Annotated in this window: 24 protein-coding genes; 15 read left to right on the top strand and 9 right to left on the bottom strand. The window is 60.6% G+C overall.

Features of this window, described 5'->3' with window-relative positions:
- From QZT71_RS05935 to QZT71_RS05925, 3 genes are all read left to right on the top strand, one after another.
- On the top strand, positions 1 to 616 hold a 616-nt coding region (locus QZT71_RS05935; protein ID WP_295913829.1), incomplete at its 5' end, for an alpha-L-rhamnosidase C-terminal domain-containing protein.
- A gap of 34 nt (positions 617 to 650) precedes the next feature.
- Positions 651 to 1,499, top strand: a complete 849-nt coding sequence (locus QZT71_RS05930) for an alpha/beta hydrolase (protein WP_295913826.1) — start codon at positions 651 to 653, stop codon at positions 1,497 to 1,499.
- 94 nt (positions 1,500 to 1,593) lie between these two features.
- Complete coding sequence (locus QZT71_RS05925) at positions 1,594 to 3,930, top strand: GH92 family glycosyl hydrolase (protein WP_295913823.1); 2,337 nt, start codon at positions 1,594 to 1,596, stop codon at positions 3,928 to 3,930.
- A 130-nt stretch (positions 3,931 to 4,060) separates the two neighbouring features.
- Here QZT71_RS05925 and QZT71_RS05920 read toward each other — a convergent pair whose 3' ends face one another.
- The 4 genes from QZT71_RS05920 to QZT71_RS05905 form a co-directional block, all read right to left on the bottom strand.
- Positions 4,061 to 7,003 (bottom strand): glycosyl hydrolase 115 family protein, encoded by a 2,943-nt coding sequence (locus QZT71_RS05920; RefSeq protein ID WP_295913821.1) that lies wholly within the window; start codon positions 7,001 to 7,003, stop codon positions 4,061 to 4,063.
- 373 nt (positions 7,004 to 7,376) lie between these two features.
- Positions 7,377 to 9,194 carry a beta-N-acetylhexosaminidase gene (locus QZT71_RS05915; RefSeq protein ID WP_295913818.1) on the bottom strand — a complete coding sequence of 606 codons (1,818 nt, stop codon included), beginning with the start codon at positions 9,192 to 9,194 and terminating at the stop codon, positions 7,377 to 7,379.
- A gap of 4 nt (positions 9,195 to 9,198) precedes the next feature.
- A complete protein-coding gene (locus QZT71_RS05910) occupies positions 9,199 to 10,362 on the bottom strand; it encodes a heparan-alpha-glucosaminide N-acetyltransferase domain-containing protein (protein ID WP_295913815.1) in 1,164 nt (387 codons plus the stop codon).
- 66 nt (positions 10,363 to 10,428) lie between these two features.
- Positions 10,429 to 12,606, bottom strand: coding sequence for an alpha-galactosidase (locus tag QZT71_RS05905; RefSeq protein WP_295913811.1), 2,178 nt, complete (start codon positions 12,604 to 12,606; stop codon positions 10,429 to 10,431).
- 553 nt (positions 12,607 to 13,159) lie between these two features.
- On the opposite strand from QZT71_RS05905, the gene QZT71_RS05900 reads away from it, so the two are divergent.
- From QZT71_RS05900 to QZT71_RS05850, 11 genes are all read left to right on the top strand, one after another.
- On the top strand, positions 13,160 to 14,191 hold the full coding sequence (locus tag QZT71_RS05900) for a glycoside hydrolase family 130 protein (RefSeq protein ID WP_295913809.1): 1,032 nt from the start codon (positions 13,160 to 13,162) through the stop codon (positions 14,189 to 14,191).
- Between the two features lie 59 nt (positions 14,192 to 14,250).
- Positions 14,251 to 15,915 (top strand): GxGYxYP domain-containing protein, encoded by a 1,665-nt coding sequence (locus QZT71_RS05895; protein WP_295913806.1) that lies wholly within the window; start codon positions 14,251 to 14,253, stop codon positions 15,913 to 15,915.
- A gap of 287 nt (positions 15,916 to 16,202) precedes the next feature.
- Positions 16,203 to 19,235, top strand: a complete 3,033-nt coding sequence (locus tag QZT71_RS05890; RefSeq protein ID WP_295913804.1) for a TonB-dependent receptor — start codon at positions 16,203 to 16,205, stop codon at positions 19,233 to 19,235.
- A 32-nt stretch (positions 19,236 to 19,267) separates the two neighbouring features.
- Positions 19,268 to 21,052 carry a RagB/SusD family nutrient uptake outer membrane protein gene (locus QZT71_RS05885; protein ID WP_295913802.1) on the top strand — a complete coding sequence of 595 codons (1,785 nt, stop codon included), beginning with the start codon at positions 19,268 to 19,270 and terminating at the stop codon, positions 21,050 to 21,052.
- A 208-nt stretch (positions 21,053 to 21,260) separates the two neighbouring features.
- Positions 21,261 to 24,200, top strand: a complete 2,940-nt coding sequence (locus QZT71_RS05880) for a discoidin domain-containing protein (RefSeq protein ID WP_295913801.1) — start codon at positions 21,261 to 21,263, stop codon at positions 24,198 to 24,200.
- A gap of 7 nt (positions 24,201 to 24,207) precedes the next feature.
- The gene (locus QZT71_RS05875) at positions 24,208 to 25,638 is read left to right on the top strand and encodes a sialate O-acetylesterase (RefSeq protein ID WP_295913799.1); all 1,431 of its coding nucleotides are present in this window, start codon (positions 24,208 to 24,210) and stop codon (positions 25,636 to 25,638) included.
- A gap of 30 nt (positions 25,639 to 25,668) precedes the next feature.
- Positions 25,669 to 26,388, top strand: a complete 720-nt coding sequence (locus QZT71_RS05870) for a GDSL-type esterase/lipase family protein (RefSeq protein ID WP_295913796.1) — start codon at positions 25,669 to 25,671, stop codon at positions 26,386 to 26,388.
- A gap of 21 nt (positions 26,389 to 26,409) precedes the next feature.
- A complete protein-coding gene (locus QZT71_RS05865) occupies positions 26,410 to 28,389 on the top strand; it encodes a sialate O-acetylesterase (RefSeq protein ID WP_295913795.1) in 1,980 nt (659 codons plus the stop codon).
- 220 nt (positions 28,390 to 28,609) lie between these two features.
- Complete coding sequence (locus tag QZT71_RS05860) at positions 28,610 to 32,647, top strand: two-component regulator propeller domain-containing protein (protein ID WP_295913793.1); 4,038 nt, start codon at positions 28,610 to 28,612, stop codon at positions 32,645 to 32,647.
- Between the two features lie 98 nt (positions 32,648 to 32,745).
- Entirely contained in the window at positions 32,746 to 34,032 is a 1,287-nt protein-coding gene (locus QZT71_RS05855) for an MFS transporter (RefSeq protein ID WP_295913791.1), read from the top strand.
- A 135-nt stretch (positions 34,033 to 34,167) separates the two neighbouring features.
- Positions 34,168 to 35,502: a sulfatase-like hydrolase/transferase gene (locus QZT71_RS05850; protein WP_295913788.1), complete on the top strand. Its 1,335-nt coding sequence runs from the start codon at positions 34,168 to 34,170 to the stop codon at positions 35,500 to 35,502.
- A gap of 231 nt (positions 35,503 to 35,733) precedes the next feature.
- Here the strand turns inward: QZT71_RS05850 and QZT71_RS05845 are convergent, their stop codons facing one another.
- The 5 genes from QZT71_RS05845 to QZT71_RS05825 are packed head-to-tail and all read right to left on the bottom strand — an operon-like array spanning position 35,734 to position 46,609.
- A complete protein-coding gene (locus QZT71_RS05845) occupies positions 35,734 to 37,110 on the bottom strand; it encodes an SGNH/GDSL hydrolase family protein (protein ID WP_295913784.1) in 1,377 nt (458 codons plus the stop codon).
- 34 nt (positions 37,111 to 37,144) lie between these two features.
- Positions 37,145 to 39,301 carry a GH92 family glycosyl hydrolase gene (locus QZT71_RS05840; RefSeq protein ID WP_295913780.1) on the bottom strand — a complete coding sequence of 719 codons (2,157 nt, stop codon included), beginning with the start codon at positions 39,299 to 39,301 and terminating at the stop codon, positions 37,145 to 37,147.
- 37 nt (positions 39,302 to 39,338) lie between these two features.
- Positions 39,339 to 41,663, bottom strand: a complete 2,325-nt coding sequence (locus QZT71_RS05835) for a GH92 family glycosyl hydrolase (RefSeq protein ID WP_295913777.1) — start codon at positions 41,661 to 41,663, stop codon at positions 39,339 to 39,341.
- Between the two features lie 32 nt (positions 41,664 to 41,695).
- Positions 41,696 to 44,032: a GH92 family glycosyl hydrolase gene (locus QZT71_RS05830; RefSeq protein ID WP_295913775.1), complete on the bottom strand. Its 2,337-nt coding sequence runs from the start codon at positions 44,030 to 44,032 to the stop codon at positions 41,696 to 41,698.
- 9 nt (positions 44,033 to 44,041) lie between these two features.
- Positions 44,042 to 46,609 (bottom strand): glycoside hydrolase family 38 C-terminal domain-containing protein, encoded by a 2,568-nt coding sequence (locus QZT71_RS05825; RefSeq protein ID WP_295913773.1) that lies wholly within the window; start codon positions 46,607 to 46,609, stop codon positions 44,042 to 44,044.
- Between the two features lie 577 nt (positions 46,610 to 47,186).
- Here QZT71_RS05825 and QZT71_RS05820 point away from each other — a divergent pair.
- Complete coding sequence (locus QZT71_RS05820) at positions 47,187 to 48,827, top strand: DUF6377 domain-containing protein (protein WP_295913771.1); 1,641 nt, start codon at positions 47,187 to 47,189, stop codon at positions 48,825 to 48,827.
- Positions 48,828 to 49,097: the final 270 nt, after the last annotated feature.

Genomic DNA, 49,097 nt, shown 5'->3' with positions numbered 1-49,097 from the left:
CAAGCGGCTGCGGCGGCATGTGCCCGACCACGGGCAAAACAAACAGGCTGCGGCGATGCTCGTGCTGGCCGGGATGGCCGACCCGGACGAGGTGTGCGGGCCGGTGATTGCCCGGGGCGGGGCGGAAGGATTCTCGACTTTCTACGGCTACTATATGCTCGAAGCGCTGGCCGCAGGCGGGTTGTACGGCGATGCGATGCGGATTATCTCCGATTACTGGGGCGCGATGCTCGATTTGGGGGCGACGACGTTCTGGGAGGATTTGAATTACGCCCATGCCGCCCGTGCGGCCCGCATCGACGAGCCGGTTCCCGCCGGGGAGTTCGACATTCACGCCCAATCGGGCGCCTACTGTTACAAGGGACTGCGCCACAGCTTCTGCCACGGCTGGGCTTCGGGCCCCACGGCGTGGCTTTCGCGGTACGTGCTGGGCATCGAGCCGCTCGAGCCCGGCTGCCGGGCCGTGGCGGTGCGTCCGAACCTCGGGAGCCTGAAATGGGCCGAGGGGACTTTCCCGACTCCTTACGGCGTGATACGGGTGCGCCACGAGCGCGACGCCGCCGGAAAGGTCGTTTCGACCGTGTCCGCCCCCGAAGAGGTGCGCATCGTACGATGATATGAAGCCATTGGAAACCTTATAACCTGAAGATATGATGAAACGAGTTTTTCTTACCCTGTGCGCGCTGCTCTGCGTGGCGGCCCTCTCCGCCCGGCAGAGAGCCGAGTTCAAATTGTGGCCCGCGGCCGGAAAGGGCGCTCCGGAGCGTGTCGATGCGAAATTCGACCGCGACAACGAGCCGTTCGTAACGCTCTACACTCCCGACCGCAAAACCCCGGCTCCGGCTGTGGTGATTTGCCCCGGAGGCGCCTACGGCGGCCTTGCCATCGGCCATGAGGGCCATCAGGTGGCCGAGTGGTTCGCCGCCCGCGGATTCGCCGCCGTCGTGCTGAAATACACCATGCCCCACGGCAATTACGACCTGCCCCGCCGGGACGTGCAGCAGGCAATCGAAATGGTGCGGGCGAACGCTGCGGCGTGGAATATCGACCCGGCGCGTGTCGGCGTAATCGGCTTCTCGGCCGGCGGACACCTCGCCTCGACCGCGGCGACCCACTTCACCTGCAGTGCGAATCGCCCCGATTTCGCAGTGCTGATTTATCCCGTCATTACGATGGACGCGCGTTTCACGCATGCCGGGTCGAGGTCGAACCTGCTGGGTGAAAACCCGAGCGAGGGCCTGGTGGCGGCGTTCTCCAACGAACGGCGGGTGAGCTCCGCCACTCCGCCCGTGTTCATCGCATTCAGCGACGACGACAACGGGGTGCCCCCGGTCAACGGGACGATGTTCTACGACGCGCTCAAGGCCGCGGCGGTGCCGGGCGAGATACATATTTATCCCACGGGCGGCCACGGGTGGGGCTGGAACGAAACATTTAAATACAAGGACGAGCTGCGCGGCTCGCTTGTGCGCTGGCTTTCGGAAAAAGTCGGCGAATAGGGGCTGTTCCGCAGACCCGGAGCGGGGAATGCGGCATCTTTTGACTATCTTTGTCCCGGCCCGGAAGGGTTTATACCGTAATATATATCATGCTATGAATAAATTGTTTTTGATTTTGTGCGCCTTATGCGCCGCCTCGTGTGCGACACAGGAGTCGCTGACCGATTATGTCGATCCGCGAATCGGCACGGCCCATTCGCGCTGGTTCTTCTTTACGCCGGCCGCCGTGCCGTTCGGCATGGCCAAACTGGCTCCGACGACGGACGGGCACCTTGGAAATCCCCACGGTTGGGAGGCCGTCGGTTACGACTCCCGCCACACGTCGATCGAGGGCTTCGCCAACTTCCATGAATTCCAGGTGGGCGGCGTGGTGGTGGCGCCGACGGTCGGCGCGCTGCAGACCGTTCCCGGCCCGCTGGACAATCCCGATGCGGGCTACCGCTCGCGCTTCGACAAGAAGGACGAAGTCGCACGTCCCGGCTATTACTCGGTGCTGCTCAAGGACTACGGCGTGCAGGCCGAACTGACGGCCACCGAACGTGTCGGGTTCCACCGCTATACGTTTCCCGCCACGGACGAGGCCAACCTGCTATTCAACGTCGGCACGCGGATGGGCGAGAGCGGCCCGGTGCGGGACGCCTGGGTGACCTACACCGACGACGGCCGCATCGAGGGTTGGGTGGTGACCGAACCCGCCTACGTCGACATCTACCAGAAAGGCGCCACGGTGACGATGTACTTCAGCGCCGTATTGGATGCCGAGCCTGTGTCTTACGGGACGTTCAGCGGCGAAGAGGTGTTCGCCGGGGAGCGGACCCGCTCGGGCAAGGGTGCCGGGCTGTACCTGCGTTTCGACACCCGTGAGCGGCCGCAGGTGGGGCTGAAAATCGGACTTTCGTACACTTCGGTCGAGAACGCCCGCCTGAACCTCGAAAAGGAGGCCGCGAAAAAGGATTTCGACCGGGTGCGCCGCGAGGCGAACGACACGTGGGAGGATGCGCTCGGCCGGCTCCGCGTCGAGGGCGGCCTGCGTGAAGACCGCGTGAAGTTCTACACGGGGCTGTTCCACGCCCTGCTGGGCCGCGGCCTTGCCAGCGACGTGAACGGGGCTTATCCCGCCAACGACGGCAGCGTGGGCCGGATTGCGCTCGACGGTGCGGGCAAGCCGGTGCACAACTATTACAATACGGATGCGATTTGGGGGGCCTACTGGAACCTTACGCAGCTGTGGAGCATCGCCTATCCCGAGTATTATGCCGGTTGGGTCGCCAGCCAGCTGCTGGTCTACAAGGACGCCGGATGGCTGGGGGACGGCATCGCATGCAGCAAGTACGTTTCGGGCGTGGGCACCAATTTCACGGGCCTCGCCATTGCGGCGGCCTACAACTGCGGCATCCGCAACTTCGATGTGGCGCTCGGCTACGAGGCTGCCCGCAAGAACGAACTGGGCAGCGAAGGTCGTCCCGCCGGAGCCGGCAAGCTGGACGTGGGCCGGTTCGTGGCGCAGGGCTATTCGCCTTACCTGCCCGAACTGGGCATGCAGACCACGACCGACGGCTCGGGATTCGCGGCTTCGCATACGCTCGAGTATTCGTTCAGCGCCTATGCCGTTGCGCAGATGGCCCGCCAGCTGGGCCATGAGGCCGATTACGAGCAGCTCTCGAAGCTCTCGGGCGGGTGGGAGCTGCTCTTCGACCCCGAAACCAAATACATCCGTCCGCGGGACGTGAACGGCGAGTTCATCGCCGGGTTCGACCCCTATGCGGCATGGGCCGGGTTCCAAGAGGGAAACGCCGTGCAGTATACCTATTATGTGCCCCACGACATCGACCGGCTGGTGGGCATGGTCGGCCGCGAGGAGTTCAACAACCGCCTCGACAGCACGTTCCTCATCTCGCGTGAGAACGTTTTCGGCGGCGGCAAGACCATCAACGCCTTTGCGGGCGTGCACGCCTACTACAACCACGGCAACCAGCCGAACCTCCATATTTCCGCCCTGTTCAACTTCTCGGGCAAGCCGTGGCTGTCGCAGAAGTGGATGCGCACCATCTGCAACGAGTTCTACGGCACGGAGGAGATTCACGGCTACGGCTACGGGCAGGACGAAGACCAGGGACAGCTGGGGGCGTGGTACGTGATGGCCTCGATGGGACTTTTCGACGCGAAGGGGCTGACGGCTCCCGATCCGTCGTTCCAAATCGGCAGCCCGCTGTTCGACAAGGTGACGATTCGCCTGAATCCCGATTATTACATGGGCCGCAAGTTCGTAATCGAAACCACGGGCAATACACCGGAGAACTGCTATATCGGCTCGATAGAGCTCGACGGCAAGCCGTGGAACAGCGTGCAGCTTCCCTTTGCGGAGGTGGTGCGCGGCGGCCGGCTGAAGGTGAACCTCGCGCCGGAGCCCAATACGCAGCTTACAGAATAACGGCATTCCGGCATCGGCGCGGGCCTGCGGCCGTTGCCGGTGCTTGCCGCGGTTGCAAAAGGGGCCGGGAGATTCTCCCGGCCCCTTTTGCGTTTAGCGACGGGCTGCGCCGATGGCGGTCTGCCGCGCGTTATTCCACCCGGGTGGTTTGCGGGCCGAGGTAGGAGCGTTTCATGCCCCCGAAGTCGAGGACTATTTTCTGGACGACGAGGCCCGGATCGCCCACGCGGATGCGCAGCGTATGCCGTCCGGGTTTGCCGATATGGAGCGTCGATTTGTTGACGACGCAGTTGCGCAGTACGCTTTCGAACCACACCTGCGAGTACTCCGTGTGCGACGAAGAGGGAGTGGCCAGCGCCCCGTCGTCGATTTGTACGCTGTATTTGGTGTCGGTGTTGGTGTTCTCGCCGATGCGGAAGTCGCGGTCGGCGTGGAGCGGGAAGGTCGGCAGTACGTAGGTGTAGACATCGACCGATCCGGCGTCGAATGCGTAGAAGTCGTATTCGGCATTCGGTACGTTCGGACTGCGGAATATCTGGAGCGGAGCGACGGGGTTTCCCAGTTGCAGGGCCTGTCCGTCGATGCCGAGGTCTTCGACGACCGTTATTTTGATCCGTTCGTTTTCGCGGACGCGGTGGTAGCCTGCGGCGGGAATCGAAACACAGCCGTTGCTCTCGACGTAGAGGCCCCGGAGCTCCTCGCGCGTCGGGGCCGCGGGGTTGAAGAGCGATAGGAGTACCTTTTCGGTCTGCTCCCCGGCCCGGAACACGATTTCGGCGGGAGGCACGGCGCCGACGGGGGCTTTCTCCCAGTCGATGCCCACCGTGATGCACGCTTCGGTAGGGGTTTGCCCGGCGCTCTGGCTGATTCGTATCCACGGATGCGAGGGCGTTGCCGTCCAGGCGAGCGTGCCGCCGCCCCGGTTGTAGATTTCAATCCGGTAAGTTTGGCGCAGGTAGTTGTCGAACGCCGGCAGGGCGTGGAAATTCCGTGCGCCGGTGATATCCTCGCCTTCGACCTGCAGCGCCAGTACGGGGCCGCCCGCCGCATCGCGGCTTTCGAGGCGGGGCAGTTCGAAGTAGGCGCTCACGCCGTCGTAGTTCTGGCGCATGGACATCATGTGGTTCCATTTGCCGCCGAGCAGTGCGTTGTATCCATCGGTGATGGTATGCAGGCTGTCGTAGCAGTTGCGCACTTCGTCGCGTACGGCGTTGGTCGCAGCGCGGCCCTGACGGGCGTACCAGCGGTTTCGCTGGCCGCCGAGGGTCATGCGGTTCATCAGCTCGGCGCCGCGGACGGGGTAGTAGACGAGTTGGTAAAAAGCCGGCCGGGCCGCCTCGCCGATTTCGTGCAGCAGGGCTTCGGCCTCGGCGCCCAGCTGCCGGTAGGCGTCCAGCCGCCGCCCGGCCTCGTTGTAGTTGACCAGGGAGAAATCGGTATCCGTCGGTTGTTCGCAGTTGTTGTCGAAGCGGTTCCAGTGGTAGCCCCAGCCCATGTATTCGGGTTTGCGGGGGAAGGCCAGCCGCAGGTGTTCGCGGGTGAGGTGTTCGAGGCGCCCGTAGTACTCTCCGCCGAAGATGCCGGCCAGCCAGCGGGCCGGGTAGGTCACGACGTTGTCGGCGGTGAAGCGGTCGATGTCCCAGGCCATGTCGAGGAAGAGCGAAACCTGCATTTCGGAGCCTTTCAGGTCGCCGCAGTTCACCAGCCACAGGCGGTCGGCCGTAGTGTCGTAGGCCTTGCGCAGCTCCTCGTACATGAGCGACGGGGGCGTCGTGCTGAACCACAGGTAGCTGTGTGGTACACCGAGGTAGGAAACGTGGTAGTAGATGCCGGCGCGACCGGAGCGCTGCTGCTCGCGTACGCCGCTCAACCGTTTCATATAGCCGTAGTTGTCGTCCGGCCAGACGATCGTGACGTCGTCGGGCAGTTCGAGTCCGTTGGAGTAGATTTCGAGCACCTCCTTGTAGGGGGTGAACGCCTGCGGGACGGTTTCAATCGGGCGGTCGATGTTGTCGGCCAATATGTTGCGCTGGTCGAGCAGCGCGGACTGGAGCATCCGGACTTTTTCGTGCATGGGCAGTGTCGTCGACATGGCGCCGTCGTGCAGTCCGCGCAGGGCCAGCGTGTAGACGTTTTCGTAGGGGCTGTTCTCGCGTACGCGCTGTGCGAGCACGCGGTTGATGCCCTCCTTGTTCCGGTCGTAGTTCCACGGGCCCATCGTTTTGGTGTCCCATTCGCTGGCGGTGTTCAGCAGCAGTGGCTCGCAGTGGGTCGAGCCCATCACAATGGCGAAGGTGTCGGCTACCAGTTTGTTCTCCGGAATCTGGTTGAACGACGTGGAAACGGGATGCATGGCCGGGGCGAGGTAATTGGCCATGAGGCGCAGCAGCAGTTCGCAGATTTTGGCGTAGGTCTTCGGCCCGATGTTGCCGCGCTCCGGCTCGAAGGTCTTTGCGGCCCACGGCGTGAGTCCCCAGTCCTCGTCGTTGAGGAAGATGCCGCGGTAGCGTACCGACGGCGTTTCGGAACAGGTCGCCGGGGCGTCGACGTAGAGTGCCTCGTGCTTTTCCACCGGTACGTCCGCCCACCAGTACCAGGGCGAAACGCCGATTTGTTCCGAGAGCGAGAAGAGGCCGTATGCGGCGCCGCGGCGGTCGCTGCCGGCGACGACGAGCGCCCGGGTAACTCCCGGCAGGGGATTGACGACAGTCTGAATCAGGTAACGTTCCCAGGCTCCTTCGAGCGGGGCGGTGTCGATTTTCCCCGCTTCGGCCAGCCGGCGGATGAGGCCGCATTTTTCGATTGTCCCGACGATGACGACGGGGCCCCGTGCGTTTGTCGCGGGGATGACGCGGGGACGGCGTCCCGTGACGGCCTCCACGTCGGCGGCGAAGAGCACTGCGGCGCGCTTGACGACTTCCGCGTCGTTTTCGTCGTAGCAGACTGCTGCCGTGCGCTGCGGGGTAGAGAGGCCGAAAGCCTGCCGGGTGCCCGGATTTTTCTCGTGTACGGCCACTTGTGCGCGGAGCGTGGCGGCCGAAAGAAGGGTCAGGATAAGAAGCTGGTATTTCATAGGCGTATGGTATTGGGTATGCGAAAGTAACCTTTTCGGGGCGAATCCGGAAGCGTTCGCCGCAGCAACCGGGGCGAACGGCAGGGAATTGTACTTATTTGGCAGACATACGCGGTTGCGGGACGTGGCGCCGCTGCCGGAAAGGGTGTCCGTCCCTCGGTTTGCGCGGTGCGGATGCCGGACGGAGGCGGTGCGGGAGGCGGCTCTAAAGAACGGGTATGGCGGGTATGGAAAGACATCCTGGGAATTCATCGAATTCCCAGGATGTCGTGTTGAGGTCGTCCGGAACCCCGGCCATTGTATTTACAGGCTCCGTATCGTTGTGGCGGAGCGGCGGGCGTTCCGATGCATGCATCCGGCGGCGCTCGTCCGGTTACTTCCGGGGGTTGCTCAAACGGGTCGTGACGACGATGCTCCGGCGCCCCGAGGGGGTGACGGCCACGCATTTGAGCACCCGCTGCTCGCCCTCGGGCACGACCAGGCGGAATTCGTCCGGCATCTCCCGGTCGAAGTCGTAGGGCGTGGCGCCGTTCAGGGTATAGAACACCCGGCAGCCCGGGAACGGGGGACGAATCGTAAAGGTGAAGCGCCCTCCCTCGAGCGACTCCTCGCGCATGCCCCGCGGGGCAGGCACCCGGTAGGGGGTTCCCTCGGCGTCGAGTCTGGCCAGAAACGCCGGGAGCCGCTCTTCGGAGAACTCCTGCCACGATTTGCGCGCCTCGGGCGTCCAGGCGATTTCGGCCAGGGCGTAGATGCGGGGCAGCAACTGGTATTCGACGCGGCGTCCGGTCGGGACGAACTCCGTCCAGACGTTGGCCTGCACGCCGAGCAGGTACTGCTGCTCCTCTTCGGAGAGCCCCTCGGCGGGATCATAGCCGTAGGTCTGTTCCAGCGGAAGCGCGAGGTTCAGGCTGACGGGCTCCTCGGGGGAGTCCGAACCTTTCTTGTCGAAATAGAGGTACTGGCCCGGAGTCATGATCACGTGGTGCTTCTGCCTGGCTGCGGCGATGCCGCCCGCCGTGCCGCGCCAGCTCATGACGACGGCTTCGGGCGAGAGCCCGCCGTCCATGATTTCGTCCCAGCCGATCAGCTGCCGCCCCCGCGCAGCGAGGAAGCGGTCGATGCGGTGGGTGAGGTAGGACTGCAGCTGCGTTTCGTCCTGCAGCCCTTCGGCCGCGATGCGCGCCTGGCAGTCGGGGCAGGCTTCCCAGCGCGTGCGCTGGCACTCGTCGCCGCCGATGTGAATCAGCTTCGAGGGGAAGAGGGCGATCACCTCGTCGAGCACGTTTTCGAGGAATTCGAACGTGTGCTCCTTGCCCGGGCAGAAGACATTGCTGGGGCCGGAAATCCAGCCCCCGATTTCGTAGGACTCGGGGCCGTTCACGCACCCCAGTTCCGGATAGGCCGTCAGGGCGGCGAGCGCATGCCCGGGCATCTCGATTTCGGGAATCACCGTGATATGCAGTTTTTCGGCATAGGCGACCACTTCGCGGATTTGGTCCTGCGTGTAGAAGCCGCCGTATTTCTCGAATTCGAAGGTGGCGGGTTTCTCGTCGTAGCCTCCGATTTGCGTCTTGTCGCGCCAGGCGCCCACCTCCGTCAGGCGGGGGTAGCGCTTGATTTCGATGCGCCAGCCCTGGTCGTCGGTCAGGTGCCAGTGGAAGGTGTTGAGCTTCAAGGAGGCCATCCGGTCGAGGTAGCGCTTGACGAACTCGACGGGGAAAAAGTGGCGGCAGACGTCGAGGTGGAGCCCCCGGTACCCGTAGCGGGGATGGTCGTCGATTTCGCAGCAGGGGATGTTCCCGTTGGCGTCGGCGGCCTGGAGGAGCGTCTGCAGTCCGTAGAAGATGCCGCTTTCGTCGCCGGCCGTAAGCTGGGCGCTGTGCGGCGTAACCCGGATGCGGTAGCCCTCGCGGGGAATGCCTGCCGTCGTGTCCAGGCGCAGGAGAAGCGTACTCGCGCCCCGGCGGGACGAGCCCTTTTCACGCGGGGCTGCCAGTTCGGAAGCCAGCCGGAGCAGGTCGCCGGGCTGCGAGGGGAATCCTTTTGCGGTTATCCTGCACCCGGGGGCGGCGAAAACGCCCTCCCGGAGTTCGGCCCGCACGGGCTGCGGGATGATGTGCAACTGGCGGGACGATGCGGTGACGCAAACCGTATGCAGGACGGCGATTGCAAGGAGCAGTTTTTTCATTTTTTCAGAGTTTGATGAAGATTTTCTTTTTGTACAGCCACCAGCCGATAGCCCAGTTGACCAGGACGAACGTCAGGGCGAAGCACAGCGAGCCGCCGTAGTCGCCCAGCCACGGCTGGAATGCATGGGTGTAGATGTAGCTGTAAAGCGTCCCCGCGCCGAGCCGGGTTTTGTAAAGCATTATCGCCATCAGCGTCGCCGTGGCGTAGATGAAGAGCGGGTTGCTGCCGAACACTTCGAAGAAGCGGCCGAAAGCGCCCCGGAGTTTCTGTTTCTCGTCCGTGAGCCAGATTAGCCCGCCGAGAATTCCGGCCCCCAGTCCGCAGGTGACGAGGGCGAACGTCGGCGTCCAGATTTTTTTGCTGACGGGGCATACCGGCGACAGCAGCAGTCCCGCGGCCAGGAGCAGGGCGGCGGCGAGCAGCGTCTTGCGGCGCCGTGCGGCCAGCGGCTCGTCCGAGAAGACGATGCTGCCTATCCAGATGCCGATCAGGACGTGTCCCACCGAAGGGATGGTGCCCAACACGCCCTCGGGGTCGATGCCGTGGTCGTTGTACATGTGTCCGGCGCCCAGCACGGCGCGGTCAACCACCGACAGGATGTTGGTCGTGTCATAGGCGTAGCCGTTCCCGACGGCGAGCACGATCCCGTAGCCGAGCAGCAGCGCCCCGGCGATCCAGGGAAGCGGGCGGCGTCCCCATCGCAGGGCGATCAGCGCCCCGGCCCCGTAGCAGACGGCCAGCCGCTGCAGGATGCCCGAAATGCGCACGTGCCCCAAATCGGAGATGCTGTGCAGCAGCCGTTCGCCCCAGCCGACGGGTTCCGCGGCGAGCGAGTTCCATGTGCCCAGCGAAGTCGAGAACCAGGCGATGGCCAGTCCGACCAGGAAGAGGGAAACCGTACGGCGGAGTATCTTGCGGCAGCCGTCGGCCGACCATTTGCCGCCGTATTTGCGCAGCGAGGCCCACGCCGACACGCCCATGATGAACATGAAGAACGGGAAAACGAGGTCGGTGGGCGTCAGCCCCGTCCATTCGGCGTGGCGCAGCGGGGCGTAAACATATTTCCAGGAGCCGGGGTTGTTGACCAGAATCATACCCGCTACGGTGATGCCGCGAAGCACATCGAGCGAATAGAGCCTCCCCCGGTGCGGTGCATCGGTTTTCATGCGGTAGGGTTTTGGATGGTATGAAAACAGCCGGGCCCTTTGCGGCCCGGCTGCGGGCAATGCGTGTTATTTCACCTCTTTCAGTTCGAGTACGCGGCTGGCGTGTTCGCCGCCTACCGTGAAGTCGAGGCCGGTTTCCATCAGGAAAGCTCCGGTGAACTGTTTGCCGTCCTGCGGAATGGGTTTGCCGACGACGGTAAGTTCTTTGACGAGGTAGGTTTTCTGCGGGTCGAGCCCGGCCATTTTGAATGCCGGGGTCGGCATGTTGTGGTACTGCTCCATTTTGTAGACGAAGTAGGCTGCGCGCTCCTTTTCGGGCGTAACGTACATCAGCGATGCATAGCCGCTCTTGTCGAAGGGCGAAATCAGGCGGTAGAGGTCGCCCTGCTGTACGACGGGGCGGATTTTCTTGTAGTCCGCGATGGCGCGCCGGGCGAAAGCCTTGTCTTCGTCGGTCATGTGGGCGGGTTGGAGCTCCATGCCCATGCGGCCGCTCATGGCCACGTCGAAACGCAGTTTGAGGGGCGTCCTGCGGCCGGTCTGGTAGTTGACGTCGACGCTCACGTGCGAAGCCATCGCCACGGCGGGGAAGAAGTTGGAGACGCCCCACTGGATGAAGATGCGCTGCATGGCGTCGGTGTTGTCGCTGGTCCAGAACTCGTCGAAGTAGGGCATGAAGCCGTAGTTGATACGCCCGCCGCCGCTGGCGCATGCCTGCATGACCAGGTCGGGGTATTTGGCGCGGATGCGCTCGAGCACCTTCTCCATGCCGCGGTGGTATTCGATGTAGAGGTGCGACTGTTTGTCCCTGGGCAGGTAGGTCGAACCGTAGTTGAACAGGGACATGTTGGCGTCCCACTTGATGTAGGCGATTTCGGGATGCGCGGTCATCAGGTTGTCCACTACGCCGTAGACGAACTCCTGCACCTCGGGGTTCGAGAGGTCGAGCACGAGCTGCGTGCCGCCGCGGCCCTTGTACATTTCGCGGTGGGGCTGCTGAATCACCCAGTCGGGGTGCTTCTCGAAGAGCTCGCTCCTGGAGTTGGTCATCTCGGGTTCGATCCAGATGCCGAACTTGAGTCCTTTCTCTTTGGCCGAGGCGATCAGCCCCTCGATGCCTTTCGGAAGTTTTTCCTTGCAGACCACCCAGTCGCCGAGGCTCGACGAGCCGTCGTTGCGGGGGTATTTGTCGCCGAACCATCCGTCGTCCATGACGAACATTTCGCCGCCCAGGCCGGAAAAGTCGGACATCATCTGGTCCATCACCTCCTGGTTGACTTTCATGGACACGCCCTCCCAGCTGTTGAGCAGGATGTCGCGCTGTGCGGTGCCGTGGCTGATGCGGTGCAGGCGCGCCCAGCGGTGGAAGTTGCGGCTCACGCCGCCCTTGCCCTCGTTGCTGTAGGTGAATGCGAAGACGGGGGTGGTGAAGACCTCTTTCGGTTCGAGGACGTATTGCGACTGGTCTTCGTTGATGCCCGCGAAGATGCGGGTGGTGTGGGTGTTGTCGTTGTCGATGGCGATGCGGTAGTTGCCGCTCCAGGCCAGCGTGCCGCCGATGACGCCGCCGGTCTGCTCGTCGGGGCGTCCGTCGAGCGTGATCATGAACGACGGGCAGCTGCTGTGGGTGTTGCGCACGCCGTCTTTGTCCTTGATGATTCGCATGCCGTCGGTCAGCGGCTCCTCGTAGAGGTATGCCTCGGCGCCCCAGGGGCCGTGGAAATGCGTGAGCCAGTTGTCGCCGCGGCGCACGGGCAGGAAGGCCGATGCGAAACGGTAGAGCGTGACGGGTTTCTTTTCCAGGTGGCGGATTTCCGTCCACGTTTCGATGACGTCGTTGTCGGGATAGGTCTTATAGTAAACGGTGACGTAGAACGGGTAGTATTTGTCTTTGGTCGCGATGGCCGTCACTTCGCCGCCGTCGCGCTGCTCCCTGCTGACCGATTCCACGACCAGCTCGAGCGACATGCTGCCGTCGTTGTGGGTGGCCTGGATGGCCGTTTCGCGCGAACACTGGACGCCGAATTGGGGATAAACCGGGTCGTTGAACGCCGCGCCGCTGTTGAAAACGTCGTCGATTGAAGCCAGGCTCGGGCCGAAATACTGGAACAGTGGCGCCTTGCCTTTGTCGGCGGTCACCAGCAGGGAGGAATTTTTGGTGGAGAGCAGGATGTTGTCCGCACGGAGGGTCCCGGCGCCCAACAGCGTCGTGCACAGCAGTACGCTCGTTAAAAATTTCTTCATAAGTATCTGTTTGGTTAAATAAGTTTAGGTTCGTGGGGTGTAAAACTAAATTTATGCGGTAAAATTAAGAATAATTATGAGAAAATATACTATCTGCGTCCGATTTTATTTGAGAACCGGGGGCTGTAACTTGAATTCGAACGCCTTTTTGGTGGAGGGCAGTCCGTATCCGGCCGTGCCGCCTGTCCGGAATGCCGGTTCCGGCGGGCCGATGCAATCCGTGCGGTGCCGGCATCCCTGCGGGCGGCGGGCCGCTTCTGCACGGGGAGCGTGGTGCCGGCTGTGGGCGGCCCTTTCTACAAATATAAGCAAAATCCCCGAAGCGTGTGCGCTGCGGTGGGGTAAATACGCTGCAAAGCTGTGGAATATCCGTAGCGGTATGGTGTAAACGGAACAAATTGCGGCTGTTGGCGGTGTAGGGCAGGTATTGTACGGGCCGGAAAATATTCCTTTCGGATTTCGGGGTTGTATACTGACATTATACCATTTTGGTAATATTGTATACAACCGGGCCGTGAATATACCCTACTTTTGAATCAAAAAGAAAACGGCCATGAGACATGCACACAACCCGATTTTAAGTCCGGAGGATATACGTCCCAGCCAGGAGACCATGCGAATCGAATGCCTGCTGAATCCCGGCGTGTTCCGCTTCGACGGAAAAATCTGGCTGCTGCTCCGGGTTGCGGAGCGCCCGGAACAGACCGACGGCGAAATCAGCTTCCCCCTACTCGACGACGCCAACCGCGTCACGGTGATGCGCGTCCCGTCGTCGTCGCCCGAGCTCGACCTGTCCGACCCCCGGGTCATTAATTATAAAGGAGAGGATTTCCTGACGACGATGTCCCACCTGCGGCTGGTGAGCAGCACGGACGGCGTACGTTTCAGCGAGGAGCCCGCTTATCCCCCGTTGTTCGGAAGCGATTGCTACGAGGCGTACGGAATCGAGGACTGCCGGGTCGCGCAAATCGGGGAAGACTATTTCCTGACCTATACGGCCGTTTCGGCCAACGGGGTGGCTGTGCGGATGCGGAGCACCTCCGACTGGCGCCGTTTTACCGATTACGGATTGGTGCTGCCCCCGCACAACAAGGACTGCGCGCTGTTCGAACAAAAAATCGGGAACCTATATTATATGCTGCACCGTCCGAGCAGCCCCGAAATCGGCGGAAATTACATCTGGATTGCCCAGAGCCCCGACCTGTACCACTGGGGCAACCACAAATGCGTGGCGCGCACCCGCAAGGGTATGTGGGACAGCGCACGAATCGGCGCGGGATGTTCGCCGATTCCCACGGACGAAGGGTGGCTGATGATTTACCACGGCGCCGACGCCGCGAACAGGTACTGTCTGGGCGCGATGCTGCTCGACGCAGGCGACCCCTCGAAAGTCATCGCCCGCAGCGAGGAACCCCTCATGGAGCCGTCCGAGCCGTACGAGCTGGAGGGCTTTTTCGGGAACGTCGTCTTCACCAACGGGCATGTCGTCGACGGCGACCGCATCCAGATGTATTACGGGGCGTCGGACAAGGTAATCTGCCGGGCCGATTTCTCCGTGAGCGCAATCCTGGGAACGCTGCGCTGAAATTCACCGGAATAGACATGACAAGAGAATAATAATACTAACTAACCTACTCAAAACCAATGAAAAGAATTCTGACCCAATGTTTCGCTCCGTTGTTCTGCCTGCTGACATTCGCGTCATGCCAGGGCGACTGTCCTGCATGCGGCCGGCCGGCTGCCTCCGTCGACCTGACGGGCCGGCTTTATCCGAAAGTCAAGACCCCGACCAAATCGCTCGTCGTGGTGGATTTGCAGAACGACGATATTGAGGGACAGGTTGCCGCTATCGGCCTGCAGGGCATCGTCAACCGGGAAAGCGAACAGAAAATCTATGTGATGAACAGCCGCTGCAAGGATAACCACGGAGGCTGGAAAACAGGCCCGCACGACATGGCCCAGATGGGACAGTTCTGGCTCGACCGCGTGCTGCAGGATATTCCGCAGGAGACGCTGACGCTGGATGCCATGAAGTCCAATCCCGCTTTCTCGGCGCTCGTCGAGCATTACAAAAAATACATAAAGGGTGTGGTCATCTACGACCCCGCGCTAATCGAGGCGACGATTGAAGCCGCCACGACGATTGCCGGGCAGACCGACGCCCTGATTGTTTCGCCCCGGCTTTACGAGGAGGTGAAAAAATACGGTTTCCCGGTGATTGAGGATTTGCGTGGCCGCTTCAAGTCCAATATCGAATGCGTGGACTGGCTTGTGGAAAATTACTTCGAAACCGCCAACCGCGACGTGGCTTTCACGTGGTCGCACATGACCACCGATTTCCAGGAGAGCTGGGGCGCCGCCAACAAGGATTACGTAGTGGCCAACCGCCTGTTCACCTACTTCCTCGATATTCAGGATCACGAAGAGTGCGCCTATTACGAGAATATCGTCAAGAAATATCCCGCCGGAACGCAGATTATGGGCTGGACGGACGAGCTGAAAGCCGACAAGCTGTTCGCCGACTACGGGTATTTCATGGTGCCGTTCATCTCGGTCGAGAACATGACCGTCATGTCGTCGTTCCCCTCCGTCAAGGGCACGCCCCTCAAACCGCAGGTGTACCAGGCCGAGCCCAATACCGTATACATCGCACTGCTCGTTTCGGACGGCGACAACCTGCTGCACACGATGATTTACATGCCTTACACGATCGAAGAGTCGGCGGCCTACGGTGAGGTTCCCGTGACGTGGATTATCAACCCCGCCATCGTCGACCTCGCGCCGCGTGTTTTCAACTGGTACGAGCGGGTGATGAACGCCGGCGGGCAGGAGATGGGCGCCATGATGGGCGACGGCTCGCCGACGACGGATCGTTACAGCGGCTTCTCGTTCTATTGCTCGCTCACGAAACATTACCTCGAGCAGGCCGGCATGCTGACCATGAAGCAGATGGTCGACGGCGAGGCGGTTGCCTGGAACGTCCAGCCTTACTGCCTCGAGGGCGGATATGCGGGCACCGACTGGCGGGGCATCGGTTCGACGGAGTACCACATGGACAACGAATGTTTCCACATCGGCACGACCAACTCCCGGCCCGAATACCTGAACGAGGTGCTGAACACCGCTTCGGTCGACGAGCCGCTGTTCCTGTCGGTGATGATCGGCACGGCGAGCGAAGACGTGCTGACCTATGCCGCCGAGCTCAAGAAACAAATCGAGGCGCGTAACGACGGCCGGAAATACGTGTTCGTACGAACCGCCGACCTGGCCGCCACCTACCGCGCGTACAAGGGACTTCCCACAGAGTAGCTGAACATGCCGGACTGCTGCGACGGTGTGCCGAATTCGGCACGCCCCGGGGACAAACACCCCTCAACGTGGCGGCGGGAGGCTTCGGCCGGATGGCGCGCGATGGATTTATTGGATTGAAAAACACCTGATTATAAACTATTTAACGTAAAAAACAATTTAACCTGAAACTATTTCCGGAAGCAACTGACGAAAAAGATGTCCAATTACCGATCCGGCCCGAGGTACGGCGCCTCGCCGGAAAAGAATGAAACGAAACCAACAACCTACATTAACTTATCATGATTATGAAACAAAGCTTACTGAAATTAGCTTTTGCAGCAGTAGTGCTGATCCTTGCCGCTCCGCTGGCAGGCAATCGCGCTTTTGCACAAACGCGCAATTTGACGGGAACCGTCGTCGACCAGCAGGGCAATCCGGTGATCGGCGCGGCCGTAGTAGTCGACGGAACGTCGAAAGGAACGTCGACAGCCTCCGACGGTTCGTTCCGCCTGGAGCGCGTATCGCCCGACCAGCGTATTCTCGTGACGTTCATCGGGTATAAACCCCAGACGATTCTCATCGGGTCGCAGACCAACCTGAAGATCGAGTTGAAAGAGGACAACCAGACCCTCGACGAAGTGGTCGTCATCGGTTACGGCGTCCAGAAAAAGAGCGACGTGACGGGTTCGATTGCGTCGGTGAAGAACGACGCGTTCATGTCGCGTTCGGTCGAGAACGCACAGCAGGCCCTGCAGGGCAAGGCTGCCGGCGTCAATGTCTTCAGCGCCTCGGCTGCACCGGGCTCGAGCCCCTCGATCCGTATCCGCGGTTTCAGCTCCAACAATGCCGGCGCGGCCGATCCCCTCTATATCGTGGACGGTCTGAAGGTGTCGGACATTTCGTACCTCGACCCCTCGTCCATCGAGTCGATGGAAATCCTCAAAGACGGCGCTTCGGCCGCCATCTACGGCGTCGAGGCCGGTAACGGCGTGGTGCTGATTACCACGAAGAAAGGAACCCGGGGCGGCCGCGTATTCTACGACTTCACCTACGGCATCACCTCGCTGGCGAGCAAGGCCGATTTGATGAATGCCAAGCAGTATGCCGCATACCAGACCGCTGCCGGAAACGGCCAGCTGATGGATCCGTGGGACGGCAAGACGGATAACGACTGGTTCGATACGCTCTACGGCGACAACGGTTCGTTCCAGCGCCATACGGCCGGTTTCGAAACGGCCAACGACAACGGCTCGCTTTTCGCCTCGCTCTCCTACCTGGACAACGACGGTATGTATTACGGCAACAAGGACTGGCTGAAGCGTATTACGTTCCAGGTGAACGCCGATTACAAGATCAAACCCTGGCTGACCTTCACGACCAACAACACCATCGAGAGCTCGCGCTACCAGAAAGCTACCGACGGCGTCGGCACCGGTTCGCAGGCTGTCAATCCCTATATGATGGATCCGCTGACGCCCGCTTTCTACGACAAGGACAACCTGCCGGAATACATGCAGGAGCTGATTGCTTCCCAGGGCGACGACATGCTGATGAAAAACGAGAAGGGCGATTACGTGGCCGTTCCGTTTACCGCCAAGGACTCGACCAGCCCGCTGTCGCATTATTACGGCAACACGGGACAGCACAAGGACTTTGCGGTGCGCGGTTCGTCGTCCGTAGTCTTCTCGCCCGTCAAGGGCTTTACGTTCACTTCGCGTGTCGGTTACCGCCTCGAGGCGGCCAACTACCAGTTCTACGGAGCCCCGATGTACATGTCGGTTTCCTCGCGTACGAACCTTTCGGTGGAGGGCCGGACTTCGATGAACCGGTTCTACATGTGGGAGAACTTCGCCAACTACAACAATACGTTCGGCAAGCATACGATCAATGCCATGGTCGGTATGGCATACCAGTACGAGTGGTCGAACTATACATCGGGTTCGACCGACGGACTGACGAACAATGCCGGTAATTTCCACTACCTCGATTATGCGTCGAGCGGCGCCATCAAAGGCGTGGGCGGCAAAGTGGGCGAACTTGCCGCGTTGAGCTACTTCGGCCGCGTGGGTTATACCTTCGACAACCGTTACAACATCATGGTGAACTTCCGTGCCGACGCTTACGACCAGTCGAAACTGTCGAAAGATGCGCGGTGGGGTTATTTCCCCTCGGTGTCGGCGGGCTGGACCGTTACCAACGAGCGTTTCATGCGCGATGTGAATCCGAATGCGCTGTCGTTCCTGAAAATCCGTGCATCGTACGGCCAGAACGGCAATGTCAGGGTGTTGAGCGGCTATCCCTACCGCTCGTCGATGAACGTGACGGACTATTATCCGATGGGCGGGCAGCTCGTGCCCACCGTTACGCCTTCGGACGTGCTGGCCAACCCCGAACTCGAGTGGGAAACGGCTAAACAGGTCGACTTCGGCTTCGACGCCCGGTTCCTGCGCGACCGCCTCAACTTTACGTTCGATTTCTACAACAAGAATACGACGGGACAGCTGGTTCCGATGACGCCGCCGCTTTCGACCGGTACGACGTCCGTTACGCGCAACGTGGGCAAGGTCAACAACCACGGTTTCGAGTTCGAACTCGGCTGGCGCGATCAGGTCGGCGAGTTTACGTACAGCGTCAACGCCAACCTCGCGACACTGAACAGCAAAGTGAAAGAGCTGAAAGAGGCTACGCGTATCGACGGCGGCGGCCAGGGCCTGGTTTACTTCGAGGAGGGACATCCCGTGTGGAGTTACTACGGCTGGAAATACCTCGGTGTCAATCCGGAGGACGGAAGCGCCGTGTATTACGACAAGGACGAGAGCGGTACGATCGACGACAAGGACAAGGTGCATCTCGGCTCGCCGATTCCTGATTTCACCTACGGTATCACCATCAACATGGCTTACAAGGGCTTCGACCTGACGATATTCGGCAACGGCAGCCATGGCGGCCAGCTCATGCTGGGATCGCGCGGCCCGCAGGCCAACCGTCCGCCCGAGATGTGGACCGATTCGTGGGACGTGAAGGGGGCGAGCGCCAAATACCCGCATCCCGACCCGGTCGGCGACCAGCACGCAGCCAGCTCGAGCATGTGGCTCAAGAGCGGTTCATTCTTCAAACTCAAGCAGTTGCAGCTGGGTTACACGCTGCCGGCATCGCTGACGAAGAAGATTGCCGTTTCGAAGCTCCGCGTCTATGTTTCGCTCGACAACTTCTTCTGCTTCACACCCTACTGGGGTATGGATCCGGAAGCTGTCAACGCTACGTCGGCCATGGGACTCGACTTCGGCGATTACCCGACCCCGAAGACCCTGACATTCGGCGCCAACCTTTCGTTCTAACCTAAAAACATACGACTACAATGAAAAAACATATGAAAGCATTCGTAAGTCTGCTTGCCGGGGCGATGATTTTCGCGTCCTGCTCGCAAGACCGCCTCGAATTCGAGCAGCTCGGTGTCACCGAAGTGGATAAAACCTACGCGGAAGCCGACGACATGATGGCCCAGCAGTTGATCGCGAACGTGTACGTTACGGCCAAATACCTGATGATGGGCGACTGGGGCGTTCATTACATCGCTACGACCTCGGCGAAAGTGGCCGATTGCTGGCCCGGCGGTTCGGGCCCGAACGACGGTACCGACTACCACCGCATGTCGGCCATGATCGACGATTCGGAGAACAACGCCTACAAGGAGATGTACACCCGTTTCTACAAGATTATGTATAAATGCAACATGATCGTCGACAAGCTGAACGACGGCTCGACCGAGCGCCGGCGCGTAATCGGCGAGGCCAAGGCTTGGCGTGCGTGGGCGATGATGCGCCTGACGCAGCTGTGGGGCTCCGCTCCGCTGGTGGACCATGTGCTGGACGGTGTCAACTATTCGTTCTATCCCGGCAACTCGAATCCCGCGGACAACTGGAAATGGATTATGACGCAGTTCGAAGAAGCTGCCGCCGCGCTGCCCTCGAAGAGCGGGCTGGGCGGACAGAAAGCCATCGGCGGCCGCTGGACGGCCGAGGCCTGCTACGCTTACAAGGGCCAGGGCTACATGTGGCAGAACGACTATGCGAACGCCAAGGTCGAGCTGGCCAAGGTAATCAACTCGGGCAAATACGAGCTCTGGCAGAAGACTGCGACGATGGGCCCGTCGAGCTACGGCACGAACATGAAACTCGCCAAGAGCCAGCATGAAAATTGGCTCGAAGGCAATGAGGACTATGAATACCTGACGCTCTACCGCGCCGAGGCGGATTTCTGCGACGAGTTCCTGCTCGAATTGGATATCGACGGCGACGCCACGACGATTACGAGCACCGAGCCTTTCTGGTTCCGCGCCTATATGAACTGGCGTAAGGACGAGGTAAACCTGCCGGGCAACACCACGACCGCCTCCGACGGCTGGGGCTTCATCAACCCGACCCGCACGTTCGGCCTGGCGTTCGCCAAACATGACGGCAACAGCGTCCGCCGCCGCGCAGCCATCGCTACGTACAGCGAGGTTTACCACGACTTCCCCTATCTGGACGGAGCTGCCCGCGGTGTCATGTCGAGCATGCTCTTCGAGAACGAAGGCTATTTCCGTATGAAATACTACGATTTTGTGGACGACGTGGTGCCCGAGCGTTTCGCCGGCGGCCAGACCAACGGCAACCGGACGAACTTCCCGCTGATGCGCTATGCCGACGTGCTGCTGCTGTATGCCGAGGCCGTCTGCATGTCGGGCGAGGGTACGGCCAATATCTCGGGCCTGGAGGCCCTGAACATGGTGCGCCGCCGTGCCGGCCTTACGGACGCGCCCGCACTGGATATGGACAACGCCGAGTACGGTATCAAGGCCGAGCGCCGTTTCGAACTCTGGCTGGAGGACTGCAGCCGCTATGTCGACCTGATTCGCTGGGGCGACTACAAGGATTTCATCACCGACACGTCGGATAACGGTGTGAGCACACACTGGGGCAGCGACTGCGCATGGCTCGTCAAACTCAAGGACGCCACCAAGCGCACGACCGATCCTACCGATTTGAGCAATTACGAGGTGCGCTACGATCCGCTGTCGACGCGCGGCAGCTGGAGCGACCGCTTCTACCTGTGGCCGTTCCCGTATGCCGAGATGATCCAGAACCCGAACCTCGTACAGAATACCGGCTGGTAGAATACGGACAGCAGTACCGTTTCCGCGGGGTCCGCAGAGACGGAGGCATAATCCGGCGATGGCGGTGTTCACATGGCCGTCGCCGGATTTCTTTATGGAAACGGACTGTCCGCTACCCGGGGCGCTTTCGGGTCCCGGCCGGTCGGCGGGCGCCGCGTATCCCGGAATACGCGTACGCATGGAAAAACAACCGGAAAAAACTAAACGAATGAAAAAAAGCCTATTGATAGCAGCGCTGCTGGCCTTCAGCCTCGATTTGACGGCCGCAGTGCGGAAAATATCGCTCAACAGCGACAGCCCGGTCATCGCATGGCAGCTCCGGGCGCAGGACGAAGTCTCCGACACGGAGGCCATGTGCAGGGCGGGGTACGACATCGTTGGATGGACTCCGGCGGTGGTTCCCGGCGCGGTGTTCACGTCGTTCGTCGAAGCGGGCATCGAGCCCGATCCCAATTTCGGCGACAACGCCTACAAGGCCGACAAAAGCAAGTACGACCGCAATTTCTGGTACCGGGCCGAATTTTCGACGCGGGATCTGCCCGCAGGGGAGCGGCAGTGGATTTGTTTCGAGGGCGTGAACCGCAAAGCCGAAGTCTGGTTCAACGGCGCGCGGCTGGGCTCGCTGGACGGCTTCATGGATCGCGGGATGTTCGAAATCGGCGGCCTGCTCAAAAAGGACGGTACGCCGAACGTGCTGGCCGTGCTGGTCTACGCCCCGACCAACCCGGTTGCCAACCATGCCAGCCCAACCTATATTTCGAGCGCCGGCTGGGACTGGATGCCCTATGTCCCGGGGTTGCTGAACGGCATAACCGACGATGTTTATTTCGCCACCTCGGGCGATGTTTCCCTCGTCGACCCGTGGGTGCGCACGAAGGTTCCCTCCCGTGAAAAGGGCGTTATCTCCCTTTCGGCCGAATTGAAGAACCATTCGTCCGGGGAGAAGAGCGGGGTGCTGAAAGGCGTTATCATGCCCGGCAACATAACGTTCGAAAAACCGTTCAAGGTGCCGGCGGGCAGGCAGGTAACCTGTGGCATCGATCCGCGCGAGTTCCCGCAGCTGGCCGTCGAGGATCCGGCCCTGTGGTGGCCCAACGGATACGGGGATCCGAACCTCTACACGTGCGAGCTGACCTGCGAGGTCGACGGCGGAGTCTCCGACAGGCGGACAATCGTGTTCGGAATCCGGGAGTATTCGTACGACTTCGAAAAAGGGGTGTTCCAGCTATCGGTCAACGGCGAGCGCATCTACTGCAAGGGCGGCAACTGGGGTATGAGCGAATACCTGCTGCGCTGCCGCGGCGCCGAATACGACCTGAAGATACGCCTGCACAATGAAATGCACTACAACATGATTCGCAACTGGATCGGCTCGACCACCGACGATGAGTTCTACGAGGCGTGCGACAAGTACGGCATCATGGTCTTCGACGATTTCTGGCTCAACTCGCATCCCAATCTTCCCGACGACATTTTCGCTTTCAACCGCAATGCCGTGGAGAAAATCAAGCGGCTGCGCAACCACCCCTGCATCGCGGTGTGGTGCGGCGACAACGAGGGCGTGCCCCTGGCGCCGCTGAACGAGTGGCTGCGCGAGGACGTCAGGACTTTCGACGGCGGCGACCGCTGGTACCAGCCCATTTCGCGCGAATACGGCTTCTCGGGCAGCGGCCCCTGGGTGAACGCGCATCCGATTTGGTACTTCACGGCTTACCCGCTGGGGTACGGCGAGCACAAACTCGACGGCTGGGGCTTCCGCTCGGAAATCGGCTCGGCGGTATTCACCAACTACGAGAGTTACAAAAAATTCATGCCCGACGCGGAGCGGTGGCCCGCTTCGCCCGAGATGCTCGACAAGCATTTCTTCGGCAACTCGGCGGGCAATGCGCGGCCCACGCGCTACTTCTCCGCCGTGGAGTACAATTACGGCAAGGCCGCGGGTGCGGAGGATTTCTGCCGCAAGGCCCAGCTGCTCAACATCGAGGTCAACAAGGCGATGTACGAAGGGTGGCAGCACCACCTGTGGAACGACGCTTCGGGCATCCTGACCTGGATGAGCCAGTCGGCCTACCCGTCGTTCGTATGGCAGACCTACGACTACTACTACGACCTGAACGGCGCCTACTGGGGCGTGCGCAAGGCCTGTGAGCCGCTCCATATCCAGTGGAGTTATGCCGACAACACGGTCAAGGTAATCAATGCCAGCGGCGAGGCCTACAACGGCATCCGCGCCGAGGCGGCCGTGTACAACATGGACGGCCGCGAGGTGAAACGCTATGCGCGGCAGGCGACCCTGTCGTCGCTGCCCAACACGGCGACGAAAGCGATGACGATTCCCTTCCCCGAAGACCGCAACCTCGCGCGGGGCAGGAAGACGATTGCGTCGTCGTCGGAGAACAACGATTTTCATGCGGCCAAATCCGTCACCGACGGCAACACGGGCTCCTCGTGGCGCTCGGGAGGCCCGGGCGAGCAGTGGGTGATGGTAGACCTGGGCGAGCCCACCGAGTTTTCGGACATCGTCCTGACGTGGGAGAGCGAAGCCGCCAAATCGTACGAGATACTCGCCTCGGACGATGCCGAGAAGTGGCGGACAATCTACACCAGCGGCAAGGCCAGCACGCCGGTCGATGAGATTACGGTCGGGCCTGTGACGGCCCGATATGTCAAACTGCAGGGCAGGGCACCCCATGACGACTGGCAGCTGGTGCTCTTCGAAATGGAACTTTACGGCTCCGGGCAGCCGGCCACGGAGCTTTCACCCGTGCATTTCATCCGCCTGCGGCTGACCGACGATACCGGCAAGCTGCTCTCGGAGAACTTCTACTGGCGTTCGAACCGCCTGGGCGATTACCGTGCGCTGAACGACCTCGAACCCGCGAAGCTGGATGTCCGCTCGAAAGCCCGGACGGTGGACGGCAAGCGTATTGTCCATGCGACCGTCACCAACCGCGGCCGCGGCGTGGCGTTCGCCGTGCGCGTAATGCCGGTCTATGCTTCGACGGGGGAACAGATCCTGCCCGCAATCATGGACGACAACTATTTTACGCTGCTCAAAGGCGAATCGAAGGAGATCGAGATTGAGATCGATTCGTCGCTGCTCGAAAAGGATGATTACAAACTGGTCGTAAGGCCGTATAACGATTGATACCGGGATGAAGAAATTTTGTGTGCTGGCGCTCCTGCTGTGTGCGGCGTGGACGTCGGATGCGAAAATCAAGCTGCCTGCCATCGTCGGCGACAATATGGTGCTGCAACAGGGCGCCGATGTCAAAATATGGGGCTGGGCGGCACCGAAAGCCGAAGTCAGCGTCGCACCTTCGTGGTGCGGCGCCGTTCGGACCAAAGCGGACAAAGGGGGGCGCTGGTGCGTGGCCGTGGCCACCCCGGCCGCCTCGTTCGAGCCGCGCAGCATCACCCTCGGCGACGGTGACGGCGAACCCGTCACGCTGAAAAACATCCTTATCGGCGAAGTCTGGCTCTGCTCGGGGCAGTCCAACATGGAGATTCCCGTGCAGGGCGGCCGCGACTGTCCGATCGAACATGCGCAGGAGATCATCGTCGAGAGCGCACAGTATCCCGACGTGCGGCTCTTTTCGGTCAAAATCGACGGCGGGCTCCGTCCCAAAGAGGATGTGACGGGCGCATGGTGCGAAGCCTCGCCCCGGACGGTCAAGACGTTCAGCGCCATCGGGTACCTGTTCGGCCGCAACCTCCGCAGGGCGCTGAACGTCCCGGTGGGAATCATCAACAGCAGCTGCGGCGGCACGTGGATCGAAGCGTGGTTCCCGGCGTCGCTGCAACGGCATTTCGCTGATTTCGACCCGGCATCAATCGCCACCCGCGAGGGGCAGAGCGGCATGAACACGGTCGAGATACTTTACAACGGGATGATTTATCCGCTGCACAACTTTGCAATCAAGGGATTCTGCTGGTACCAGGGCTGCTCCAATGTCGGCCGCAGCACCTGCTATGCCGACAAGATGGTGGCGATGATCGACCATTGGCGCGCGTTGTGGGGCGGCGAGCGCAAGCCGTTCTACTATGTCGAAATCGCGCCCCACGAAGACGGCGAGCAGAACGTCAACGAGGCGCTGGTGCGCGAGCAGCAGGCCCGGGTGATGGAGATGACCGACAACGTGGGGATGGTCTGCACCAACGATTTGGTTTACGATTACGAGGCCTGGAACGTGCATCCCAGCCAGAAGGAGCCCATCGCCGGGCGTCTGGCCTGCTGGGCGTTGAGCCGGGACTACGGCTACGGCGATGCGGTCAAGACCATCGGGCCGCGGTTCCGATCGATGGAGGTGCTGGAGGGCGGTGTCGTCCGGGTGCATTTCGACGGCAGCGACTGCGGATTCCTCGTCAAGGGGGAGATCGAGGGTTTCGAGCTGGCCGGCAGCGACGGGGTGTTCCGTCCCGCAAAGGCCGTGCGCAGGCGTCCCGACCCCACGGTGCTCTACGTCTCGAACTACGACGTGGGAAATCCGGTATATTTGCGCTATAATTTCAAGAATTGCAGCATCGGTCACCTGTGGGACGCTTTCGGACAGCCCGTAGTGCCGTTCCGGACGGATAATTTCTAACTTTGTGTAACCTCATCAAATTATTTGAAAATGAAAAAAACAATAGCAATCCTTTTGTTCTGCCTGCTCGCCTCCGGCGTTTGTTCCGGCCAGGCCTACTCCGATTTGCTCTACCGGGACTGGGCCGGGCTCCGGGCTTATGCGCAGGTGAATAAAACACTCTCCGCCGCACATCCCGAGGTGGTTTTCATGGGTAACTCCATTACCGAGGGGTGGTTCAACCAGCATCCCGACTTCTTCAAGAAAAACAATTTCGCGGGACGCGGCATCGGCGGCCAGACCTCCTCGGAGATGCTGGTGCGGTTCCGCCAGGACGTCATCGACCTCCATCCCAAAGTGGTCGCGATCCTGTCGGGGACGAACGACATCGCGATGAACAACGGCTATATCGCCCTCGAAAACACGGTGCAGAATATCGTTTCGATGTGCGAACTGGCCCGCTTCAACGGAATCAAGGTGCTGCTGTGCTCCGTCACGCCGGCGGCCAATTTCAACTGGCGGCCGCAGGTGGAGCCGGCCAAACTCATTCCGAAGCTCAATGCGATGCTCAAGGAGTATGCCGATGCGGCCGAGGGCGTGGAATACGTCGACTACTTCTCCGCCATGGCCGACAAGGACAACGCCATGCTTGGGGAGTATTCGCCCGAGGGGTGCCATCCCAACGGCGAGGGCTACAAGGTCATGGAGCGGATTATCGTCCCGGCGATTAACAAGATAACCGGCAGCAACAAACAATATTTCATGTATTAAAACCGGAAATTCGAAACCATTATGAAGCTTAAACGAACCCTCTTCCTGCTGCTGGTGGCGGTGCTGCCCCTGCAACTCGCGGCCAAAATCACGCTGCCTGCCATCTTCACCGATAACATGGTGTTGCAGCAGCAGAGCGATGTGAAAATCTGGGGCAAGGCCAAGCCCGGCAAAACGGTGAAAGTCACCACCTCCTGGAACGGAAAAACCTATGAGGTGCGGGCCGGCGAGTCCGGCCATTGGCGGGCGACGGTGTCGACCCCGGCGGCAGGCGGCCCCTATACGGTCACTGTTTCGGACGGCAAGCCCGTCGAACTGAAAAACGTGCTGATCGGCGAAGTCTGGCTCTGCTCGGGGCAGTCCAACATGGAGATGCGCATCGCAGACCGCGTGCTGAACTACGAACAGGCGATGCAGCAGGCAGGCCGCTACAAGAATATCCGCCTGCTCCATATCGACAATACGACCAGTCCCGCACCGCTCGACGAAGCTGCGGTGCGGCACGGCGGCTGGCAGGTGTGCTCGGGCGAAAATATCGCCGACTTCTCGGCCGTGGGTTATTTCTTCGGCAGGGAGCTGAACGAGAACCTGGACGTACCCGTCGGCCTGATCGAATCGTGCTGGGGAGGAACCTATGCCGAGTCGTGGACGAGTGCCGGGGCGCTGTCCGAGATTCCGTGGTTCCGGCCCCGGATCGAGAAGGTGAAGCAGATACCGCACTCCCCCGAGGAACGGACACGGATGTTCTACGACGACATCGACGCGTGGCGTGAGCAGATGATGCAGGCCGAGCAGGCGTTCGAGCAGGGCCGTGCCGTTTGGGCCGAGTCCTCGTTCGACGACTCGTCGTGGGGCGAAATCGCGGTTCCCGGATTCGTGCAGGATCAGGGACTGGACGGTTTCAGCGGCTTCATGTGGGTGCGCAAAACCGTGGATATTCCGGCTGCATGGGCGGGCAAGGAGCTGACGCTCACCCTTTCGGCGATAGACGACAACGACTTCACCTACTTCAACGGCGTCGAGGTGGGACACACCGAAGGCTGCCTCGCATTGAGGAGCTATAAGATTCCTGCGTCGCTGGTCAAGGCCGGCAGGGCGACCGTTGCCGTGCGCGTGATGGATACGGGCGGCAAGGGCGGAATCTTCGGCGATCCGGAGGGCATTGCGCTCTGCAAGTCGGACACGGAGAAACTGCCCCTGGCCGGAGCGTGGAAATACAAGGTGTCGCTGGGGCTCGGCGAGGCGCCCGACATGCCAATCAACACGGCCACGGAACCCAACTACCCGACCTTCCTCTACAATGCGATGATCAATCCGCTGGTGGATTATGCCATCCGCGGCGCGATCTGGTACCAAGGCGAGGCCAACGTGGCGCGGGCGGCGCAGTACCGCGACCTGCTGCCCCTGATGATTCACGACTGGCGGCAGCAGTGGGGTTATGCCTTCCCGTTCTACATCGTGCAGCTTCCCAATTACATGAAGGCGCAGGAGGGCCCCGAGGAGTCGGACTGGGCCGAGCTGCGCGAGGCGCAGAAACACACGCTCCGCCTGGAGAATACCGGAATGGCCGTAACGATCGATGTCGGCGACGGCGACGATCTCCATCCGAAGAACAAACCCGAGGTCGGCCGGCGTCTTGCGCTGATTGCCCGGGCGCAGACCTACGGCGAGCGGATTCCCTGCTCGGGGCCCGTGTACGACTCCTACGGCATCGAGGGCAATACGATTCGCATCCGGTTCTCGCATACGGACGGCGGGCTGAAAACGTCGGACGGCGGCGCCGTCAGGGGGTTCTACATCGCGGGCGCCGACCATGAGTTTCACGCGGCGGATGCCGTCGTCGAGGGGAATTCGGTCGTGGTGTCGTCGAAAGAGGTGCGTTTCCCGGTCGCCGTGCGTTACGCATGGGCGAACAATCCGGTCTGCAACCTTTACAACGGCGCCGGCCTGCCGGCGGGGCCGTTCCGCACCGACGACTGGGCGCGCAGCGCGAAAAAATAACGGATGCGGCGGCAGGCGGTGTTTGCCGCCGCATTGTCCCGGATTGCGCGGCTATCCGCGTCCGGGCCTGTTGCAGGTTATGACAGGGCATCGCCCTGTCATAACTTTTCGGTTCCGGGCGGCCGGTGCCGGCACCCATGTTCCGGTTCGGCGCGGCAATTGTATGAAACGTCCCGGAATTCCGTAAAAAATCCTATCTTTGCATACAAGCGAAAAATTTATGTCGAGGAAATTTGTCCTTTTATTGCTGTCGGCATTCGTCGCAGCCGTGCCGTTCTCCGATGCGGCGGTGAAATACAACACGCTTACCAATGCGAACGGATTGTCGAACAGTTCGGTCAACTGCATCTACCAGGATTCGACCCGGCTGCTCTGGATAGGTACGTGGGACGGCCTGAACGTATACAACGGGTATGATTTCAAAACCTACAAGTTCGCGCCGGACAATGCGAATACGATTTCGAACAACGTAATCCGCAATGTCGTCGAGGAGGCGGAGGGCATTATCTGGGTGTCTACCGATTACGGAGTCAACCGGATCGACGTGAAAAACGACCGGATCGAGCGCTTCTACCCGGGCTACGAGGACAACGGCCCGACGGCCGAGGGGGTCTTTTCCGTCGCGGCTGCTGCGGACGGCACCGTTTTCTGCGCCGCCACGGGCTGGGGAATCGCATACTACGACAGGGCACAGAACCGCCTCGTCGCCCTTAATGTCCCGCAATTCAATTCGTCGAAAATCCGCAATATCTGCTATGCAGGGAAGAATACCCTGCTGCTGCATACGATGCGGCATGAACTGGTGCGGATTCGGTACAGCGTTTCCGGTTCCGGAAACATCGAAGTGCGGGAAAAAACCGATTTGTTCTCCCGGGACGGCATCCGGGGCCTGTTCGACTGCCGGACGGCGGTTTATGTGGCCAGTGCCGACGCACTCATTTACAGGTACGACTGCCTGACGGGGGAAATTTCCCCGCTGGATAAATTTCCCCCCCCCGCTGCCAGTGATGCCGTACGGGCGGTTACCCAGAGCGGCGAGCGGCTGATTGTCGCTTTCGGAACGTCGGGTGTATACAGTTATGATCTGGCGGAGGAAACCTGCTCCAGAATGCCGCATATGCCAGCCATCAACATCCTTTCGCTCTGCTCCGGCAGCCAGGATATTCTGTGGGTCGGCAGCGACGGGCAGGGCATTATCGGCATATACGACGACGGCATCGCGTTCAACAAGGTGCCCAACAGCCGCCTGTTCGATGCCAGGAGCTGTCCGGTGCGCTCGTTTTACCGGGACGCCGGCGGGAACCTCTATGTGGGGACGAAAGGCAACGGCATCTGCATGCTCCGTCCCGACGGCACCCGGGGCGCCGCCTATGACGTGAGCCGGGGGTTGAGCAATAATTTCGTCTATTCGCTGGCAGAGGGGTACGACGGCGACATGTTCATCGGCCACGACGGGGCAGGGCTCGACGTGCTTTCGTTCTCGACGGGGCGCATATCGACCGTAAAGCCCGCGGAGGGAGCCCGTTTCGGCTCGGTCTATGCCATTCTGCGCGATTCGGAGAACGGCTGCCTCTGGCTCGGAACCAACGGCTACGGCCTGATTCGGCTGCAGCTGCGCCCCTTTGGCGGACAATACGTGGTCCAGAGACAGGAGGTATACGTCAACGACAAGGAGGACGATACGTCGTTGAGCAACAATACGGTCTTTTCGATCGTCCCGGCGGGCGACGGGAAACTGTGGGTCGGCACCCGCGGCGGCGGTCTGAACCTTTTCGACGTCCGCACCCGGAAATTCGCCCATTACACGGTCTCTTCGGGCGAGTATCCGATCAGCAGCAACGACATCCTGTCGCTGTACGTGAGCCGGGATTCGACCCTGTGGATCGGTACGAGTTACGGCCTGAACCGGCTGTGCCGCGACGCAAAGGGACAGGCCGGATTCCGGTGGTACGTCGAGAAGGACGGCCTGCCGAACAATACCATCCACGGCATCCTGGAGGACGACGCGGGCTATCTGTGGTTGAGTACGAACAAGGGGCTTTCGCGGCTGAATCCCGGCGACGACGAAATCATCAATTATTACAACAACGAAGAGCTGCAGAGCTATGAATTCTCCGACGGCGCCTATTACCGCTGCGAAGACGGCAAGATGTACTTCGGGGGCGTAGACGGGTTCAACTGGTTCGATCCCCGGGACATCCACGTGCGGACGTACGCCCCGCCCGTGCTGTTCGATAATTTCTACATCAAGCAGGAGCCGATGCCCGGCTTCCGGGCCGACCGGGAGATCGTGCTCACGCACAGCGAGAACTTTTTCAGCATCCAGTTCTCCGCCCTGGAGTATGTCCGCAACAACAACTGCGAGTACGCCTATATCCTCAAAGGGTTCAACAACGACTGGGTGCATATCGGCACCGACAACACGGCGGTGTTCACAAACGTCCCGCCCGGAAGGTACGAGTTCTGCGTGCGGTGTACCAACGGCGACAAGATCTGGAGCGACAAGACCGCGGCGCTGCTCATCAGGGTGCGTCCCCCGTGGTGGAGCACGGTGTGGGCCTACGTGGTGTACACCGTATTGAGCCTCGTGATCCTGTACGTCGTCTGGTTCATCGTCAACGAGCGTATCGAACAGCGGCGCCAGCTGCTGATGGAGTCGTTGAGCAAACGGCGGCAGAGCGACAGCTACGAGGCGAAACTCCGCTTCTTTACGAGTATCGCCCACGAGTTCTGCACCCCGCTGACGCTCATATACGGCTCCGGCGAACAGCTGCTGAACAATTACAGCCTGGCGCCCGACGTCGCCCGGCACCTGCGCATCGTCAAGAACAACGCCGCCCGCATGCAGCACCTGATCGGCGAGCTGATGGAGTTCAGGCGCGTCGACACCGGGAACTATGCCCCGAGGTACTCCATGGTCAACGTCACGGAGCTCATTTCGACCATCGTCGACAATTTCAGCGAACCCAACGAGCAGCGCCGCATCGATTTGCGCGTCAGCCTGCCGGAGCGGGAGGTGCTCATCGTGAGCGACATGAACGCATTGGAAAAGATTCTCTACAACCTGATTTCCAACGCCTACAAATACACTCCGTCCGACGGGTACATACACGTCGAGCTCGGGGTGGCTCCCCGCATGACGACGGTTCGTGTGACCAACTCGGGCAAGGGTATCAAGCCCGAGGATATAGGCCGTATTTTCAACCGTTTCGAAGTGCTCGACAATTTCGAGCGGCAGGCCAACGAAGGAAAGATCATGCGCAACGGCATCGGGCTGGCGCTCGCCAGGAGCCTGGCCAACATGATGTCCGGGAACATTACCGTCGCGAGCAAGCCCGGCGAATATACCACCTTCACCCTGTCGCTGCCCGAAGTGGGGCGGGAGCTGATCACGCAGCCCGAACAACAGGGCGTGCACGAAAGTCCGCCGCCCGTCGAGCAGGACGATGTGCCCGAACCGGTGACCTGCGCCCCGGGCGCCGACGGAGGGATTATCCTGGTGGTCGACGACGAAAAGCAGATACGCGACCTGATTTCCGAAATCCTCTCCGGGGAGTATACCGTCATACAGGCCGCCGACGGCGCGGAGGCCATCGATATCCTCAAGCACCGGCGCCCCGATTTGATTCTGAGCGACATCAGCATGCCGAACATGGATGGACTCGAACTGCTCAAATATGTGAAAAGCAACGAAATCACGAAATATATCCCGTTCGTGTTCCTGACTTTCAAAACCGACGTCGAGCATGAAATCCACGGCTACGAGATGGGCGGCGAAGCTTATATTTCCAAGCCGTTCCACCCCAAACACCTGCAGGCCGTAGTGCACCGCATACTCAACAACCGCCTCTCGCTGCGCGATTATTACAACTCGGTGCTCTCCTCCTCGGATGTCTACGAGGGGAATGCGATCGATGCCGACGACAAGAAGTTCATCGTGCAGCTGACCAACATCATCGAGGAGAACATAACGGACGAGGGGCTATCGTTGAGTTTCCTGTGCGAGAAGATGTTCGTCAGCCGCATGGGGCTGTACCGTAAAATCAAGGATATTACGCAGATGACGCCGAGCGAGTATATCCGTTCGGTGAAGATCAACCATGCGACGCACCTGCTGAAAACGACCAACATGACCGTGCAGGAGATCATGTTCTGCTCGGGTTTCAACAACAAATCCTATTTCTACCGCGAATTCGCCAAAATATACCACATGTCCCCGAAAGAGATGCGGGAAAAGGAGCGCGGGACGGGACAATAGGCCCGATTTGGCGTGCGTATATACGTTTCGGTTACAATAGTATACCTTGCAAAGGTGCCGTGAGGCTACCTTTGCAAGGTATTACTATAACTACTGACATGAAAGACACTACCGCCTCGACGCCCGGCAGCGGCATTTTCAGCAGGGCTTTTTCGGAAATCAGGCATTTCGGAACCTATCCGTTCAACATGCGGATACTGTTGTTGACCAACATGCTCTATGCGTTCGTCCTGCCGGTCGTGGAGCTGTTCGTCGGCACCTACATCATGCGCAACAGCTCGGAACTGTCGTATGTGGTGGGCTACCAGCTGGCCGTCTATACCGGCATCCCCCTTACCTTTTTGGTCAACGGGTTTCTCATGCGTCGTATCCGCATCTCGCATTTATACTCGTTCGGCATGCTGTTGAGCGGCGTTTCGATGGCCGTGATGATGTCGCTCGAAACGCTCGAACTGGGCGGAATCGTCGTCGCAGGGCTGATTATGGGCCTCTCGTACGGATTTTTCTGGGCCAACCGCGATTTTCTCGCCCTGAACTCCACCGACGACGGCAACCGCAATTATTATTACGGACTTGAAAGTTTCTTCAATACGGTCGCCGGCGTCGTCGTGCCCGGTATGATCGGCACATTCCTGGGCGCTACGGCCGACCACAACTGGCTCGGCGGCAATATCAACCTGGCCTATAAGCTGGTGACGGTATTCGTCTTCGCGCTCACCATCACGGCGTCGGCCGTGGTTTTCCGGGGCCATTTCTCCAATCCCGGCAAAGAGCGGTTCATCTACTTCCGCTTCGATAAGCTCTGGAACAAGATGATGCGGCTGGCCGTCCTGAAAGGCATCGCGCAGGGCTATATCGTCACCGCGCCGTCGATGCTGGTCATGACGCTCGTCGGGAACGAATCGACGCTCGGGACGCTCCAGTCGATCAGCGCCATCGTGTCGGCCGTGCTGCTCTACCTGCTGGGCCGCTTCACTTCGTCGCGGCACCGGGTGCTGATATTCTCCTCGGGCCTGCTGCTCTTCGCGCTGGGCGGGGCGTTCAACGCCGCCCTCTACTCGGCCACGGGCGCGATTGTCTTCATGCTGTGCCTGGTGATGGGCCGTCCGCTGATGGATTTGGGCTATTTCCCGATTCAGCTGCGGGTAATCGACTATGTCAGCAACAAGGAGAAGCGCAACTCCTATGCGTATATCTTCGTCCACGAATTCGCGCTCTATTTCGGGCGCTTCTTCGGCTGCGGGCTGTTCATCGTGCTGACGATATGGGTGTCGGATACCTTCGCGATTCGTTATGCGCTGCTGATTATCGGCATCATACAGCTGCTCTCGATCTCCATTGCGCGCAATATCACCCGGACGCTCGACCGGCTGGGGAACAGGTAGGCGCGAGTGCGCCGTCGGGGAAGGATTTCGCCGTGCCTGTATTTCGTCGGGAACGATGCGTTGTCCGGGTGTCCGGAGTGAAAGGCAGGTGCTGCCGGCTGGCGGGGCGAGTGTCGACCCCAATAATATACCGATATGGATAAAAAAAGATTTTTGTTAGGCGCCGGCGGCCTTTTGCTGGCGGGAGCGGCACATGCGCAGGCGGCAAAACCCAACGTCATCGTCATCTATACCGACGACCACGGGACGCTGGACGTGAATTGTTTCGGTGCCCCCGACCTGTATACGCCCAACATGGACGCATTGGCGGAGAGCGGCGTGCGTTTCACACAGTTCTATGCGGCTCCGGTCAGTTCGGCCTCTCGCGCCTGCCTGATGACCGGACAGTTCGCCCGGCATGCCGGACTTACCGGCAATGCGGGCCTGACCGGACTCCGGCCCGAAAAGGAAACGATTGCCGAGCGTATGAAAGCCGCCGGCTACCGGACGGCCTGCATCGGGAAGTGGCATCTGGGCTCCCGGCCCGAATACGCTCCCAACAACCAGGGGTTCGATTATTTCTGGGGGTTCCTGGGCGGTTGCATCGACAGCTATTCGCACTTCTATTACTGGGCCGGGCCGAATGTGCACGACCTTTGGCGCAACGGGCAGGAAATTCACTACGAAGGCAAATTCTTCACTGCCGAAACGCTGCGTGAAGCCAAGGAGTTTATCCGGGAGGGGGATAAGCGGACGCCGTTCTTCCTTTACTGGGCCGTCAATATCCCGCATTACCCGCTGCAACCCGAGGAAAAATGGCTCGAGTACTACGCGGAACTGCCGAATCCGCGGCGCATGTACGCCGCATTCGTTTCCACGTTCGACGATTACCTGGGCGAGCTGCGTACCTTCCTCGCGGCACAGGGACTGACCGACGATACGATTATCGTCTTCCAGTCGGACAACGGGCACAGCACCGAGGTGCGTACGTTCGGAGGCGGCGGTTACTGCGGCGACTACCGCGGTGGCAAATTCTCGCTTTTCGAGGGCGGCATCCGCGTCCCCGCCGTCATAAGCTGGCCGGGACACCTGCCCGCAGGCGAAGTTCGCGAGCAGGTGGCCATGAACATCGACTGGTTCCCGACCCTGCTCGAGCTGTGCGGAGTGGATGCCGCGGGTGCCGATGTGGACGGGAAGAGTATCGTGCCGCTTATCCGCGACGGTTCCGCGGCGTCGCCCCACGACGTGCTGCATTTCGATTTCGAGAAGCAGTGGGCCGTCCGGCAAGGGGACTGGAAACTGATATGCAATGCGATCGACGTGCTGCCGAACGACGGGAACAAGACGCTTGAAGGACTGTTCCTGACGAACTTGAAGGAGGATCGTACCGAATCGGTGAATCTGATCGGCAAATATCCCGAAAAGGCGAAAGAGTTGCTGAAACTGCGGGAGGCGTATGTGGCCTCGCTGTCGGGCGGAAAGGGAAAGTGACCGCAGGCGGGTACGGGGCTGCCGGAAGCGTACGGTAGATCCGTGGTTTGCCGGCGCTGTCCGGGACGCGCTCTTTCCGAAACGTGGCCTGTTCGGGGCGTATGGTTTCGGTGCCTGTGTCTGCTGAATGCCTACGATGGTACATATGATGCTGCACTGCGGAGCTGTGCAACGATAAAAACAAAGGCAGGGGCTCGAAAGCCCCTGCCTTTGTTTTTATGCCGCTGCCGGTCAGTTCCGGCGCAGGACAATCTGCCGCTTCTGCGGCTTGTTGATTTCGTAAATCGTCCGCACGAGCAGTTCCATCTCCTGTGCGCGCGCCTCGCGCACATGCGGGTGCATGAGTTTGGCGTAGTTCTCGCGATGAATCTGGAGCCAGATGTTCTTGCCCTTTTCGGAATCGAGCACCTGCACGGCATGGGCGTCGTTGGCGTCGAGCAGCCCCTTGTTCTGGAAGAAGTCGTACTGTATCCAGGCGTAGTCGCGGAAGTTGCGCTCGATTTCCCAGCGGTATTCGTTGAGGTACATCACTTCCATCGCCTGCCGGTACTGGGGCGTGTTCTGCTGGGCGAGGTTGATGCCCGCGCCGAGCTCTTTTGCGCTCCACGTGCCGATTCGCTCCCCGTCGATGTAGAGCGTGTAGTCGCCCTTGAGCCCCTTGACGGTCAGCATCTCCCGGTTCATCTCTTCGGTAAAGGGCACCAGTTCGGTCGCCCTGGCCTGGCTGCGTTTGGCGCCCATGCCGTGCGCTACCGTGTCCAGCGGGTAGGGCAGTGCATCGGCCAGGTAGTCGAACGCGATTTCCCGGTTGTTGCGGCGGATGTTCGTGATTTCGCAGTTGCTGGCCTTGATTACTTTCGCACCCGCGGCGTCGATTTGCATGTCCGCCACCTCCTTGCCGGCGAAGCCCTGCGCCTTGAGGTAGAGGTAGGCCATGACCATGTGCCCGTCGTTGTCGGGATGGATGCGGTCGCCCATCGACAGCGAGAACGAGGGCTGCCGGGCCTGTACGCGTTGGCCGATTTCGACCATCGGGGCGCTGAAATCCACGAACTCCCAGCCGTTTGCCTCGGCCGACTGTTTCTGGAACCCGACGACACGGTCCATCACGGCGTTTTTGCCGCGCAGCGGGGTGTTCTCGATTTGTGCGGTTTCGTCGTAGGGCGAACCCCCGAGCATCACCACGCGCACGCCGTCGAGCGACTGCAGGCGCTTCTCCATCATTTTGAAGTTGTCGTAACACTCCCGGTACCGTTTCTGGCCGAACTCTTCGGCGTTGTCGCCGTTGTACTCCATGTAGCCCGTGTCGTTCATGCCGAACGTGACCGTGAGCACCGTGGGGCGTTTGCTCAATACGTCGCCGTCGAGCCGCTTGTACATGTCGCCCGCGGTTTCGCCGCCGATGCCGGCGTTCATCACCCGCACGTCCATGTACGGGAAGCGGGTCATGTAGTAGAGCCAGATGTAGGAGTGGTAGTGCCCGCCGTCGGTGATGCTGTTGCCCAGGAAGACGGCGCGGTCGCCGTCCTTGAAAGGCGCGACCTGCTGTGCTGCTGCGGAGGCGCAGATGCAGAGTGCCGCCGCAAGGGATAAAACGATGTTTTTCATTGTATACTGTCGGTGTTTTTAGGTAAAATAGTCCTTATTCGTACGAGGGCGGCAGGGCGGTCTTGCCCCAGTTCCCGGACGGTTTGGCCGAGGTCGTGTATTCCAGCGTCGCGCCGTTGCGCAGCGCCTCCCAGTCGATCCACGTGCTGCCGTGAGGTTTCCCGTCGAGTTTCAGTGCCGTGGTGTAGATTTGCTTTTCGGAGCCTCCGGTGATGGTGATGTCGCCGTGCCTGAGGTGGATTACGATCCGGTCGAATACCGGTGTGTTGAGCGTGAAGCCGCCGACGCCCGGAATCATCGGGTAGAGTCCCGAGCAGGCGAAGACGTACCACGCTCCCATTGTCCCGAGGTCGTCGTTGCCCGGCAGGCCGTCGGGTGCGCTCGTATACTGCTCGTTGAGGATGCGGTTGATGACTTTCGAAGCCTTGTCGGGCCGTCCCACCCAGTTGTAGACCCACGGAATCTGGAAACTCGGCTCGTTGCCCGAAGCGAACCACGGGTCGTTGTAGCCGGCGTCGAGCCGTACGAAGAATTCGTCGAGCCGTTTCTCGGCCGCGGCCTTGCCGCCCATGATTTCGATCAGCCCGCCGAGGTCGTAGGGAACCATCCAGAAATAATTCTTGTAGGTCGACTCGCGCCAGTCTTCGCCCAGCGGTTTCCACGAACCGTCGGCATTGCGCGATTGCAGCCATCCGGTTTCGGGGTTGTAGAGGTTCTTCCACGAGCGGGCGTAGTGGAAGTAGCGCCAACTGGCGAACTCGTCGCCGCAGGCATGCAGCGCGAACTGCCCGATGGCGAAGTCCGACGAGGTGTATTCGAGTTGCTCCGAAGCGTTGTAGTATCCTTTTTCGAGGTATTGCTGCAATCCCGGGCGCTCCTCGACCTCCTGCGACCGGGCGCCCGGCACCTCGGCGTTCTTCCGCATGATTTGGAACAGCGGATAGGGGTCGTAGTCCTGTGCGCCGAATGCCCATGCGTTGGAAATCAGAATCGGCGTGGGGTCGCCCTGCATGATGCCGGTTTCGATGTTGGCCATCACCCAGCGGGGATAGGCGCCGCCGGACTGCTCGGCGAAATGCTGGTGCGAGAGCACCACGTCGGAGGCCACGTCCGGCGTGAGCATCGAGAGCAGTTGGATTTGCGTGCGGTAGGTGTCCCAGTTGCTGAACGAGGTGTACTGTTTCGAGCGGCTTTTGTGCACCCGGAAATCGGCGCCCATGTATTCGCCGTTCACGTCGCTGCAAACGTTGGGGTGGATGAACACGCGGTAGAGGTGGGTGTAGAACTGGGTGAGGCGGTCGGGATTGGTGCCCTCGGCCTCGATGCGTCCCAGGTATTCGTTCCATTTCGACTCGGCGGCGCGCTGCACGGCGGCGAAGTCCCATCCGGTGTTCTCGGCCGCAAGGTTCGCGCGCGCGTTCTCCACCGAAACGTACGAAACGCCGATTTTGTACTGTACGCTGCGCCCTTCGCGGAGGTCGAACGTGAAGTAGACGCCCGACTCCCGGCCTTCGGCGAAACGTCCGCCCGGAGTAAGCCTGTCGCCTTTCCAGATGCCCGTTTCGGCGGCTTGGGCGTCGAACTCGGCGACGAAGTAGACCTTGTACGGGGTGCGTACGCCGCAGAAGCTGCCGCCCTCGGCATACCCCTCGCAGCTGCCGGGGCCGGTGATGACGACGGCCGCCTGTTCGATCGGCGTCGCGGCGATGCCCGCGCCGATGATGACGGTGCCGAAGTCGTTCCTCGCAGGATATTCGTAGCGGGCCATGCCGGTGCGCTCGGTGACGGTGAGCCGGGCCTTGATTGCCTCCTGCACGGTGGCTTCGTAGTATCCGGCGTGGCCCGCCTCGCCGGAGATGTCCACGCGGTAGTCGAGGATATTCTCGGGCGATACGTCGAGCCTGCCCTGCACGGGAAGCGTCGGGAAGTTGCCCATGTGGCTGCAGCCCCCGCCGCTCAACTGGTTGATGACGAATCCGCCGCGTTTGGCGAAATAGGTGGGTGTGAACTGCACCATTCCGAAGGGGTAGGTCGCTCCGGGGTAGAGGTATCCGGAGGTCAGCCCCACGCCTTTGGTGCCGATCAGGGTGTTGACCTTGCCGGCGTAATCGCCGCCCTGCGCAAAGGCGCAGGTGGCGGCGATCAGCAGTGTCGGCAGCAGGGCGAAACGTATTTTCAGGAATCCGAACATGTCCTTTCTGTTTTTGTCGCTTGGAATGCCCCCTCCCTTATTCGGGCCGGGAGAGCGAGAACGGCGAGGCGTCCTTGCCCGTACCGCGCTGTTTGTTGGGTTCGGGGCCCATCACCAGGCGCATGACGCCGCCGTCGGTGATGTCCTTGTAGGTGATGTAGTTCTTGTCGAGCGGTTTGCCGTTGAGCGTGGCCGACTGGATGTAGACGTTCTGCTGCGAGTTGCCGTCGGCTTCGATGACGAATTTCCGGCCGTCCTCCAGCGTGATGGTCGCCTTGCGGAATACGGGGCTGCCCAGCACGTACTGGTCGGTGCCGGGGCAGACGCTGTAAATGCCCAGCGAGCTCAAAATATACCACGAGGACATGCCGCCCTGGTCTTCGTCGCCCGGGTATCCGCGCTCCGAGGAGTTGTAGAGGCGGCTGGTGATTTGCCGCGACCAGTATTGGGTCTTCCACGGCTGGCCGGCGTAGCTGTACATGTAAATCATGTGCTGGATGGGCTGGTTGCCGTGGGCGTACTGTCCCATGTCGGCCAGCTCCATCTCCTTCATCTCGTGAATCATGCCGCCGTAGGTGCCCGGCTTGATGACGTTCGGCGCGGTGAACACCGAGTCGATCTTGGCCGTGAACGCCTCGTCGCTGCCGTAGAGGTTGATAAGCCCCTGCACGTCGTGGAACACCGACCAGTTGTAGTGCCATGCGTTGCCCTCGCAGTAGGGGCCGCCCCACTCGTAGGGGTCGAACGGCGCGAGCCAGCTGCCGTCCTTGAGGCGGCCGCGCATGAAGCCCGTCTCCTTGTCGAAGACGTTGCGGTAGTTGTACATCACGCGTGCGAAAATCTCCTCGTAGAATTTGTTGCCCGTCATGCGCGCCAGCTGGTAGCCGCAGAAATCGTCATAGGCGTATTCGAGCGTCTGTGCCGTCGAACCCATCGACTCGGGGTAGGAAACATAGCCCAGCTGCCAGTACTCCTTCCATCCGGCGCGGCCGTTCGCCCCGCCCCACGGGCCTTTGTTCATCGCCTCTTTGGCATAGGCTTTCAGTGCCTTTTCGGGGTCGAACGTCCGGATGCCCTTGGCCCATGCGTCGGCCAGCAGCGAAATCGAGTGGTTGCCGATCATGCCGCCCGTTTCGCCGGGCGCCGACCACGAAGGCAGCCAGCCGCACTGCTCCTGTGCCGCCAGCAGCGCGTTCATGTAACGGCCCTGCATCGTCGGATGCAGGATGTTGGTGAGCGGGAACTGCGAGCGGAACGTATCCCAGAAGCCGTTGTCGGTATACATGTAGCCCGAGTAGACCTTGCCGTCGTAGGGGCTGTAATAGTAGGGGTTGCCCTCGGCGTCGCGTTCGTAGAATTTGCGCGAGAAGAGGTTGGCGCGGAACAGGCACGAGTAGAACGTGCGCAGCTCCTCGTCGGTGCCGCCCTCGACGGCGATGCGGCCCAGCAGGGCGTTCCATGTCTCGGCGCCCCGTTTTTTGGTCGCCTCGAGCGTCTTGTCGGCGCCCAGCTCCCGGTTCAGGGTGAGCAGCGCCTGTTCGGGGCTGATGTAGGACGAAGCGGCTTTGGCCTGCACTTTTGTACCGGCCTTGAAACGCACGTAGGCGCCGTAGCCCTTACCCTCGCCCTCGGTCTTGCCGGGGAAGCGTTCGCCGTGCTCGCTCTCCCAGAGGCCGTACTCCTCGAACGGCTTATCGAACTGGATGACGAAGTAGTTGCGGAAGTTCTCCGAATGGTTCACGAAGCGCTGGTTGTTCACCCAGCCCGAGATCTGCCGTTTCGCCGGGTCGATTTTCATCTCGCTCATGGCGATATAGCCGTCGAGCACCAGGTAGGCCGCCTCCTTTTTGGGGTAGGTGAAACGCAGGTGCGCGCCGCGCGTGGTGGGAGCCATCTCGGTGGTGATGCCGTTGTCGAGCGTCACCTTGTAGTAGTGCGGTTTGGCGATTTCATTCGCGTGGCTGAATTTCGAGGCCCGCTCGTCCTGGTCGACGACCAGTTTCCCGACTTCGGGCATCAGCGAGTAGACCGCGTAGTCGCTCATCCACGGGCTGCACTGGTGCGCCTGCTGGAAACCGCGGATTTTGTCGACGGCGTACTGGTATTTCCAGCCCTCTCCGTTGGGGCCGGTCTGCGCCGCCCACGTGTGCATCGCATACGGCATGGCCGTGGTGGGGTAGGTATTGCCGTAGCTCAACTCGAATTTCGAGTCGGTCCCCTGCAGGGTGTTCACATACTGTACGTAATCCTGCTTCTGCGCGAAGGCGCCCGGCAGGACGAGGATGCTGAAAACGACCGACGCGGCGAGCCTTTTCAGGAAAAGTCGTTGCCGTGAGCGGCAACCGTTGACCGAATATTCCATAAATTTATTTTAAGTTGGTTATTGCCTGTTTTTCAAATGCCCCATTCGGTATTGGGCGTGTCGCCCATATACAGTTCGAGCGTGCCTCCCGCCGCGATGTCGGCAAAGTCGAGGCTGGACTTGGCGTAGGGCCTGCCGTTGAGCTCCGCCCGCTGGATATAAACGTTCGAGGGGCTGTTGCCGTGTGCGACGACCGTGAACGTGCCGCCCGGCGCATAGGCCGGGTCGAGGCGCAGTTCGATGCGGTCGAATACGGGGCTGGTGATTTCCATCCGCGTGTCGCCGGGGCACGAAGGGTGCAGGCCCGACGCCGCGAGCACGTACCAGGCCGACATCTGGCCGGCGTCCTCGTTGCCGACGATGCCCTCGACCTTGTCGGCGTAGGCCTTGTCGCAGATGTAGCGCGTCCATTTCTGGGTCAGCCACGGCTGCTGCAGCCGGTTGAAGAGGAAAGGCACCAGGTGCACCGGTTCGTTGGCGTGGTTGTAGTAGTCGTTCCAGAGCATGTCCGCGGGGGTCTTGTCGAAGAACTCCGTGAGGTCTTTCAGCACGGCGTCGCGGCCGCCCATCAGGCGGACCATGCCCTCCACGTCGTGCGGCACGAACCACCCCTGCTGGTAGGGATTCGATTCGATGCAGCCGTACCATTCGGTCGTCCGCGCATGCTCGGGCCACGGCTCCCACGTCCCGTCGGCGCGGCGCGGGCGGAACCACCCCTTCTCCTTGTCGAAGATATTGCGGTAGGCCTCCCCTTTGCGGGCGTACAGGGCGGCGTCCTCCCTCTTGCCGAGCTGTGCGGCCAGTTGCGAGAGGCACCAGTCGGTATAGGCGTATTCGAGCGTATGCGAAATGCACAGCTCCGACGGCGTGTATCCCAGCGGATCGTTGCCGAAGCGTCGCGAGGTGTTCACGGCGTAGCGGTAGGCTTTTTCGGCGTCGTAGCTCCGGATGCCCTTCGCGTAGGCGTCGGCCAGCACCGAGAGCGCCGGATTGCCCAGCATGCAGCCCGAATAGGCGTTGACGATCTCCCAGCGCTCGAAGTATTCGCGGCCGCTCTGGTCGGCCATCGTGATGAGCGAGTTCAGCAGGTCGCTGACCAGTGCGGGGTTGATGACGGTTTGCAGCGGCATCTGGCTGCGGAAGACGTCCCAGCCGCTGAAAATCGTCCGTTTGGTGAATTTGCCCTCCGTGGCGTGCGTGCGTCCGTCCGCCCCCGGGTAGCGGCCGTCGACGTCGGTCAGGATGCGGGGGTCGATCATCGTGTGGTAGAGCGCCGTGTAGAAGATTGTCTTCTCTTCGTCGCTGCCGCCCTCGATGCGGATGCGGCCCAACTCTTCGTTCCACTGTTCGCGGGCGTCGCGTTTCACTTCGTCGAAGGTCTTGTCGGCGATCTCCGCCTCGAAATTTTTCCGGGCGCCCTCCATGTCCACGAACGAAATGCCCGCCTTGAGGACGATTTGCTCGTCCGCTGCGGTTTCGAACTCGGTGAAGAAACCGATGTGTTTGCCTTCGATTTCGCCGATGCCCGTGACTACGGGCGCTTCGGCCACGCGCTTGAGGTAGGGAATGCCGACCACTTCGTCTTTTTTGCGCGTCCAGTCGTCGGGAATGTCGGCGCTCCAGAAGCCGTAACGCTCGATCGGTTTGCTGAAACGTGCGTGGAAGTAGACCGTGTAATCGACGTTGCCCTCGCCGTTGCCCCAGCCGCCCGTGGCGGGCGTGCACCTGATCCATCCGGCGATGGTGTGTTTGTCGAGCACCTTGACGTATTGGCGTTCGGCCGTACCGCCGACCCGGCGCGCCAGGTCGATCTGGATACGCGACAGCTCGTTGGCGGGGAACGTGAAGCGCAGGATGCCGCAGTGCGGCGTGGCCGAACTTTCGGCCCTGATGCCGTAGTCGGTCAGGCAGGCGCTGTAATAGCCTGCGGCGGCCGTTTCACTCGCCTTGTCGTAGCGCGAACGGTACCCGCCGATGCTGCCGTCCTCCTTGCCTGCGATTTTCTGCAGGGGCCCGGTCGTCGGCATGACGAGGAAGTTTCCCAGGTCGCCGAACCAGCCCACGCCGCTCATCTGCGTGAAGGCGAATCCCTCGATGGTCGTGTGTTCGTAGCTGTATCCGGGGCTGTTGTCCCCGCCCGTAATGGTGTTCGGGCTTACCTGCACCATGCCGTAGGGGGTCGTGGCCCCGGGGAAGGTTTTCCCCAGTCCGTGGTAGACGCCTGCGGCGCTGGTGCTCGTGCTCGCCCCGATGAACGGGTTCACGTAGTCGGCCGGGGAGAATTCCTCCGCGCCGCTTTGTGCGGTGCATCCGGCGAATCCCGATAATAAAAGAAAAAGCAGTGTTTTGGCTCTGTTCGGGTAATACATGGCTTGTTGCTATTTTGTCAGTCGAAGTGTTTTGAGTCCGAAGCGGGGCATCCCGATTTCGATTTCCGACCGGCCGCCTTTGCGGCGGACGTCGTGCCGGGCCGTCACGTTGCCGTTCAAATCGATTTCCTCGGCTTGCGATACCGGGAATCCGAATTTTATTTTCTGCAGGGCGGCATCCCCTGCGGCGTTGAAGAGGCGGACGACGATTCCGTCGCCGTCGAGGTAGGCGGCCGAAATCTCGTAGCCGCTTTCCGCCACGTCGATCAGCGAGGCGTTTTCGGGTGCGGCCTGCGGATAGGTCACGCAGGTCAGCGGCTCGTTCCACCGCAGGCTTTCGTCGTGGATGCCCGCGGCATCCCATGCCTTGCGGTGGGGAACCAGGGCGAAGCGGATGTGCGTCGGGCCGTCGATGGGGTAGTCGCGGCCCCAGAGCCCGTTCCCGGAGAACTGCACAATCATCCCGAGCGGGGAACCGCCGCCGTACGAATAGGAGGTAGTGTGGTCCGAGAGGAGCGCGAGGCCGTAGCCGTCGCCCTGCTCCGCGAGGTCGACCCAATGCAGGATGATGTTATGCTTGATGTTGTCCCACGTGGTGAAGTGGGTATTTTCCAACGTGCTTTTGCAGACGTCGAACGGGGCGTCCTTGTAGAGCGCGGGCGATGCGAGGTCGGCCGGGAAGAGCACGTTGAGGTTGAAACGGTCGTCGTAGAATGCCCGGTGGTTGTTGTTGAACGCGTCTTTCTGCCGGAAAGCGCCGATGCCGACGTTGTGCTGCCAGTCGATTTTCAGGTCGAAGTCGATTTTGCGGTCACCCTGCCGGAGCGTGATTGTCTGCGTGAACGGATGCGATTCGATGCGGCCGCAGATGCGGACGCTCTTTTCCAGCGCGTCGTCCCGCACCACGGTCACCGTTGCCGGGGCTTGGGCCGAAGAGTGGAATTCGCCCTGGTCGTAGAAGAATCCGCGCAACTCGCCGATGGCGTATTTGCTCCGCGAATCCGCGAACTCCTTGTTGCCGTCCTTTCTGGCCGTCAGGCTCGTGATGACGCCGCCCTTTGCCGGGTCAATGACGATGCGGTACATGTCGTTTTCGAGTACGTATTGGCCGTCGTTCCGTTCGCCGGTGCCGCCGTTGTTCCTTTTACCGGGTTTCTGTGCGGGCTCCGCGAAGTAGGTCGCGTATCCGAAGGCCGGAACGTCCGCTGCGAACAGCAGCTCCGTTTTCCCGTCGCGTACGGCGACGCTGGCTTCCACCTTTTTGCCTTTGGCGTCCGTGACGCTCACCTCTCCGCTGCCGAAACCCGCGGGCAGCAGGGCCGACACCGTTTCGCGGCGCGCGGTGCCGAGCGTATTGTAGACACGGAGGTAAATGCCGCGGCCGCGGGCGCCGTCCTCCGAAAAGCTGCTCCGGGCTTCGTCCGCGATTTTGTCGCACAGCGCATTGGTCGCGGCCGTCCAGCGGCGGATGTGATCCGCCCAGGTGCCCTGCTTGTGGAGCCCGTTGTAGGGAACGATCCACGAATCGTGGTGCTGTGCGAGCATCAGCGTGCGCCATGCCTCGTCGAGCGTCGGCTGGTCATAGGCGTAGCCGTTGGCGAGGTTGGCGATGACGCCCGTCTTTTCGGCCGTGACGAGTTTGTTTTCCGATTCGCGTACCTGTTGCGCGATGCGCTGCAGCACCTGGCTGCCCCATACGAGGCTTACGCGGACATCCTCCTGCGGCATGCGGTAGTCGTCCGTAGTACTGCCGTCGGTGATTTGTTCGAAATACTCCCGCCAGGTGACGTAGATCGAGTTGTTGCGGATGTGGTCGCCGAAGCCGATCCAGGGGCCGTATTTCCAGCCGGCGTCCTGGAAGCACATGCCCACCGGGTGGGCGATTCCGTATTTGATGCAGGCGTCGAGGTATTCGGTTTCATTGCCCCAGGCCGTGGTCTGCCATACGGAGTTCTCCTGGAGCTGCTCGCAGGCATGGCGCGGCGAGGTAAGGATCGAACTGCCGTCGGGGCCTGTCCAGTTGACAAGTTCGCCGCCGTAAGGGGCGGTGTAGCCTCCCCAGCAGGTGTTCGGGCACTTGAGCGACGCATATTTGAAACCGAAGAGTTTGAGTATCTGCGGCAGGCTGCTCGTGAAGCAGGGCTCTTCCACGGAGTAGGTGGTGAACTCCACCTGCGGAAAATGGCTGTGGATTTTGTGCATGCCGTAGGCGAACTGCCGGATGATGCTCTCGCCGGAGATGTTGTAGCAGTAGGGCTGGGCGTAGGTCGGGTTGGTGAACTCGACGCGTTTGTCGGCGGCAATCTCCTTGAGCCGGGCGTAGTCGGCCGGTGTCCTTACCTGTACCGTGTCCCAGGTTTCGGGCTCGATTTCCAGGCAAATCCGCCATTCGGGATGTGCTGCGAGCTGGTCGGTTATGAAGCGGGTTTTCCATTCGACGGGGTAGTGGCCGTAGATGCCGCCGTGGTAGCCGTCGACGAAATAGACGCGCTGCTGGGAAAAACCCGGGGTGCCCGGGACGAGGAGCAGCAGCAGGGAGATGCACGCTCCCCTGCCGGCTGCCGGCAGCCGGCGCATGCTGCGGAGTTTGCCCAAAATTGTTCGGGATACGCTGTGGAGAATTCCAAGTCCGTTGCGAGATGAGTTCATGGTCGTGTTGAGTTGGTTCGTAGAATTCGGATTCCTGCGGAATTCCAGTTTTACAAATTAACTTAAATAAACAGGAACCCCGAAAGGGAGTGAGGGGTAAAGTAGGTAGAAAAGTAAATGTACCTTTTTGGGAAAACGCTTGTTTGCAGTCTGTTGCGTGGTTTTGTCGCTGTGTATTTGGTAAACGGCGTAGAATCGGCCCGGAAGGCGGTAAAACCGCTTCCCGGCTGCCTGTGCCCGCAGGCGGGCTTCGTCGGGGGTATGCAGGGGCCGTCCGGAATCGCATTCGGACAGGCGATGTGCAGGAAATCGACCGGAAAATTGCAAAAGTCGTCGAAAATTAGTAAACTTGTAGAGGAAAACTTTTTTCTGGAAGGGAACGATATTGTTGATTCGAACATCTTATGCCTTCTCCGAGATGTACCCGGTGTTGTTGTCCGTTGGCCCCGGCAGGAGCGGGCCGGTTGACTTTCAACAGAAGATTTACACTGAAAACATTTGACGAATGAAAAAGTTGACTCTTATACTCTTCTTCGTGCTGGCCGGTTCGGCAGCTGCCCGGTGTGACAATGCCGGGACGGACGAATTGCTGCGCAACCTGAATGAAGCGATTGATAACCAGGCAGTATATACCGACGGTAAGAAAGCGGAAATCGAGGTGCTGCGGCAAAGGAAGCTGCGCGCCCAGAGTACGGAGGACATATATGCGATCAACCGCGAAATCATCGGCAATTACGAGTCGTTCATCTGCGACTCCGCCGAGTATTACATCCGGCAGAACCTTCGGATTGCCCGGAAACTCGGCAACCGCGACTATATCTCGGAGTGCGAGTTGCAGCTGGCTTTCATCTACTCGTTGTCGGGACTCTTCCTGCAGGCCAACGACATCTTCTCGTCGATCGAATACGACAGCCTGCAGGTCGACCAGAAGTGCCGCTATTACTGGAACCGCATCCGGTTCTACGAAAACCTGATGACCTATACCAACGACAGGGAGTTGTCCGAAACATACAAACGGGAAATCGGCATATGCCGGGATTCCGTCATGACGCTGCTGCCGGTCGGCACGAAGGAGTGGCAGACGGAAAGGGCTTTCAAACTGATGGAAAACGGCAGGCCGGAGGGCGCGCGGGATATATTCGACGGCATATTCCGGGCAGAGGAACCCGGCACCCACCAGTATGCCATGGCTGCGATGTGCCTGGCCAAGGCCTACGCGCAAATGGGCGACCGGGAACAGCAGGAGAAGTACCTGATTCTGGCGGCGACGACGGATATCCGGCTGGCGGTCAAGGAGAACGAGGCCCTGCTCGCGCTCGCCACACTTTTGTATGAAAAGGGAAATGTCGACCGGGCGTATTCCTATATCTCTTTTGCGCTGAACGATACCAACTTCTACAACTCCCGTTTCCGGAACACCGTCATTGCGCGCCTCTACCCCATAATCGAGAGCAGTTACCTTTACAGACTGGACAAGCAGCGGCGCAACCTGCGTTTTTACGCCACCATGTCGAGCCTGCTCGTCCTGGCGCTCGCCATCGGACTGTTCTTCTATTTCCGCCAGACGAAAATCATCTCCCGGGCCCGGCAGCACCTCAACCGGATGACGCAGGAGCTTATCGGCGTGAACAAGAGCCTCGACGAGGCCAACCTGGTCAAGGAGCGCTACCTGGGGTATTTCATGAACCAGTGTGCCATCTATGTCAATAAACTCGACAAGTACCGCAGGGATATAAACCTGAAGATCAAGAATAAGCAGTTCGACAGGCTGTACGACCTGGCCATACAGGCCCCCGGCAAGGAGGAAGAGGAGCTGTGCGCCAATTTCGACCAGGCGTTCCTGGATTTGTATCCCAACTTCGTGGAGAAATTCAATGCGCTGCTGCGTCCGCAAAACCGGTATGTGCTCGAGAACGGGCGCCTTAATACCGAACTGCGCGTCTTTGCGCTGATTCGGCTGGGGGTATCCGACGTGAACCAGATTGCCGACTTCCTGCACTGCTCGCCGCAGACGATTTACAACTACAAAAGCAAAATCAAGAAGAGCGCCCTCAACGGGGGTGAAAACTTCGAGGAAACGGTCAAAAACCTCGGTTCCCTGTCGCGGAATCCATCTCCATCCGGTTTACCAACCGACGAAGGGTGATGTTGTATAATATTCTGTATTAGAGTTTGTTGCAGATTATTTGCATTTCCCTGCATCTACTTTCCCGTTTAATGTCCATACGATTGACAAATTTTAAGGTGAAATTTGTATTAACCCCGTTTCCGGTATGCGGGGGTGCTATTTCCCGATCGTATGGAGAACCGTTATTTGCCGATACCACTGTTTGCCGCCGGGCGCCGCTGCGTTCCGGCGCAGGCGGTTTACCCCGGGGCAGACTGTGCCGGAGTTGCCGGCCGCCGGGCCGCCGGA

Source organism: uncultured Alistipes sp. (genome assembly GCF_902388705.1).
Taxonomy (GTDB): Bacteria; Bacteroidota; Bacteroidia; order Bacteroidales; family Rikenellaceae; genus Alistipes.
This window is presented reverse-complemented; position numbering and strand designations above follow the sequence as displayed.

Coding starts and splice junctions, on each gene's coding strand:
- QZT71_RS05860 (WP_295913793.1), top strand. CDS start 28,610: ATGTCGAGGAAATTTGTCCTTTTATTGCTGTCGGCATTCGTCGCAGCC.
- QZT71_RS05900 (WP_295913809.1), top strand. CDS start 13,160: ATGAGACATGCACACAACCCGATTTTAAGTCCGGAGGATATACGTCCC.
- QZT71_RS05835 (WP_295913777.1), bottom strand. CDS start 41,663: ATGGAATATTCGGTCAACGGTTGCCGCTCACGGCAACGACTTTTCCTG.
- QZT71_RS05915 (WP_295913818.1), bottom strand. CDS start 9,194: ATGAAAAAACTGCTCCTTGCAATCGCCGTCCTGCATACGGTTTGCGTC.
- QZT71_RS05875 (WP_295913799.1), top strand. CDS start 24,208: ATGAAGAAATTTTGTGTGCTGGCGCTCCTGCTGTGTGCGGCGTGGACG.
- QZT71_RS05920 (WP_295913821.1), bottom strand. CDS start 7,003: ATGAAATACCAGCTTCTTATCCTGACCCTTCTTTCGGCCGCCACGCTC.
- QZT71_RS05840 (WP_295913780.1), bottom strand. CDS start 39,301: ATGTTCGGATTCCTGAAAATACGTTTCGCCCTGCTGCCGACACTGCTG.
- QZT71_RS05830 (WP_295913775.1), bottom strand. CDS start 44,032: ATGTATTACCCGAACAGAGCCAAAACACTGCTTTTTCTTTTATTATCG.
- QZT71_RS05895 (WP_295913806.1), top strand. CDS start 14,251: ATGAAAAGAATTCTGACCCAATGTTTCGCTCCGTTGTTCTGCCTGCTG.
- QZT71_RS05910 (WP_295913815.1), bottom strand. CDS start 10,362: ATGAAAACCGATGCACCGCACCGGGGGAGGCTCTATTCGCTCGATGTG.
- QZT71_RS05870 (WP_295913796.1), top strand. CDS start 25,669: ATGAAAAAAACAATAGCAATCCTTTTGTTCTGCCTGCTCGCCTCCGGC.
- QZT71_RS05850 (WP_295913788.1), top strand. CDS start 34,168: ATGGATAAAAAAAGATTTTTGTTAGGCGCCGGCGGCCTTTTGCTGGCG.
- QZT71_RS05930 (WP_295913826.1), top strand. CDS start 651: ATGATGAAACGAGTTTTTCTTACCCTGTGCGCGCTGCTCTGCGTGGCG.
- QZT71_RS05820 (WP_295913771.1), top strand. CDS start 47,187: ATGAAAAAGTTGACTCTTATACTCTTCTTCGTGCTGGCCGGTTCGGCA.
- QZT71_RS05845 (WP_295913784.1), bottom strand. CDS start 37,110: ATGAAAAACATCGTTTTATCCCTTGCGGCGGCACTCTGCATCTGCGCC.
- QZT71_RS05880 (WP_295913801.1), top strand. CDS start 21,261: ATGAAAAAAAGCCTATTGATAGCAGCGCTGCTGGCCTTCAGCCTCGAT.
- QZT71_RS05855 (WP_295913791.1), top strand. CDS start 32,746: ATGAAAGACACTACCGCCTCGACGCCCGGCAGCGGCATTTTCAGCAGG.
- QZT71_RS05925 (WP_295913823.1), top strand. CDS start 1,594: ATGAATAAATTGTTTTTGATTTTGTGCGCCTTATGCGCCGCCTCGTGT.
- QZT71_RS05885 (WP_295913802.1), top strand. CDS start 19,268: ATGAAAGCATTCGTAAGTCTGCTTGCCGGGGCGATGATTTTCGCGTCC.
- QZT71_RS05825 (WP_295913773.1), bottom strand. CDS start 46,609: ATGCGCCGGCTGCCGGCAGCCGGCAGGGGAGCGTGCATCTCCCTGCTG.
- QZT71_RS05905 (WP_295913811.1), bottom strand. CDS start 12,606: ATGAAGAAATTTTTAACGAGCGTACTGCTGTGCACGACGCTGTTGGGC.
- QZT71_RS05890 (WP_295913804.1), top strand. CDS start 16,203: ATGAAACAAAGCTTACTGAAATTAGCTTTTGCAGCAGTAGTGCTGATC.
- QZT71_RS05865 (WP_295913795.1), top strand. CDS start 26,410: ATGAAGCTTAAACGAACCCTCTTCCTGCTGCTGGTGGCGGTGCTGCCC.